The sequence below is a fragment of the Microbacterium sp. ACRRU genome (assembly GCF_022346945.1).
Classification (GTDB): Bacteria; Actinomycetota; Actinomycetes; order Actinomycetales; family Microbacteriaceae; genus Microbacterium; species Microbacterium mcarthurae.
In genome coordinates, this window is sequence record NZ_JAKRNI010000001.1 from 226,898 (window position 1) to 282,154 (window position 55,257).

The following is a 55,257-nucleotide window of genomic DNA, read 5'->3' on the forward strand; positions in this document are numbered from 1 at the left end:
GTGACGATCCGCTCCGGCGCGGGCGGCGACGACGCCACCGACTTCGCCGAGATGCTCCTGCGCATGTACCTGCGGTGGGCCGAGCGTCACAAGTACCCGGTGAAGGTCATGGACACGTCGTACGCCGAGGGCGCAGGCATCAAGTCCGCGACGTTCGAGGTCGACGTCCCCTACGCGTACGGCACGCTGTCGGTCGAGGCGGGCACCCACCGCCTCGCGCGCATCAGCCCCTTCGGCGGCGCCGACAAGCGGCAGACGAGCTTCGCCGCCGTAGAGGTCATTCCCGTGATGGAAGAGGCCGTCGAGGTCGAGGTACCCGAGAACGACATCCGCGTCGACGTCTTCCGCTCGTCGGGTCCCGGCGGACAGTCGGTCAACACGACCGACTCCGCCGTGCGCATCACGCACATCCCCACGGGCCTGGTCGTTTCGATGCAGAACGAGAAGTCGCAGATCCAGAACCGTGCGGCGGCCATGCGGGTTCTGCAGACGCGCCTGTTGCTGCTCAAGCGCGAAGAAGAGGCAGCCAAGAAGAAGGAGCTCGCGGGGACGATCACCGCGAGCTGGGGCGACCAGATGCGGTCGTACTTCCTCTACGGCCAGCAGCTGGTGAAAGACCTTCGCACCGGATATGAGGTCGGAAACCCCGCGGTCGTCTTCGACGGCGACCTCGACGGTCTGATCGCGGCCGGCATCCGGTGGCGAAAGCGCAAGGACGACGACGACTGACCGAGGGATGCCGCGAGCCGTGGCATCCATAGGACTCTCCCGGTTCCACGATCCGGCGCGTCCTCTCGGGCTGGAACGGTCGCGCGCTTAGGCTCGTCGAGCCATGATCCGGTTCGAGAACGTCACCAAGCGGTATCGCGGCACCACGAGACCGGCGTTGAACGCCGTCGACTTCGAGGTGCAGCGCGGAGAGTTCGTCTTCCTCGTCGGAGCCTCGGGCTCGGGGAAGTCGTCGTGCCTGCAGCTCATCCTGCGAGCAGAGACCCCGAGCGAGGGGAGGGTCGTCGTTCTCGGGCGTGACCTGCGCACCCTCTCCAACCGGAAGGTGCCGTACTTCCGCCGTCACATCGGGTCGGTGTTCCAGGACTTCCGTCTGCTCCCGAACAAGACCGTGCACCAGAACGTCGCCTTCACGCTCCAGGTCACGGGTGCTTCGCGCGGCTTCATCCAGCAGGCGGTGCCCGAGGTGCTGGCGCTGGTGGGTCTCGACGGCAAAGAGAAGCGTCTTCCGCACGAACTTTCCGGTGGTGAGCAGCAGCGTGTCGCGATCGCGCGCGCCCTGGTGAACCGTCCGCAGGTTCTCCTCGCCGACGAACCCACGGGAAACCTCGACCCCGGCACGTCCGTCGACATCATGCAGCTGTTGGCGCGCATCAACGCCGGAGGCACCACCGTCGTGATGGCGACCCACGAGGCCGGCTTCGTCGATCAGATGCAGCGTCGCGTGATCGAGTTGCGCAACGGCGAGATGGTCCGCGACGAACGACGCGGTGGGTACGGCGACACGTCGGGCATTCCCCGACTCGCCCCCGAGGTCGAGCGGGGCGCCGCCGCGGTGGCCGCTCTCACCGCGGTCCTCGAGGTTCAGCGCGAGGTCGCGCACGTCACCGGGGCCGTCGAGCCCCTCGATCTCTCCGCGGCCGCCCGGAACGACGCGGCACGAGCCGAGGCGGCACGCCCGGATGCCACGACCGGCCCGGCGGCTGAGGCCTCGGCGGCGGAGACCTCGGCGTCGGCCGACGCGACGCCGCCTCCGCGTGAACCCAGTACGAACACGCGATCGGTGCCCGTGACCACACCGGACGTCGATGCGCTCGGCCTCGCCGATCGACTCGGTCTCGCCGACAAGAACGACCGCGACAACGAAGTGGGGCCCACGACATGAGACTCGGGCTCATCCTCTCCGAGGCCTTCACCGGGCTTCGTCGTAACGCGTCGATGGTCATCTCGGTCATCCTCGTGACGTTCGTGTCGCTCACTTTCGTGGGTGCCGCGATGCTCATGCAGATGCAGATCGGCAAGATGCAGTCGTACTGGGCCGACCGTGCCCAGGTCGCAGTGTTCATGTGCGCGACGGTGTCGGACGCGCCGTCGTGCACGGCCGGTCAAGCGGCGACCCAGGAGCAGATCGATCAGGTCACCGCGACCCTCGACGGTCCCGCCCTCGCGCCACTGATCCGCAACTACACGTTCTCGACGAGCGATGAGGTCTTCGAGGATGCCAAGGCGCAACTCCCCGAGGACATCGCCGGCGTTGTCACCGCCGACCAGTTCAACGCCACCTTCAGCATCAACCTCGTCGACCAGGGCCAGTCGGATGTCATCTCGGAGGCGTTCAGCAACCAGACCGGCGTCGAAGAGGTCACCGACCAGATGCAGTATCTGGAGCCGCTGTTCCAGACCCTGACGGTCGCGACCTACGTCGCCGTCGGGATCGCCGGGCTCATGCTCGTCGCCGCGGTTCTGCTGATCGCGACGACGATCCGGCTGTCGGCGTTCGCGAGACGCCGAGAGCTGGGCATCATGCGGCTGGTGGGGGCGTCGAACCGGTTCATCCAGACGCCGTTCGTCCTCGAGGGTGTCCTCGCGGCGCTGATCGGGTCGGCGCTCGCGAGCGTGGCGGTGTGGGCGATCGTCGGGGTCGGCGTGAACCAGTACCTCCGTGATCGCATCGGCTTCATCACTTCGTGGGTCGGCTTCGCCGACGTCGCGATCGTGGTGCCCGTGATCATCGTGATAGGTGTACTGCTGGCGGCTCTCAGCGCGAGCTTCGCGATCCGACGCTGGCTGCGCGCCTGAGTCTGTAGACTGAGGGGCTCTGTGTGCCCGGAATCATGAGGAGGTGGCACCATGCCTCGTGAGCAGGGTGAGAAGCTCATCGCGTCGAACAAGAAGGCGCGCCACGACTACGCCATCGAGAAGACGTATGAAGCCGGGCTCGTGCTGACCGGCACCGAGGTCAAGTCGCTGCGGCAGGGCCGTGCGAACCTCACGGACGGTTACGCCTACATCGATGGCGGTCAGGCCTACCTGGACGCCGTCCACATCCCCGAGTATTCGCAGGGGCACTGGACCAATCACTCGGCCAAGCGCACCCGCAAGCTGCTGCTGCACAAGGAAGAGATCATCAAGCTCTCGCACGCCGTCGCCGCGGGCGGGTACACCCTCGTGCCGCTGCGCCTGTACTTCCTCGACGGCCGGGCGAAGGTCGAGATCGCGGTGGCCAAAGGCAAGCGCGAGTTCGAGAAGCGTCAGACAATTCGTGAGCGCGAAGACAAGCGTGAGGCGGAGCGCGCCATGCGCACGCGCAACCGCCTGGGGGAGTGACGCTCACTCGGCCCGGAAGCGCCCTTCGACGGTTGCGCTGACGACGATCTCGGGCGCCTGGAGACTGAACGACGGGCCCGCCTCGGCTCTCGCGGCCATCATCCGGGGCATCGCGGCATCCGGATGCCGATCGAGCAGTCCGGCGTCCGCGATCTCGACGGCGGTGATGGATGCCAAGCCCAGGGCTTCCGCGTACGCGGCCGCGCGCTCCACGGCGACCTGTACGGCGGAGGCAGCGACCTTCCGCTCGACCCGAACGCGGGTCTCGTGCGCGAGACGCCATTCGACCGCGGTCACCTGCACGTCGTCGGACTCGGCGACATCACCCAGCCACCAAGACAGCGCCCCAGCATCGGTGAAAGTCGCCGACAGTTCCACGCTCGCATGATGCACCAACGGCAGCTGCGCTCCGTCGTTGTTCCAGGGGCGGTCCGACCACACGGACACTCGTGCACTCGACCACTCCGACACCTCGCCGGACCGAAGGTGCGCCACCAGACCGTCCTGGACGGATGCCGCCCGCTCCTGGGCTCGTTCGACCACCGGACCGCGCGTCGAGCCGTCGGTGGACACGGTGACGCGCACCGCCGCTTCCTCGGCCCGTACGCGCGTCTCGCTCTCGCCCCGCACCGTGATGATGACCTCGCTCATGCGGCGAGCCTAGGCGAGAGGGTGGGAATGCGGAGGGGAGGGCGGCGTTGTAGACTGTGATGCTCGGGTGCTTCGGTGCCCGGGACTGGCAATTCAACAGTGTGACGATGGTCGCTCCTTCACGGAGTTCCCGGGGCTGATCGGTTTCGACAGCGCCTGCGAACCCGCGAGAAGCGGGCCGAGGATGTGGGGTTATCTCGTAAACGCTCCCTGCAAAACAATAAGTGCCGATGCTAAGCGCACTGACTTCGCCCTCGCTGCCTAAGCGAGCCCGATAGTCCGTCAGGCCGTGTGTGACCCCGCCACGGATCCTGGCGTCATTTAGGGGTCTTGCTGTGTGACGGCGTCCGGACGTCACGCGGGACTTTTCCCGGACTGGGCCTGTCGACTTAGGTGTCTGTGACAAAGGTCGGGGCCGAGCAGAACGTCTGCACAGACTGCGCCCGGAGAAAACGCGGAGACCCAGCGTTGGACGGGGGTTCGATTCCCCCCAGCTCCACGAACCATCGTCGTACGAAATGGCCCGAGACCCGCATACTCTGCAGATCTCGGGCCATTGTTGTTTTTCGTCGAGGCACCGACTTCGCACGTGGCTCGACGCGGCAGGGAATCTCGACTTCCGAATACGTTCCGAACTAGACTGGCCGCATGAGCACGATCAGCGACTTCGGCATGACAGTCCGCCGGTCTTCAGACCTCAGCAAGCACGCCGCGGAGGTTTTCGCGGAAGCCGACGATCACCCGGTTCAGGTGACTCGACGCGACGGGGAGCCTCTGGTGCTGATGTCCCAACGTGAGGCGGACGCTCGTGCGCAGCTGCTTCAGTTGGCTGCTCAGCTCATCACCCTGTCGCTGGACGACGACGAGTCGCTGGAGGTCGGCATGACGAAGCTCTTCCCGTGGATGCTCGCGCTGTCGCCGGCAGACCAGGCAGAGTGCGCGAAGAACGTCGTAGATGCCGCCCGTGCATCGTTCTCCACCGGACAGGCTCACCTGGCCGTGGCGGAGCTGACGTCCTGGCGGGAGACGGCGACAGCACTCGCCGCCGGTCTGAGCTCGGAGCCGGTCGATTGGCTGGACGAGATCGAGTCCGTCGAGCGACCCTGACCGTGGCGAAGGGCGAGCAGGTCTCCCGGCCGACGAAGAAGAACGAGTACTCGATCCTTTTCGCGTCGACCGGCGCGAAGAAGGGGTGGCGTGATCTCGTGGCGACCATCCGAAATCCGATGGCGGACGCCTGGGACTTTCTGACTCGGACGCCGACGGAACGAACACCCACGAACTATCCGCTCCGGGGCGAACTGGGCTCAGTCCAACGCGACGGTGCGCGCTATGAACGGTGGCAGCACAAGCCAACGTTGAAGGGGGACGCGAGGATCTGGTTCTGGGTGGACGGGCGCACCGTGTTCATCGAACAGGTGCATACGCACCACCCCAACGACACGAAGTAGACCGCCCCCTTTGTCCGCGCTTGCCGAGAGGCGTGATGTCGTTCACGCCGCGGTGCGGGTGTGGACGTCGCTCTCGCCCGAGGCGCCGTTGAGCTCGAGGTAGACGCGTCCTTCGGTGCGCGTGAGGGTGGCGGTGTTGCGGCGTTCGATCGCGTCCGCCATCGTCTCCACGAACCCGGGGTCGAAGGAGTGCAGAAGCACCTCGTCGGCCCGGTGAATACGCTTCCCGGCCCAGGGCGCGGCCACCTTCTCTGGGTCGCGGTGCGTGTACACGGCGACCCGCTCGGCCTTCATGCTGCCGGTGTGCAGGCGGGCGGCATCCGGGGCTCCCACCTCGATCCACGCGGTCAGTGAGCCCGTCAGGTCGCGCACCAGGACGGCCGGTTCGTCCGTGGCGGAGACGCCCTCGCTGAAGGCGATGCCCTCCTCGTATTCGAGGCAGTACGCGAGTACGCGCGTGAGCATGTAGGGCGCGGTCTCGGAGGGATGCCGCGCCACCCGCACCGCGAGTTCGTCGTAGACGCCGCGATCGACGTCGGAGAGCTGCACCGTGAAGGTGTGAATGGTTGCGCCGATAGCCACGACGACCGAGCCTACGTCACCGGGTTGCCCGCACCTCACGGCGCCGCTTAGCGTCGGAGCATGCCCGATCCCCGCCGCCTGCGCATCGACGTCGGTCCGTTCCAGCTCGACCCGGATGCCGAGGCCCCCACGTGGACGGCGACGGGGTCGCGCGCAGCGGGCGGCACCGTGACGGGCGGATGGAGCGACTGGGTCGCCTTCGCACAGCGGGTGCTGCAAGCCGACGCGTTGTGGCGGGAGCGGGAGGCTCGCGGCGACGCGTGGGATCAGGGGCACGCCGCCTCCGGCGCCCCGGACGCGGTCAATCCCTACCGCTGAGCCGGCGGCCACTCCACCAGCACGAGACTCTGTTTGGTGTCGGCGATCTTCACCCAGTCGTCGCCGAAAAGATAGGTGATGCCGTAACCGTCGGCATCCTTCCCGATCGCCCAATCCGGGTTCTCGGTGACGTAGATCAGGCCGTCGGAGCCGTCTTCGCGCTTCCAGCCGGACGCGACGAGCTCGTCCACCGCGTCCTGCACGGCATCCGCTTCGATCGGTGCCCACCCGAACATCTGGATGCGGTCGGAGGTCACGGAGCTGTCACCCCACTTGCACTGGATGCCGCCCGACAGCTCGGTCGCCCCGACGCGGAAGGCTTCGGTCTGCACCGTCCACCCGAGGCTGCGGAAGTCGGCGGCGGTGGTGCTCGGGATGATCGTCTCGCACGTCGGCTCGCCGGCGTCGGCGCCGGGTGTCTCGGTCGGTGTCGCCTCGGGCGGCGCCGTCGGGGTGACGGCCGGGGGAGCCGACGGTGCGGCGTCGGGTGCCGTGGGCGTGGTACACGCCGTCAAGAGAACCGCGGCGAGTATCGCGGTACCCGCGGCGGAGAGCGACCGCCGAATCACGGGGCGTCTCCCTCGTGCAGGAAGGCGTGGAACGCATCGTGCAGCACGCCGTTCGACGCGAGCGAGGAGCCCGCGTCGAGCCGGTCGGAACCGTCGAACGCGCTGAACCGGCCGCCGGCCTCGCGCACGATCGGCGCGATCGCGGCGATGTCGTACTCCTTCACACCGAATTCGGCGACGAGCTCGAGACGACCTTCCGCGAGCCACATGTAGGGGAGGGCGTCGCCGTAGGCGCGATCGCGCCACACCGCGCGGGCGAGGCGTTCGAGCGTCGGCACGAGGTCGACGTCGTCCCACTGTTCGATGCTCTGGAAGCTGATGCTCGCGTGCGCGATGTCGTCCACGCCCGAGACGTGGATGCGTCGCGCTTCGCCGTCGCGACCGTTCGTCCAGGCGCCGTGGCCGGTGGCGGCCCACCAGCGTCGTCCGATCGCCGGCTGGCTCACGACACCCACGGTCGGGACCCCGTCCACGGTGAGCGCGATGAGCGTCGCCCACACGGGGATGCCGCGCATGTAGTTGTGGGTGCCGTCGATCGGGTCGATGACCCATCGGCGCGCGGTGTCGCCCGTCGTGCCGTACTCCTCGCCGAGGACGGCGTCACCCGGTCGCTCGGCATCCAGGATGGCGCGGATCGCCCGCTCGGTGGCCAGATCGGCCTCGGTGACGTGGGTGCGATCGGGCTTGGTGTCGATCTGCAGGTCGACGGCGTCGAACCGCGCCATGGCGACCGCATCGGCCGCGTCGGCCAGGCGCAACGCCAGCTCGAGGTCGTCGCTCACCGACACCGCGGACGAGGGGATCGCATCGAGGGAAGCCACCGCTCCAGAATAGACGGCACCCCCACCCCGATTTGGCGTGCTCTCGTCACGCCTGGTAACGTAATCCCTCGGTTCGGAACGCGATTCTGAGCCGAAGGAACGCACCTCTAGCTCAATCGGCAGAGCAACTGACTCTTAATCAGTGGGTTCTGGGTTCGAGTCCCAGGGGGTGCACCACAAGGAAGGCCCGGAAACACTGAGCAAAATCAGTGACCGGGCCTTCCGCCGTTTCCGGCTCGGATCGGGCAACATCGCGAAAACAGCGCGTCCCGTTTCAGCCGACCGCGCGGAGCGGCCTGAGCGAACCGGCCTCCGCCTCAACCGCCGCCATGATGTCGTCCAAAACGTCCACGTTCGGCTTGGCTTCGAGCAGGTGGCCGTAAACATCTGCTGATGCGGTCGCGAGCGGCAGCGCGCTCGTCGTCGGCCTGGAAGCGGATGGCGAACTCGTCGGCCAGGTCTTCCAGCGCATCCTCGACCTCGCCGAGCTTGGCGACGGCGGTTTCGGCGAGGCGTCCCAGGACGCGCTCATAGGCAGGATTGCCAGAGGCTCCTGCGAGCTTGGGCAGGGCGGCGAGCTTCTGCTCTCGCGTGGCGTCTGCCGGGAGTGGCGTGCGGGGCATTGTGATGTCTCCTTCTTTGTCCATGCTGAGCCGCGCTATCGAGCGGCAGAGTGGCCAGCGAGCGAGAATCGTTCTCAAGAAGGAGAGCGCAACGAACACGACCGTGCCTCATGTAAACGACCCAACAACAGTGTGGATATTCGAAGCGATGTTCATCTACGAAACCCTCAGCCGAGAGACAAACCGCATCCCGAAAGGTGCAGCCGTCGGTCTCCCGGAGTACCCGACCGCCCTCGGCATCCTCGGCGGCATCCCGATCCTCGCGAGAGAGGTCGTCGTCCTGGCGGACGGCTCGTCGTGGCTGTACGCCGACGATGTTCCGGGCGGCTCCGTCCTGACGCCTGGTTCTCTCGGCATCTGCCACAAGTGCGGCGCAGGGTGCGCTCAGTTGGCTCCAGTCGTGCCCGAAGAAGGGACTCTTGCCGCAGCTCTGCTGCAAGCCCGGTGATCGGCGTATGGGTGTCCTAATTGCGTCGCGGTCCGACGATCCAGAAAGGTCCCGCGGAGCAGCCCGCTGGAATCTCTGCTTCTAGCTCGCTCGGATCGCCAATCTCGTTGCCGGCGAACGTGATGGTGTCGCCCACTCGATACTGATCCTCGCCGAACGTGAGAGTCTCCCCGTCCCAAGTAACCTGATCGGAAGGGAAAATTGGGACCCTTGAGTTGTCCAGGCGCACACATCCATCTATCTCCACGAGAACCCCGCGAGCTTCCCCAGCGTCGCTGCCCCAATTCGGCGGAACCTCGTAAGTGGCGATCGCACCCTCACTTGCCCGGCTTTCGTCAGGCGTCTCGGAAGGCGTAGGGTCGCTCGCGAGTGAGCACGATGTGAGCAGAGTGGCGAGTACCACCAACAATGCAGCGGTGAGGAGCTTTCTCATCACTGACATCCGGGCGGGTCGATGCACAGGTCAACCTGAAGCTGGTTGAGAACTGGATTGATCGGGGTGTAGAAGTCGTCGAAGGCTCCGTAACCCTTGAAGATCCCGTACGCGGTGTTTCCTAGGTAAACCGGTCCACCACTGTCCCCCGGCTGGACCGTCGACCCGTTTATCCTTACGAGGCCATAGGAAGTCTTCTCACTACTTGTATGTGATTGGTTGAGGCCGATCACCCTCGCTGATTGTCGTCCGCCATTTCGGCCGTAGACGTAGACGGTCGAGTTGATGCTTACGTCACTGCGGGCCTTCTGCGCGCGGCCGAGGCCATGATCGTAATGGAACCAGGCATCCATCATGATGGGGCTTCGCATCCACTGCATATCGCCGTATGTCTCGATATGCTGAGCACGGAAGTTGAAGTCGAAGTTTTAGTTCGGCGAGATTTGGCGCAAGTTTTTTGAGCAGTGGCCCGCAGTCACCACTCCGATGTCAGGACCCACCCTCGCGCTAACGACAAACCCGGACGTGCAGCTCAGGCCGGAGTCGAGTGCATTTAGTGCGGTTCCTCCAGCCTGCCCCCAACTCGCGTCACCGATCGCGCCTGTATCGGCAATGTACGTTTCGATAGTGAAGCCGCCCAGTGTGTCGGTGCTGAAGGCGTCATCCAACGAAGCCTTCAACTGTCCGACATGCCGGTCTAGAGCTTCGCGCGCCACTGAGTCATCGTTCTCAGATGCAAACTCGACTTGGTAGACCTTGCGATCGGGAATTGGCCCCGAGGTGACCGCTACGCCTTCCCCAACGTAGGTCAACGCAGTGTTGTGGATCTCTCTGCTGATGGTGGCCATCTGCACCTCTGAGGCGCCGAAACCCTCAATCGCCTTGATCGGAACCGTACTGCCGTCAATGATTGCTGTGGCGTCAGGGGGTGTTGCGGCTGCGAACGCTACTTCGACGTACTTGTCGCGAATCCATGCCACCGCGAAGTCATCAGGGAACTGTTCGCGAAGAGCCTTTATGATTGGTCCAGCCTCTAGCTGCCATACAGCTGCCGCCTCCTCCTCATCGAGAAGGGCCAGGCTTTCTTCGTCAAACTCTTGGACCCACGGCGCCTCGTCGCCGCTCGCCGTTTCATCCGGCGCAACCGCGGCCTGAGCCGACGACGCGAACAGGATGGATGTAGACATCGCTGCACCGAACATCAAGACTGTCGTGCTGATCCGCATCAGACTTCCGCCCTCGGTAGTTGCTCGTATGAACAATTGCTCCGCTTGGGTCATCATCTCAGGGCGGCGCATGCCAGCACAATGAGGCTGATGTCCTCGCGATGCTCGGCCACGCGACGGAGCTTGTCCGCGACGAGCTGAGCTAGACGGCGCTACACCTGAGCCTTAAGCCGAGAACGCCCGGACTCCCTGGGGCTGGGAGGGTCCGGGTGTTCTCTCGTGGCAGATGGGCGCAGGCGGGCGAGCGGGTCGGGAGGCCGGATCAGCGCGAAAACAGCGCCGCCGCTCGTCCCGGACGGTCCCGGACATCCCCGGTCGTTGTCCCGCGATCCGCGTGTTTCGGGGCTTTCCGGGGAGGTCGGGGAGCGACGGGGACCCAGGCCCAAGCTCTCCTAATCAGTGGGTTCTGGGTTCGAGTCCCAGAGGGTGCACCGACGAAACGCCCCCCACTGGATTTCCGGTGGGGGGCGTTCTGCTTCCGTTGTGATGCTCGCAGCACAGCGACGCCGCACTTGGCAAGGGCGTTCTGACATCGCCGCCGCACCTCTCCACTGGGGCGATGAGTTCCGACACCACGCGTCGCGCCACCTCCAAACGCGACGCTCCCGCATCCGAGCACCCCGGCAAGCCGGATTCCCCCGATGACCTCGACAAGCGCTCGTGGAAGTATGTCCTGCGCAAGACGCTGCATGAATTCCGGTCCGATGGGTGTATCGACATCGCCGCGGCGTTGACGTATTTCGCGGTCCTGTCGATCTTCCCTGCGCTGATCGCGCTGTTCTCGCTGCTCGGGGTCTTCGGGCAGGGCCAGGCGGCCGCCGACGCCATCCTCGGGATCATCGAGCAGGCGGCACCCGGCGAGACCGCGAGCACCATCCGCGGGCCGATCGAGCAGATCGCCTCATCGCCCGGCGCGGGCGTGGCGCTGATCACCGGAGTCGTGCTCGCCGTGTGGTCGGCATCCGGGTACGTGGGCGCGTTCAGCCGCGCAATGAACCGCATTTACGAGATCGACGAAGGACGACCGTTCTGGAAGCTCAAGCCGGTTCAGCTTCTCGTCACCGTGATCGGCATCGTTCTCCTCTTCATCGCGGCGACCATTCTCGTGGTGTCGGGTCCGGTCACCGCGGCGGTGGGCGACGCGCTCGGTGTCGGAGATGTGGCGCAGACGCTGTGGTCGATCCTCAAGTGGCCGGTCCTCGCCCTCATCGTCGTGCTGATGGTGGCGATCCTGTACTACGCGACTCCGAATGCGAAGCAGCCGAAGTTCCGCTGGATCAGCGTGGGCGCCCTCATCGCGATCGTCGTGCTCGCCCTCGCCACCCTCGCCTTCGGTCTCTACGTCGGGAACTTCTCGAACTACGACCGCACCTACGGTTCCCTCGCGGGCATCGTGATCTTCCTGCTGTGGCTGTGGATCGCGAACCTCGCGCTCCTCTTCGGCGCTGAGTTCGACGCGGAGATGGAGCGCGCGCGTCAGCTCGAGGCCGGTATCGCCGCCGAGACCGACATCCAGCTGCCGCCCCGCGACGACCGCAACCTGAAGAAGGCGGATGCCAAGGAGGCAGAGGATGTCGCCGAGGGGCGCCGTATTCGGAAGGACCACGACTCGGCGAACTGAGCCGGGGTGAGCCACTCCGGCGGCGAGGTGCGAGGTGGTTGTGGCGGTTGCCGGGGTGTCGGCCCTCGCATCATCGCCGATCGAGCGACAGGATGGCGACATGGCCGACGACGAGATGTGGGACGTCACCGACGTCCAGGGCACGCCCACCGGAACGCTGCATCGCCGGGGTGACGGCCCCGTGCCAGCCGGGTCGTTCCACATCGTGGCATCCGTGTGTGTCGCGGCATCCACGGGTCGGGTCCTCGTGAGCCGAAGGGCGGAGGGGAAGGAGTACCCGCTCGCGTGGGAGTTCCCGGCGGGCAGCGCCCTGCGCGGGGAGTCCAGCCGTCGGGGTGCGATCCGCGAGCTCGACGAGGAGGTGGGCATCTCGGTCCTACCGGACGACCTCGTGCTCGTGGGGCGCGTCGTCGAGGAGCGCGCGCTGTTCGATCTGTGGTGCGCGCACGTCGAGGGCGAGCCCGAGGTGACGGTCGATCCCGACGAGGTGCTCGAGGCCGAGTGGGTCGACCTCGCCGAGGTGCGCCGCCGCTGGCAGGCGGGGCTCTTCGCAACGCCGTGGAACGCTCGATTCGCCCAGCTGTGGGAGACGCTCGACGACACCGTCCGGGGCGGTCGGTGACGGACCGGACGCACGCCGTCGCGGTTGCCGGCGGAACGCTGCACGTGGGGGAGTGGCATCCGGATGCCGACGGCGCACCGTGGCTGCTCGTGCACGGGGTCACGGCATCGCACCGCGCGTGGTCGTGGGTCGCGGAGGCGGCGCCGAACCTGCGGCTGATCGCCCCGGACCTGCGGGGCAGGGGGCGCAGCGCCGACATCGACGGCCCGCTCGGGATGGCCGCGCACGCGGATGACCTCGCCGCGGTCCTGGATGCCACGGGCGTCGAGCGCGCGGTGGTCGTCGGGCACTCGATGGGGGCGTTCGTGTCGGCGGTGCTCGCCGATCGGCACCCGGACCGCGTCGAGCGGGTCGTGCTCGTGGACGGAGGACTGCCGCTCGACCTTCCCCCGGGGATGCCGCCGCGCGATGCGGTGCGGCACGTCCTCGGGCCGACGGCCGCCCGGCTGGAGATGCGCTTCAGCGATCGAGGGCAGTACCGCGAGTTCTGGCGGGAGCACCCGGCGTTCGTCGGCCGGGAGGACCCTCTCCTCGATGACTACTTCGACTACGACCTCGTGGGAGAGGAGCCGGAGCTGCGTCCCGCGACGACGTTCGCCACGGTCGAGGCCGACTCGCTCGACCAGAACACCGGCGCCGACATCGCACGGGCCCTCGATCGGATGCCACGGCCCACGCTGCTGCTCGCCGCGGCGCGTGGACTGCGGGGCGAGGTTCCGCCGCTGTATCCCGACCTCGCCGGCCTGCGGAGTGCTTTCCCGCAGCTGACGGACGCGCGCCGGGTGCCCGACACCGACCACTACTCGATCGTGATGTCGCACCCCGGCGCACGCGCCGTCGTCGCCGCGACTCGGGGCCTCCTGCCATAGGAGCCCGATCTGAGCGCCCTCGGTCCGCTCCGGTTCAGGCCGCGTCTCCCACCAGAACGGCGGCGCCCTCGTCGGCGGCGGTCGGATGTGCCCGGTCGATGTGGGCGAGAGCCGCGCGACCGAACAGAACGCAGGTCGCTGAGATCACGACGGACACGGTCGCCATAACGTAGGGGACCCCGGCCCCGGCGGCGTGCCACAGGAACGCGGCGAGGGGCGGAGCGACGGCCCCACCGAGGAACCGGACCGCCGAGTAGGCCGACGACGCGACCGAGCGCGGCAGATCGGTCGCCTCCATGACCGCCTCGGTGAGGGCGGTGTTCACGACGCCCAGGACGAGACCGCCCACGACGATGCACGCGACGAGCGCGGCGGGCGACCCCACGACGAACGCAGCGACGAGCAGGTCGACCGCCAGAAGCGGCAGTGCCACGAGCAGGACGGTGGTCAGTCGCATCCGGCGCAGCAGGAGGGGAGCAACCCACACGCTCGTGACCGCCAGCGCCACGCCCCAGCCGAAGAACGTCAGACCGATCCCCATCGCGCCGAAGCCGAGGGGGAACGGAGAGAACGCCAAGAGCGTGAAGAAGCCGATGTTGTAGAACAAAGCGGTCGCGGCCAGGATCGCCAGCGCCGGGCGGCCCAGCGCGCGGAACGGCGCGCTGAAGGGAATCGGCGAGCGGGCGGGCGACGGGCCGCGGAGGAGCACGAGCACCGCGACGAAGGCAACCGCCATCAGCGCCACGACGCCGAAGAACGGGCCGCGCCAGCTCGCCTCGCCCAGGATGCCGCCCAGCAGCGGACTCACGGCGATGCCGAGACCCAGGGCGGCTTCGTACAGCACGATCGCGGCGGAGCTCCCGCCCGAGGCGGCCCCGACGATCGTGGCGAGGGCGGTCGAGATGAAGAGGGCGTTCCCGAGACCCCATCCCGCGCGGAACCCGATGACGGCGTCGACGCTCCCGCTGAGGGCGCACAGGAGCGCGAACACGACGATGAGTCCGAGCCCGATGAGCAGTGTCGCCTTCGCGCCGATGCGGCTCGAGATCCAACTGGTCACGAGCATCGCCAGACCCGTGACGACGAGATAGCTGGTGAACAGCAGCTCGGTCTCGACCGGGCTGGCCTGCAACGACTCCGCGATCGCGGGGAGGATGGGGTCGACCAAGCCGATCCCCATGAACGCCACGACACACGCGAACGCGACCGCCCACACCTGAGCGGGCTGCTTCCAGACGCTCGGAGCGGCGCTCATCGTGCCCCCTCCGGCTCGAGGCCCACGCGGGCCGCCAGGGCGTCGGCGCTCATGCGGACCGCGTCCCACTCGGCATCCGTCAGATCGGCGACGTGCGGGGTCAGGGCGGCGCTGAGCGCTTCCATCCAGCGGTCGAGCTCGCGCAGCCCCTCGTCGGTGGCCGACACGACGCTCACGCGCGAGTCGTCGGGATGGATGCCGCGGGCGAGCAGTCCCGCCGTCTCCATCTGGTGGACGAGCCGGGTCATGCCCGGCTGTGACACGCGGCTGAGCGTGGCGAGGTCGCCGATGCGCTGCGGGCCGTGGTCACGCAGGAGCGTCAAGGTGCGCCACTGTGCCGCGGGGGCGTCGTTCTTCGTCTCGAGGGCCGCGATGCGCGTCAGGGCGTGCACCGCGAGGATCAGTCTCTGCAGGTCGTCGTCGCGGGTCATTCCCAAAAGTATACCCGCGTTATATAGCGTGGGTATGCATCATCGTCCGGCGATGCGCGTGGAGAGCTGATGCGCGTGCGCCAGCAGGGTGCGACCGAGTTCGGCGAGGCGCTCGCCGCTGAACCGGAACTCCACGCCCGTGAGACTCAGCGCCCACTGAGGCTCACCGGTGCGGGTGAACACCGCGGCCCCCAGGCCCCAGCTGCCCTCGACGATGAGGCCCGGATTCACCGCGTAGCCGCGAGCCTTCGTATCGGCCACGCGGGTACGCAGACGCGCCGGAGCGTGCGCAGCGCCCCACTGTTCGGCGAGGTCGGCATGGCGGTCAAGGTACGCGTCGACCTCGTCCGGTGGCAGGAACGCCAGGATCGCCAGTCCCGCGGATGCCACGCCCAGGGGGAAGCGCACGCCCTCCGACAGCACGAATGAGCGGATGGGAAAGCTGCCGTCCTCGCGGACGAGGCACACCGTCTCGTCGCCGCGGCGTACGGAAAGAAATGCGCTCTCCTCGGTGCGGACGGCGAGAGACCGCACGATGTCCCGCGCGACCGTGGTGACGTCGAAGCGGGATGCCGCGACCGTGCCCATCAAGTACAGCTCGGGCCCCGGCAGCCACCGGCCCGTCGCCTCGTCGCGGTCGACCAGCCCCTCCTGCCGGAGCGCGGAGAGCAACCGGTGTGCCGTCGGGCGGGTCAGGTCGGCGCGTCGCGCGAGATCGACCACGGCGACGCCGTCGGTGCCGGCCGCCGTCACGAGGCGCAAGAGGTGAGCAGCCCGGGCGATGGCCTGCGTGCCCGGCACCATCGCGCGGGGGGAGGAAGCGGCGTTGTCCACGATGTGGACGCTACGCGGGCTGGCATCCACATCGCAAGAATCGACGCGACCCCCGCGACGCGACGAGTTCACGATGGGGTCACTGATCCCTGCACGAAGGAGTCCGCGTGATCGACAAGACCTGGCCGTCGGCGGCAGACGCCGTCGCCGACATCCCCGACGGAGCATCGCTCGCGGTGGGCGGCTTCGGCCTCTCGGGAAACCCCATCGCGCTCATCGAGGCCGTCCTGGCGCAGGGCACGGGTGACCTCTCGGTCGTGTCGAACAACTGCGGCGTCGACGACTGGGGGCTCGGCATCCTGCTGGGAGCCGGCCGCATCCGCAAGATGACCTCGTCGTACGTCGGCGAGAACAAGGAGTTCGAGCGCCAGTTCCTCTCGGGCGAGCTCGAGCTCGAACTCACCCCGCAAGGCACCCTCGCCGAGAAGCTGCGGGCCGGCGGGTCGGGCATCGCGGCGTTCTACACGCAGACCGGCGTGGGAACGCAAGTCGCCGAGGGCGGGCTTCCGCAGCGATACGACGGGGCCGGCGGCGTGGCCGTGGCATCCCCGGCCAAGGACGTGCGCGTGTTCGACGTGAACGGACAGCCGCGCGAGTTCGTGCTCGAGGAGGCCATCACCACGGACTTCTCGCTCGTGCACGCGTGGAAGGGCGACCGCCACGGCAACCTCGTCTTCCGCAAGGCCGCCCGCGCCTTCAACCCCCTCGCCGCGATGGCCGGCCGCGTGTGCATCGCGCAGGTCGAGCACCTCCTGGAGCCCGGCGAGATCGACCCCGACGACGTGCATCTGCCCGGCGTCTTCGTCCACCGCATCGTCGAGGTCGGTCCCGACATCCCCAAGCGCATCGAGAAGCGCACCGTCACCGAAGGAGCCCGCTGACATGGCCCTCACCCGCATCGAGATGGCCGCCCGCGCGGCGCGCGAACTCTCCGACGGCTCGTACGTGAACCTCGGCATCGGTCTCCCGACCCTCGTTCCCAACTACGTCCCGGAGGGCGTGACGGTCGTCCTGCAGTCCGAGAACGGCATCCTCGGGGTCGGTCCCTACCCGACGGAGGACGCGGTGGATGCCGACCTCATCAACGCCGGCAAAGAGACCGTGACCACGCTCCCGGGCGCGGCGTTCTTCGACTCGGCAACGAGCTTCGGCATGATCCGCGGCGGCAAGATCGACGCCGCGATCCTCGGCGCCATGCAGGTGTCCGCGACGGGTGACCTGGCGAACTGGATGATACCCGGCAAGATGGTCAAGGGCCCCGGTGGTGCGATGGACCTCGTGCACGGCGCCGCTCGTGTCATCGTCCTCATGGAGCACGTCGCGCGCGACGGCTCTCCGAAGATCGTCGACACGTGCTCGCTGCCGCTCACCGGCCGCGGCGTTGTCGACCGCATCATCACCGACCTCGCCGTGATCGACGTCACGGACGAGGGGCTCATCCTCGTCGAGGTCGCATCGGGCGTCACCGTCGACGAGGTCGTCGCCGCCACCCAACCCCCGCTCACCGTCCGCATCCCCGAGGAGCAGAACGCATGACCTCCGCCACCGACGTCGTCATCGTCGCCGCCGCCCGCACGCCCCAGGGGCGTCTCAAGGGACAGCTCGCGCCGCTCACCGCGGTGCAGCTCGGCGCGACCGCCATCTCCGGCGCCCTGGAGCGCGGAGGCATCCCCGCCGATGCCGTCGACGCCGTGCTGGTCGGGCAGGTCCTGCAGGCCGGGGCCGGACAGAACGCCGCGCGTCAGGCGGCGATCGCCGCCGGCATCGGCTGGGACGTCCACGCCGCGACGATCAACAAGGTGTGCCTGTCCGGGCTCACCGCGGTCATCGACGCGGCGCGCATGCTGCGACTCGGTGATGCCACGGTCATCGTGGCTGCGGGGATGGAATCGATGACCCGCGCGCCCCACCTGCTCATGAACTCCCGCGACGGGTATGCCTACGGCTCGGTCGAGGTGCTCGACCACATGGCGTACGACGGCCTCACCGACGCCTACGACCGCGAGAGTATGGGCGCGTCCACCGAACGGGCGAACGCCCGGTTCGAGGTGACCCGCGAGGCGCAGGACGCCGTGGCCGCGCGCTCGCACCAGCGCGCCGCAGCCGCACAGCAGAACGGCGTCTTCGACGCCGAGATCATTCCCGTCACGATTCCGCAGCGCAAGGGCGATCCCGTCGTCGTCACGGCCGACGAGGGGATCCGGCCGGACACGACGACCGAGACGCTGGCCAAGCTACGCCCCGCGTTCGTAGAGGGCGGTTCGATCACGGCCGGCAATGCGTCGCAGATCTCGGACGGAGCCTCCGCTGTCGTCGTCACTACGCGCACGATCGCCGAGGATCGGGGGTGGGACGTCCTGGCCGTCGTCGGAGCCGCGGGTCAGGTCGCCGGCCCCGACAACTCACTGCACGCGCAGCCCGCCCGCGCGATCGCCCAGGCGTTGGAGAAGCAGGGGATCGCGGCATCCGACCTCGATCTCGTCGAGATCAACGAGGCCTTCGGGGCGGTGGTCGCGCGGTCGCAAGCGGAGCTCGGGATCGCCGACGAGATCGTGAATCCGCATGGCGGCGGTATCGCGATCGGCCACCCGATCGGGGCGTCCGGCAATCGTCTCGTCGTGCACGCCGTTCACGAACTGGTGCGGCGGGGGCGCGGCGCAGCCGCGGTCGCCCTCTGCGGCGGGGGTGGCCAGGGCGACGCGCTGATCCTCACGCGATGAACGGATGCCGGGTCTGAGGGCCCGGCATCCGCGTCTCCGGCCTCAGCGCGACAGACGCTTCTTGAGGAGCTTCTCCTGACGCTTGGCGACGGGGGAGTCGCCGGCCACCTGACGTCCTCGGCGGGCACGGCGCGTGTCGACCACCGCGCCGACGGCGAGGGCGAGCGTGATGCCCCAGCTCAGCCAGGCCAGGGCGGTCCGCCACGTGAACGGCTCGTCATTGCGCAGGCCCCGCAGCAGCGTGACGCCGCCGGTGATGGCGCTGAGGAGTCCGGTTCCGAAGATGTACTGGCGCATTCCCCCAACCTAGCGACCCGCCGGATCGGCGTCCCGCCGCCTTGACATCCCGCTCCGCGCCCGCGAGGAACGCTGGCTGACGCGAAACACGCTATGGCGCAGCGTCTCCCGACAGAATGCGCGTTATCGCATTCCAGAGGTCCCGCGGAACGCGCTCACCCCACTGTTAGCCTGGGGTCAAGCTACCGAGGAGGACCTGTGCCACAGGCCGATTTCGTCGTCGTCGCCAATCGTCTGCCCGTGGACCGCACCCCGGACGGGGACGGGTGGCGCCGCTCTCCCGGCGGACTCGTCACCGCGCTGGAGCCGGTCATGCGCCGCGCCGAGGGGGCATGGGTGGGCTGGGCCGGCCAGCCCGACGTCGCGCTGGACCCGTTCGAGTTCGAGGGGACGCATCTCGTCCCGGTCGAGCTGTCCGCCGCCGACGTGCAGCACTACTACGAGGGCTTCTCCAACGACACGATCTGGCCGCTGTACCACGACGTCATCGCCGAGCCGACGTACAAGCGCGCGTGGTGGGACGCCTACGTTCGGGTGAACCGCCGCTTCGCGGAGGCCGCGGCCGAGGCGGCGGCCGACAACGCGATCGTATGGGTGCAGGACTATCAGCTGCAGCTCGTGCCCAAGATGCTGCGCGAGCGGCGCCCCGATCTCACGATCGGTTACTTCCACCACATCCCCTTCCCCGCCTACGGGCTGTACGCGCAGCTCCCGTGGCGCAAGCAGGTGCTGGAGGGGCTGCTGGGCGCCGACGTCATCGGATTTCAGCGCGTGGCCGATGCGGGCAACTTCGCTCGCGCCGTGCGCCGGCAGCTGCGCTACGAGACCAAGGCCAGCGGCATCTCCGTGCCGGACGGCCAGGGGGGAACGCGTGTCGCTCTCGCCAAGGCCTTCCCCATCTCCATCGACGCCGAGTCGTACATCGAACTCGCTCAGCGCCCCGACATCCAGCAACGCGCACGGGAGATCCGCGAGGGCCTCGGCAATCCCCGCAAGATCCTGCTCGGCGTCGACCGTCTCGACTACACCAAAGGCATCCGTCACCGTCTGAAGGCGTGGGGTGAGCTTCTCGAGGACGGTCGAGCGACGGTGGACGATGCCACGCTCGTCCAGGTCGCCAGCCCGAGTCGCGAGCGCGTCGACGCCTACGTGCAGCTGCGCGACGAGATCGAGATGACGGTCGGCCGCATCAACGGCGACTACGACACGACGACCCACACCGCCATCCGCTACCTGCACCAGTCGTATCCGCGCGAGGAGATGGTCGCGCTGTTCCTCGCCGCGGACGTGATGCTCGTCACCGCGCTGCGCGACGGCATGAACCTGGTGGCCAAGGAGTACGTGGCCAGCCGTATCGACAACCGCGGTGTGCTCGTGCTCAGCGAGTTCGCGGGTGCGGCCGATGAGATGGGCAGCGCGCTGCTGATCAATCCGCACGACATCGACGGGCTGAAGGACACCATCGTGCGCGCGATCGACATGCCCGCGGCCGAACAGGGCCGTCGCATGCGGGCCCTCCGCAAGCGCGTGCGGGATCACGACGTCGAGGACTGGTCGAGGGAGTTCCTCGACGCGCTGTCGGTCTTCCACGACCGCGCCTCCAGCGCGGCGGCCGCCGCCGAAGTGGACGCCGCCGACGACGAGGGGGTCGCGTCGTGACCGCGGCCGACGCCGCGATCGAGGCGGTATCGACGACCCCGGTGCTTCTGGTGGCGCTCGACTTCGACGGAACGCTGGCTCCGCTCGTCGACGACCCGATGACCGCGCGGATGATGCCGCGCGCCCGCGCCGCCGTCGACGCTCTCGCCGCGCTCCCGGACACGGTCGTCGCCCTGGTTTCGGGGCGTTCGCTCGGACACCTCCGCGAGATCGCCGAACACCTCGATGCCTCGCCCATGTGGCTCGCGGCCTCGCACGGGGTGCAGTACTGGGTACCCGGCGCGGGCGAACAGCCGGCGTCGGACGACGCCGCCGACCTCGCGCTGCGCGACCGCCTGCGCGAGGCGATCACGGCGTCGGTCGCGCACCTGGACGGGGTCTGGATCGAGCCCAAGGAGTTCGGCGTGGGGGTACATACGAGGGTGGCGGACGCCGAGACCGCCCGGGAGGCGCGAGAGGCCGCCGACCGGCTGGTGGCGGCGGAGGCGCCCGGGTGGCGCCGACGTACCGGACACGACATCCTCGAGTTCGCTTTCCGTCACGAGGGCAAGGACTCGGCGGTGGCACACCTCCGAGAACGGGTGGGGGCGACCGCGGTGCTTTTCGCGGGCGATGACGTCACGGATGAGGACGCCCTCCGCGCGTTGCGGACGGGGGATCTCGGCATCCATGTGGGGGACGCCGAGACGGCCGCGACCCTCAAGGTCGCGGACATCGACGCGCTGGTCGACGTTCTGGAGGCCGTCGCGCGTCAGCGTGTCGCTCGCGCGCAATAGACTGCGAGAATGCCCGCTCCGCAGAATCCGAACACCGGCGAGTTCGACATCAAGCCCCGCAGTCGCGTCGTCACCGACGGCATCGAAGCCACGACCTCCCGTGGCATGCTCCGCGCCGTCGGCATGGGCGACGAGGACTGGGACAAGCCCCAGATCGGCATCGCGTCGAGCTGGAACGAGATCACGCCCTGCAACCTCAGCCTCGACCGTCTCGCTCAGGGCGCCAAAGAGGGCGTTCACGCCGGTGGCGGATACCCGCTGCAGTTCGGCACCATCTCCGTCTCGGACGGCATCTCCATGGGTCACGAGGGCATGCACTTCTCGCTCGTCTCCCGCGAGGTCATCGCCGACTCGGTCGAGACCGTGATGATGGCCGAGCGCCTCGACGGATCGGTGATGCTCGCCGGCTGTGACAAGTCGATCCCCGGCATGCTCATGGCATCCGCTCGCCTGGATCTCTCCAGCGTCTTCCTGTACGCCGGGTCCATCGCACCCGGCTGGGTCAAGCTCAGCGACGGCACCGAGAAGGACGTCACGATCATCGACTCCTTCGAGGCCGTGGGAGCGTGCCTCGCCGGCAAGATGAGCGAGGCCGACCTCAAGCGCATCGAGTGCGCGATCGCGCCGGGCGAGGGCGCGTGCGGCGGCATGTACACCGCCAACACGATGGCCTCCGTCGCCGAGGCGCTCGGGCTGAGCCTCCCAGGCTCTGCGGCTCCGCCTTCGGCCGACCGCCGTCGCGACTACTTCGCCCACCGTTCGGGCGAGGCCGTGGTGAACCTGCTGCGCCAGGGGATCACCACGCGTGACATCCTGACGAAGGAGGCGTTCGAGAACGCCATCGCGCTGGCCATGGCCCTCGGGGGCTCGACCAACGTCGTGCTGCACCTTCTCGCCATCGCGCGTGAGGCCGAGGTCGAACTGACGCTCCACGACTTCAACCGCATCGGCGACAAGACGCCGCACGTCGCCGACATGAAGCCTTTCGGCAAGTACGTGATGAACGACGTCGACCGTCACGGCGGCATCCCCGTCGTCCTGAAGGCCATGCTCGATGAGGGCCTCCTGCACGGCGACGCGCTCACGGTGACCGGCAAGACGCTGGCCGAGAACCTCCGCGACCTCGAGCCCGACCCGGTCGACGGCGACGTCATCCACCGCTTCGACGACCCGATCCACGCCACCGGCGGAATCACGATCCTTCACGGCTCGCTCGCCCCCGAGGGCGCCGTCGTCAAGACCGCCGGCTTCGACGCGTCGGTGTTCGAGGGCCCGGCCCGCGTGTTCGAGCGTGAGCGCGCGGCCATGGACGCCCTCGAGGCGGGAGACATCAACGCGGGCGACGTCATCGTCATCCGTTACGAGGGCCCCAAGGGCGGCCCCGGCATGCGCGAGATGCTCGCCATCACCGCGGCCATCAAGGGCGCGGGGCTCGGAAAAGATGTACTACTGTTGACGGACGGTCGATTCTCAGGCGGCACAACCGGCCTCTGCATCGGCCACATAGCTCCCGAAGCGGTGGACGCAGGTCCTATCGCCTTCGTGCGCGATGGTGATCTGATACGGGTCGATATCGCCGCTCGCACTCTCGACTTGATCGTCGATGACGCCGAGCTGGGCTCTCGCCGCGACGGCTGGGAGCCGCTTCCCCCGCGCTATACCCGTGGCGTTCTGGCCAAGTACTCCAAGCTCGTGCACTCCGCCGCGGAGGGCGCGGTCACGGGCTGACGGCCGTCCCCTTCTCACCCCCCACCTGGTTCCGAGGTTCCACCATGTCCGCCGAATCCGCCACGGCCGTTCCCCGGCCCCCCGCTCGCACCGCCCCGGCGCCCGTGCTCTCGGGCGCTCAGGCGGTCGTCCGTTCGCTCGACCTGCTCGGCGTCACCGACGTGTTCGGTCTGCCGGGCGGCGCGATCATGCCCGTCTACGACCCGCTCATGGACGATGAGAACGTCCGGCACATCCTCGTCCGTCACGAGCAAGGCGCCGGCCACGCGGCCGAGGGCTATGCCGCCGCGTCGGGTCGCACCGGCGTCGCGATCGCGACGTCCGGCCCGGGGGCGACGAACCTCGTAACCGCGATCGCCGACGCCTACATGGACTCGGTGCCGTTGGTGTGCATCACCGGCCAGGTCTTCTCGACCCTCATGGGAACAGATGCCTTCCAGGAGGCCGACATCGTCGGCATCACGATGCCCATCACCAAGCACTCGTTCCTGGTGAAGACGGCGGAGGAGATCCCGGGCGCGATCGCGGCGGCGTTCGAGATCGCCTCGACCGGACGCCCCGGCCCGGTGCTCGTCGACATCACGAAGGACGCCCAGCAGGCGGAGGCCCCGTTCATCTGGCCGCCGAAGATCGACCTGCCCGGCTACCGGCCGGTGACCAAGGCCCACGGCAAGCAGATCCAGGCCGCGGCCCACCTCATCGCGAACGCGAAGAAGCCCGTGCTCTACGTCGGTGGCGGCGTGATCCGCGCGAAGGCGTCGGCCGAGCTCAAGACCTTCGCGGAAGCCACCGGCGCGCCGTTGGTGACCACGCTCATGGCGCGCGGGGCGTTCCCGGACTCGCACCACCAGCACCTCGGCATGCCGGGTATGCACGGCACCGTCCCCGCGGTACTCGCGCTGCAGGACAGCGACCTCATCGTGTCGCTCGGCGCGCGCTTCGACGACCGCGTCACCGGCAAGGCTTCGCTCTTCGCACCGAACGCCCAGGTGGTGCACGTCGACATCGATCCCGCCGAGATCTCCAAGATCCGCACGGCCGACGTCCCGATCGTCGGCGACCTCAAAGAGGTGCTCGTCGACCTGGATGCCGCGTTCCGCCAGGCCGCGTCCGAGACCGAGGTCGACTACTCCGAGTGGTGGTCCTTCCTGAACGGTCTGCGCGAGGAGTTCCCCCTGGGATACACCCCGACCAGTGACGGACTGCTGTCGCCCCAGCACGTGATCCAGCGCATCGGCGAGCTCACCGGACCCGAGGGCATCTATGCCGCGGGCGTGGGACAGCACCAGATGTGGGCCGCGCAGTTCATCAAGTACGAGCGCCCCAACGCGTGGCTCAATTCCGGCGGCGCCGGCACCATGGGGTACTCGGTGCCCGCGGCGATGGGGGCGAAGGTCGCCGAGCCCGACCGCGTGGTGTGGGCGATCGACGGCGACGGCTGCTTCCAGATGACCAACCAGGAGCTCGCGACCTGTGTCATCAACGACATCCCGATCAAGGTCGCGATCATCAACAACTCGTCGCTCGGCATGGTGCGACAGTGGCAGACGCTGTTCTTCGACGGCCGCCACTCGAACACGGACCTGAACACCGGGCACGGCACCCGTCGCATCCCGGACTTCGTCAAGCTCGCCGAGGCCTACGGGTGTCTCGCGATCCGGGTGGAGAAAGAAGACGAGATCGACGCCGCGATCCAGCTGGCGCTGGACACGGACGACCGCCCCGTCGTGATCGACTTCGTCGTGAGCGCCGACGCGATGGTGTGGCCGATGGTCCCGCAGGGCGTCAGCAACAGCTACGTCCAGTACGCCCGCGATCACTCGCCGGCCTTCGCCGAGCAGGAGGACTGACATGTCGAGGCACGTTCTCAGCCTCCTCGTGGAGGACAAGCCGGGTCTGCTGACCCGCGTCGCCGGCCTGTTCGCCCGCCGCGGCTTCAACATCGAATCGCTCGCCGTGGGTGTCACCGAGGTGCCGGGTCTCTCGCGCATCACGGTCGTGGTCGACGTCGAGGGTCTTCCGCTCGAACAGGTGACCAAGCAGCTGAACAAGCTCATCAACGTCATCAAGATCGTCGAGCTCGACCCGGCCAGTTCGGTTCAACGCGAACACGTGCTGGTGAAGGTCCGCGCCGACAACGCCAGCCGGTCCAACGTCCTCGAGGTCGTGAACCTGTTCCGCGCCTCGGTCGTGGACTACGCTCCGGACGCCGTGGTGATCGAGATCACCGGCGACAAGGGCAAGGTCGACGCCTTCCTCAAGGCCATCGAGCCGTTCGGCGTGAAGGAGCTGGCGCAGTCGGGTCTGCTCGCCGTCGGCCGCGGCGGCAAGAGCATCACCGAGCGCGTGTTGCGCGGTTGACGCCCGCCGTGCGGACGGGTGTCCAGGGCACGCCGCACGGTCCCCACGCCTCGAGCGTGTCTTGGACACTCCGTTTCCGAACCGACCACTCACAAGGAGAAAGCATCCCCATGGCAGAGATCTTCTACGACGACGACGCCGACCTCTCGATCATCCAGGGCAAGAAGGTCGCGATCGTCGGCTACGGCTCGCAGGGACACGCCCACGCGCAGAACCTCCGCGACTCCGGCGTCGAGGTCGCCATCGCGCTGAAGGACGGCTCGAAGTCGGCCGCGAAGGCGCAGGAGGACGGCTTCGAGGTCAAGAACGTCGCCGACGCGACCGAGTGGGCCGACCTCATCATGATCCTGGCGCCCGATCAGCACCAGCGTTCCATCTACGCCGACTCGATCAAGGACAAGCTGACCGAGGGTAAGACTCTCGCCTTCGCGCACGGCTTCAACATCCGCTTCGGCTACATCGACGCGCCCGAGGGCGTCGACGTCATCCTCGTCGCTCCGAAGGCCCCCGGCCACACGGTGCGTCGCGAGTACGTCGCGGGCCGTGGCATCCCCGACATCATCGCCGTCGAGCGTGACGCCTCGGGCTCGGCCTGGGACACCGCGCTGTCGTACGCCAAGGCCATCGGCGGCACCCGCGCCGGCGTCATCAAGACGACCTTCACCGAAGAGACCGAGACCGACCTGTTCGGTGAGCAGGCGGTTCTGTGCGGTGGCATGAGCCACCTCGTCCAGTACGGCTTCGAGACGCTGACCGAGGCCGGCTACCAGCCCGAGATCGCGTACTTCGAGGTGCTGCACGAGCTCAAGCTCATCGTCGACCTGATGTGGGAGGGCGGCATCGCCAAGCAGCGCTGGTCGATCTCCGACACCGCCGAGTACGGCGACTACGTCTCGGGCCCGCGCGTGATCTCGCCCGACGTCAAGGAGAACATGAAGGCCGTTCTCGCCGACATCCAGTCGGGTGCGTTCGCGCAGCGCTTCATCGCCGACCAGGACAACGGCGCCCCCGAGTTCCTCGCGCTCCGCGAGAAGGAGCAGGGTCACCCGATCGAGGCGACCGGCAAGGAACTGCGCGGCCTCTTCGCGTGGAAGCAGCAGGACAGCGACTACACCGAGGGCAGCGCCGCGCGCTGACCGTCGTCGACGGTGATCGTGTATCCCGTGTCGAACGCCCCGGAACCTGAGTGTTCCGGGGCGTTCCCCGTTTCGGCGGGGCATCGCCGCGCTGCGGACGCGCGGCGCTAGCGTGGACGCGTGAGCACACCGCGCGACGACGACGCCCTGTCCTGGGACGGTGACGACGACCCGACGCTCGACGTCGGCGAGAAGCGTGCCCCCGAGCGCGCCGCGGAGGCCGAACACGCACCCGGGCAGCCGGACGGCGATCCCGAGCCGCTGCGACCCGATTCGGCCCCCGAGCCGCTGCGGCCCGAGGACGGTCCCGAGCCGTTGCGACCCGAGCAATCGCGCGAGGCATCGAGCTCGCGGCATCCCGAGACCGCCGCCGTCGACGCGGACGCGGACACGGATGCCGACCACGCGGCACCCCTCGGCAACGTCGGCCTCGTCGGCATCGGTATGGTGGCGGCGACGTTCCTGCTCTTCGCGATCGGGTGGCTGGTGGCGGGGTTCCGTCTGCGCGATCTGGGCCTTCCGATTCCCGACGTGACATTGCTGGCCCTGACCGTCGGCGCGGCCCTCGCCCCGCTCGTCTGGTTCGTGACGGTCCTCGCCCTCACCCGCGCATGGCGTACCTGGCAACGGTTCCTGATGCTCATCCTCGGGATCGTCCTGCTCGTTCCGTGGCCGTTCCTGTCGTTGGGAGCTTTCGTATGAGCACCGCCGCACGCGCACGCCGGCTGCCCACGTGGGTGGTGGTCACGATCGCCGGCATCTTCGGCCTCTTCTACGCGTTCGTCGTGTGGAGTTCGATCGCCCTGCTCATCCAGCAGGTCAACGGCCCCCTGGGACTGAACGGCCTGGGCTGGTTCGTCTACATCCTTCCGATCGTCTTCCCGCTCGCGGCCTTCGGCGCGGCGTTCGCGATCGGCGCGCGTCGCCGCGCGGGGGAGTTCTCGCTCGCCATGCTCGCGGGGCTCACTCTGTCCGCCGCGTTCTGGCTCGCGATCGTCGGATACGGCGCCACCTCCTTCGGTCTCTACGGCGGCTGAGCTCCCGTGTTCCCCTTCGCAGGACGTCATCGCGCCCACAACTCCCACGCACACTGCCGCCGGTTCGGCCGGCTCGGGCGGTTTCGCGGGTCGGGGACACGTCACACGGTCGGGAGCGAGCCGGGGCCGCGCTAGGCTGACAGACGGCCCGCACGGGCCGCGCGCCCGGTTCGCGCCGGTGGTGCGTGGAGGTGCGCGCTGATCCCGTGCACCGTTCCGAAGGACCGCATCCGTGACGAAGCCCGTCGTGCTCATCGCCGAAGAACTCTCTCCCGCCACGATCGACGCCCTCGGGCCCGACTTCGACGTGCGCCACGTCGACGGGACCGATCGCCCCGCGCTGCTGTCGGCTCTCACCGACGCGCACGCGGTGCTCGTGCGCTCGGCGACCAAGATCGACGCCGAAGCCATCGCCGCGGCGCCGGTTCTCAAGGTCGTCGCCCGTGCGGGGGTGGGCCTCGACAACGTCGACATCAAGGCGGCGACGGCTGCGGGCGTGATGGTCGTCAACGCGCCGACGTCGAACATCATCTCCGCCGCCGAGCTCACGGTCGGCCACGTGCTCAGCCTCGCTCGACGCATCCCGGCGGCACACGCCTCCCTCGCTCAGGGGCTCTGGAAGCGCAGCTCGTTCACCGGGACCGAGCTGTTCGAGAAGACGATCGGCATCATCGGCCTCGGACGCATCGGCGCCCTGATCGCCGCACGCCTGCAGGCGTTCGACATGCGCGTCATCGCGTACGACCCCTACGTCACGGCGACGCGCGCCCAGCAGCTTGGTGTGCAGCTCGTCTCGCTCGACGAACTGCTCGAACAGAGCGATTTCGTCACCATCCACATGCCGAAGACGCCCGAGACCACCGGCATGATCGGCGCGGAACAGCTGCGCCGCATGAAGAAGAGCGCGTACGTCATCAACGTCGCCCGCGGCGGGCTCATCGACGAGGTCGCCCTGTTCGATGCGCTCACCTCGGGCGAGATCGCCGGTGCAGGGCTCGACGTCTTCTCCACCGAGCCTCCGGCCGAGGACGGCCCGGCCCGTCGGCTGCTCGACCTCCCCAATGTCGTCGTGACCCCCCACCTCGGCGCCAGCACCGAAGAGGCGCAGGAGAAGGCCGGAGTGTCGGTCGCGCGGTCCGTGAAGCTCGCCCTCGAGGGCGACCTCGTCCCGGATGCCGTGAACGTGGCCGGCGGCGCGATCGACCCGTTCGTGCGCCCGGGTATCGCTCTGGTCGAGATGCTCGGACAGTTCTTCAGCGGCCTCGCCGACAGTGCGCTGTCGAGCCTCGACATCGAGGTGCGCGGCGAGCTGGCGGAGTACGACGTCAGCGTCTACCGCCTCGCGGCCCTCAAGGGCATCTTCAGCCGCATCGTCAGCGAGACGGTGTCGTACGTCAACGCGCCGCTCTTCGCCGAGCAGCGTGGCGTCGAGACGCGGTTGATCGTCGAGTCGGACAGCCCGATGTACCGCAACATCACGATCCTCCGCGGAACGCTCGCCGACGGGTCCACGCTCGAGGTCGCCGGGACGCTCGCGGGCACCCGCATGGTGCCGAAGGTCGTCGGCATCAACGGGTACGAGATCGAGGTTCCGATCGAGACGCACCACCTCGTGATGCGTTACGCCGATCGCCCCGGCATCGTCGCGATCTATGGTCAGAAGCTCGGCGAAGCCGGCATCAACATCGCCGGACTCCAGGTCGCCCGACCGGATGCCACGGGCCGCGCGCTCTCGGTTCTCACGGTCGACTCGCCCGTTCCGGACGCCATCCTCGGCGCGATGCGCGAGGCCGTGAACGCCGACCTGTTCCGTCAGATCGAGATCGTCGAGAGCTGAGCCGCGCGGGCGTGCGAGTGAGGGGGTCGCGAAAGCGACCCCCTCACGGCGTCCCCGACGTCTGGCGGCTCGCGGTCGGGACGGGGTTCCTCATCACGGGGATCGTCGACACCGTGCGGGGCGCTGGTCGGGGGTGAGATCAGGTCGTCGCGGCGACCACGGCCGAGATGAGGGCGTCGAGGTCTGCGCCGTCGAGGGTGGGCCCTGGAACGGCGTTGAGGTCGAGCACCGCGTTGAAGTACAGGCCGTCGCTGACCAGGAGCACGATCCGCAACGCGGTCTCGTCGCGCGTGTGCGGCCGGAGGCTGTCTTCCCAGAGTTCGCGCACGCGACGCAGTGAGGCCGAGGCGGCGTCGCTGCCGTTCTGCGCGAGCCGGGAGACCGCGAGGATCGTCACGTCCAGCGGCGAGCCGGTGTTCTGCGACGAGCGCAGGTGCGCGGCGACGACCCCCTCGGATGATTTCTCGATCTCGTCGACGTCCTGCTGGGCGAGCGTCTCGAGGCGCTTCACCAGCGCCTCTTCGAGAGCGCTCTTGGAGTTGAAGTGGTAGAGCAGTCCCCCCTTGCTGACTCCGGCGGCGCGGGCCGTGGCATCCATGGTGGCCGCGCGTTCGCCTTCGTCGACGAGGATGCGCGTGAACGCGTCGAGGACGGCTTCGCGGGCAAGGGGAGGGCGGCTCATGGCTCCTCGATCGTAATGGCCGGATGGCGGCGGTCCGTGATACTATACCGGCTGGACGGTTAAGAAACGGAACGGAAGAATGCTCACCTCGTCGTTGCCCACTCAGGAGATCAACGCCCCGCGCGCCGGATGGCGCGGGTGGTTCGCGCTGGCCGTGTTGATGCTGCCCGTGCTTCTCGTCTCGGTCGACAACACCGTGTTGAGCTTCGCGCTGCCCGAGATCGCCCTGTCGCTGCAGCCGTCGAGCATCGAGCAGCTGTGGATCATCGACGTCTACCCGCTCGTGCTCGCCGGACTCCTGGTAACGATGGGCACGCTCGGTGACCGGTTCGGTCGTCGGCGGCTCCTGCTGATCGGGGCCACGGGCTTCGCCGTCGTGTCAGCGCTCTCGGCGTTCGCGCCCACGGCGGCCCTGCTGATCACGGGTCGTGCGCTCATGGGTGTCTTCGGGGCGATGCTCATGCCGTCGACGCTCTCGCTGCTGCGCAGCATCTTCCGTGACCGCGACCAGAGGCGCCTGGCGATCGCGGTCTGGGCATCTGGCTTCTCCGCGGGTGCTGCCCTCGGTCCGATCGTGGGCGGCATCCTTCTCGAGCACTTCACGTGGGGCTCGGTCTTCCTCATGGCGGTGCCGGTGCTGGTACCGCTGCTCGTGCTGGCACCATTCTTCGTCCCCGAGAGTCGCGACCCCGCGCCGGGTCGCTTCGACCCGCTGAGCGTCGTGCTCTCGCTCGCGACGATGGTTCCCGTCGTCTACGGCATCAAGAAGCTCGCGGTCGACGGCCCGACGGCCCTCGTCGCAGCGCTCTTCGTCACCGGCGTGGTGTTCGGTTGGCTGTTCGTACGCCGTCAGCGCACCGTGCCGGCGCCGATGCTCGACATGTCGCTGTTCCGTCGAGGGACGTTCTCGGGTGCGATCCTCGTCAACCTCCTCAGCGTCGTCGGACTCGTGGGGTTCCTCTACTTCGTCGCGCAGCACCTCCAACTCGTCGTGGGGCTCACACCGATGGTGGCCGGGTTCGCCCTGCTGCCCGGTCTGGTCCTGATGATCGTCTCGGGTCTGGCCGTGGTGCCCGTCGCACGGCGTCATGCCCCCCGCATCGTCGTGCCGGCGGCGCTGGCGTTCTCGGTGGTCGCCTACGTCCTCGTCGCGATCTCGACGGCCGACCTCGCCCTGCTCATCATCGCGTTCGGTCTCCTGGGCATCGGGATCGGAGCCGCTGAGACGGTCTCGAACGAGCTCATTCTCTCCAGTGCCCCGCCGGCGAAGGCCGGCGCCGCCAGCGCGGTGTCCGAGACGGCCTACGAGGTGGGCGCGGTGCTCGGCACGGCCGTGCTCGGTGGCATCCTGGCCGCGTTCTACCGCGCGCAGCTCGTCCTTCCGGCGGGGCTCCCGGATGCCGCGGCGGATGCGGCCCGCGAGACGCTGGCCGGCGCTGTCGCGGTGTCGCAGACGCTCGACGATCCGACGCTCGCCGAGTCCTTGCGTCTCGCCGCCGCACACGCGTTCGACTCCGGTGTCGTGGTCACCGCGTTGATCGGCGCGGTCCTGATCGTCATTGCCGCGCTCATCGCTGCCACTACCCTGGGAGGAACCCGCGGCGCGTCGACGAAGTGACGCGCCCTGAGCGCTGAGGAGTGCGATGTCGCGCGTCGTGAAACTGGCCGTCATCCCCGGCGACGGCATCGGTCCCGAGGTCGTCGCGGAAGCCGAGAAGGTTCTCGAGGCTGCCACCGCGGCATCCGATGTCACGTTCGAGAAGACGCCCTTCTCGCTCGGGGCGGGTCGCTTCCTCGACACCGGCGACACACTGATCGACGACGACCTCGCGGCCATCGCCCAGCACGATGCGATCCTCCTCGGGGCCGTCGGCGGCGTGCCCGGTGACCCACGGCTGAAGGACGCCAACATCGAGCGCGGTCTGCTGCTGAAGCTGCGCTTCGAATTGGATCACTACGTCAATCTGCGACCCTCGAAGCTGTACCCCGGAGCGGCCGGCCCGCTCGCCGATCCCGGCGACATCGATTTCGTCGTCGTGCGCGAGGGAACAGAGGGCCCCTACGTCGGCAACGGCGGCGCCATTCGCCGCGGCACCCCGCAGGAGGTCGCGAACGAGACGTCCGTCAACACCGCCTTCGGCGTCGAGCGTGTCGTGCGCTATGCGTTCGCGCTGGCGGAACGGCGCCGCCGCAAGCTCACCCTCGTGCACAAGACGAACGTGCTCGTGCACGCCGGCGGGATGTGGAAGCGCATCGTGGATGCCGTCGCGTCGGAGCACCCCGGGGTCGACGTAGACTACCTGCACGTCGATGCGGCCACCATCTTCCTGGTCACGAACCCGAGCCGCTTCGATGTGATCGTCACCGACAACCTCTTCGGCGACATCCTGACCGACCTGGCCGGCGCCGTCACCGGTGGCATCGGCCTCGCCGCATCGGGCAACATCAACCCCGACGGCGCGTTCCCCTCGATGTTCGAGCCCGTCCACGGATCGGCGCCCGACATCGCGGGCACCCAGAAGGCCGACCCCACGGCAGCGATCCTCTCCGTCGCCCTCCTGCTCGATCACCTCGGGCTCGGCGACGAGGCCGCCCGCGTCACCCGCGCGGTCGAGGACGACATCGCGGCCCGGGATGCCACTCCCCGAACCACTGCGCAGATCGGCGACGCCATCGCCGGACGCGTCCGGGCGTAACCTGGACCGATCGGCACGCGCCGTCGCTCGCGCCCCCCGACACCGTGTGAAAGAGACCATGACGACCATCGACACCGACCCCGACACCGGACTCGACCCGCTCGAGTTCGCCGTCACCCGCAACCTCGCCGCCAAGAACGCCGCTCAGCGCGACGAGATCCTCGCCAACCCGGGCTTCGGGCAGAACTTCACCGACCACATGGTCGACATCTGCTGGTCGGTCCGCGGCGGGTGGCACCGCCCGCGCGTCTCGCCCTACGGCCCCATCTCGCTCGATCCGGCGGCCGCCGTGCTCCACTACGGCCAGGAGATCTTCGAGGGCATCAAGGCCTACCGCCACGCCGACGGGTCGATCCACACGTTCCGCCCCGACCAGAACGGTCGACGGCTGCAGCGCTCGGCTCGGCGTTTGGCGCTGCCCGAGCTGCCCGTCCCGTACTTCCTGCAGTCGCTGCGCGAGCTGATCGCGGTCGACGGCGCGTGGGTGCCCTCGGGCGCCGATCAGAGCCTCTATCTGCGTCCGTTCATGTTCGCCAAGGAGGCGTTCCTCGGCGTGCGTCCCGCGCACAAGGTCGCCTACTACCTGATCGCGAGCCCCGCGGGCGCCTACTTCAAGGGCGGAGTGCAGCCGGTGTCGATCTGGCTGAGCGAGGACTACTCCCGCGCCGGCAAGGGTGGCACTGGAGCGGCCAAGACGGGCGGCAACTACGCCGCGAGCCTGCTGCCGCAGTCGGAGGCCTACGAGAACGAGTGCGACCAGGTCGTGTTCCTCGATCAGGACCGCAACGTCGAAGAGCTCGGCGGAATGAACGTCGTGTTCGTCTACAAAGACGGCACGATCGTGACGCCGCAGTCCGACTCGATCCTCGAGGGCATTACGCGCGACTCGCTGCTGCAGCTCGCGCGCGACCGCGGCCACCACGTCGTCGGACGCAACGTCTCGCTCACCGAGTGGCGCGAGGGCGTGGCATCCGGTGACATCGTCGAGGTGTTCGCGTGCGGAACCGCGGCCGTCGTCACCCCGATCGGCGTTCTCAAGGGGCGCGACTTCATCGACGAGCAGCCCACCGGGACGCTCGCGCTCGAGCTGCGCGAAGAGCTGACGAACATCCAGTACGGTCGCGCCGAAGACAGGCACGGCTGGCTGTACCGTCTCGACGCCTGACCGCGTCTCGCACGGAGGGGTTCCCGGATGCCGGGGCCCCTCCGTTCGCGTTTGCCCCGGTGCCCCCTACGCATAAACGCGATCGGCGCGCAGAAACACGCGTAGAGCGCGTTTATGCGCGCCGATCGCGTTTATGCGTGAGAGGCCGGGACGGGCATGGCGCCGCCCCGTCGCCCGGGCCCGACGGATGGCGGATGGCCTGGATAGGCTGAGACGGTGAAGATCGCTCGATTCAGCTACCAGGACACCCTTCGCTACGGAATCGTCGACGACGCCGAACTCGTCGTGCTCGGGGGCGACCCCCTGTTCGCCGGCTTCGACACGACAGGGGAGCGGATTCCGCTGTCCGAGGTGACCCTGCTCGCGCCGGTCATTCCGCGGTCGAAGGTCGTGTGCATCGGCAAGAACTACCACGATCACGCGGCCGAGATGGGCGGTGAGGCCCCGGCCGAGCCCCTCATGTTCCTCAAGCCCAACACGTCGGTGATCGGCCCCGACGACGCGATCGTCCGGCCCACCGCCCTCAGCTCTCGCACTGACTACGAGGGAGAGGTCGCGGTCGTCATCGGTCGCGTCGCGAAGAACGTCCCGGCCGAACGTGCCGACGAGTACATCTTCGGCTACACCGTCGCCAACGACGTGACGGCGCGAGACCTGCAGAAGCGCGACGGTCAGTGGACCCGGGCCAAGGGGTTTGACACGTTCTGCCCCGTCGGGCCCGTCATCGAGACCGAACTCGACACGGATGCCGCGACGATCACGACGCGCGTCAACGGCGAGGTGCGACAGAACGGGCCGATGTCCGACATGATCCACTCCGTGCCCGAGCTCATCGCGTACGCCTCGTCGGTGTTCACGCTTCTCCCGGGCGACCTCATCCTCACCGGGACCCCTGCGGGGGTCGGGCCGTTCGAGGCGGGCGACACCGTCGAGGTCGAGGTGAGCGGGATCGGAGTGCTGCGCAACACCGTGCGCGATGCCTGACACCGGGCCGGGCGCTGCCGGTCGGCCCGGTGCCGGACCCTCCGCTGCCACGCCCGATGGTTCGCGCGCGGGCGCGGTCGGAATCGCGCACGTGCAGCGGCGCTCGGTCCGGGTGCTGGCGGCGGGGCAGGTGCTCACGGGTGTCGCGTTCGGTTCCACACTTTCGCTCGGCGCTCTTCTCGCGGCCGACCTGTCGGGCCAGGAGGAGCTGTCGGGTTTCGCGACGGCGGCGGTGACCCTCGGCGCGGCGCTCACCGCGATCCCCCTGGCGCGGCTGGCTTCGGCCCGCGGCCGGCGATTCGCTCTCAGTACCGGCAACATCGCCGCCCTGGCGGGTATCGCGGTGGTCATCCTCGCGGCATCGACGCGCGCGTTCCCTCTGCTGCTGGCGGGCATCGCGCTCATCGGCGCCGGCAATGCCGGAACGCTGCAGGCCCGCTTCGCGGCGACCGATCTGGCGAGCACCGCGCGCCGTGGCCGTGACCTCGCGACGGTCGTGTGGGCCACGACGGTCGGCGGAGTGGTCGGTCCTCTACTCCTGGCTCCCGGCGAGGTGCTCGGCGCGGGGATCGGGATGCCACGGCTCACCGGCGCCTACCTGTTCTCGTTCGCGGCGCAGGCGTGCGCGCTGGCGCTGTACGTTCTGCTTCTTCGTCCCGACCCGCTGTTGCTCGCGCAGCGCCGCGCGCGCGAAGACGCGGCGGCGGCCATTGCCGATACGGTGACCGACCGTCCCGCGCTCGCCCGGTACGCGATGTTCGCGGTGGCCGCATCGCACGTGACGATGGCGGCCGTCATGGCGATGACACCCGTGCACCTGTCGCACATCGTCGCTCCGGATGCCGTGACCTGGGCGGTCGGCGTCACCATCGCGCTGCACGTGTTCGGCATGTACGGGCTGTCGCCGGTGTTCGGCATCCTCGCCGACCGCGTCGGGCGCCTGCCCACCGTGCTGCTCGGGCAGGCGCTGTTCATCGCCGCGCTCACGATCGCGGCGTCGCTGTCGTGGTCGCAGGCCGGGGTGCTGGTGGCACTGGTTCTTCTCGGACTCGGGTGGAGCGCCTCGACGGTGGCCGGCTCTGCTCTGCTCACCGAGGCGACGCCGCTGACCGCGCGGCCGAGGCGGCAGGGCCGCAGCGACACGCTCATGACCGCGTCGGCCGCGGTGGGCTCGATCGTCGCTGGGCTCATCCTCGGCGCGGCTGGTTACGGCGGGCTGGCGCTGTGGGCGCTCGTCCCGGTTGGTGCCGTCTGCCTCGGCGCGGCGTGGGTCAGGACACGACGGTAAGCATTGGCGACCGCTCCGCGCGCAACGCCGAGACGGCGCGATCGACGTCGTCCTCGTCGTTGAAGACGTGGAAGGCGACGCGCGCCCGCCCGGCGCGTCCCGAGGCGGTGATCCCGGATGCCGCGAGCTGGGCGAGCGCGGTGCCCTCGGCATCCGGCCACGTCACGATCGCCGAGGGGCGCACCGGTTCGGTGAGCTCCAGGGCCGCGCGGAAGCGAGTCGCCAGCTGTGTGGCGTGCGCATGGAGGGCGTCGGCATCGGCAGAGGCGAACAGCGCGAGGGCTGGCGCGGCACCGACGAAGGCCTGCCAGGCGGGGGACACGTCGAAACGTCGCGCGTCGGCGGCCAGCCGCGCCTCCGCTCCGTAGCAGGACGCCCACGGGTCGTGGCCCGAGTACCAGCCGGCCTGCACGGGACGAAGCCGTGCGGCAAAGCCGGGAGAGAGGGTGAGGAACGCTACTCCGCGGGGGGCGCACAGCCACTTGTAGGCGTGGCACACCGTGGCGTCGAACACCGTGGCATCCACGGGAAGCCACCCCGCGGCCTGGGTGAGGTCGCACAGCGTCCGTGTTGCGGTGCGCGCCGCGGCGGCCACGATGGCGGCGGCGTCGGCGACCTCGCCGGTGGCGGACTGCACGAGAGAGAAGGCCACGAGCCACGTGTCGGCGGTGATCTCCTCGGCGAGGTGTTCCAGGGGCGCGCACCGCAGGCGTACTCCGCGGCCTGCCTGGGCGAACGGCGCGACGAGTGAGGCGAAATCACCCGCGGCGCAGAGGACCTCGGCCCCGTCCGGCACGCTCGCGGCGATCAACGACACCGCAACGGACGTCTGCGCCGCGATGGCGACATCCGACGTCGGCGCGTGGACGAGACGGGCGTACGACCGGCGGGCGTCCTCGACGGCGCGGGAGGCCGCGGCGATGTCCGGGTGCCCGGATGCCGCGGCGTCGAGGTCGGCAGTGAGAGCTGCGACCGTCGCACGCGGGGGGAGCCCGAGCGTGCAGGCTGCGAGGTAGTCGCGGCCTCCGGTGAAGTGACGGGCGAGGGTCATGGGTCCAGGGTGCCCGGCTCTGCGTCATTGCACTACAGGAGGCTTTGCATGAAAAACATGCCTCGTGCTTATGTATGGGAATGACCCACGGGCTCACCGACGACATCCTCGACGCGCACTCCCTGCGCGTGGTCAAGACGATCGCCGATACGGGATCGATCACGGCGGCCGCACACGCCCTCGGCTACAGCCAGCCGGCGGTTAGCCAGCAGCTGCGGCGGTTGGAGCGGCGAGCCGGGCTCCCCATCGTCGAGCGGGTGGGGCGAGGGGTACGCCTGACCGAAGCCGGGTGGGTGCTCGCGCGCCACGCGGCGGCGGTGACGACGGCGCTCGACGCGGCCGCCGGTGATCTCGCCGAACTGCGGGGGATGCGGGCCGGGCGTGTTCGCATCGCGGCGTTCCCTTCGGCGTCGTCGACGGTCGTGCCGAAAGTGATCGCGTCGCTCACGGCCCGTCGGCCAGGTATTGCGCTGAGCTTCGTCGAGACGGAGCCTCCGGAGGCGATCGCCGCCGTCCGGGAGGACCGTGCCGACATCGCGCTCGTGTACAGCTTCCCCGGCGACCGCTCCGAACGGGGCGCGCCCGCCGCGCCGGGCCTGTCGGTGCGGACCGTGGGCGCCGACGACACGGTGGTGGTCGTCCCCTCGGGGCATCCTGCCGCCGGCGACGAGCCCTTCGACCTGTCGCTCCTCGCGGGGGAACGGTGGATCGCGGGGTGCCCGCAGTGCCGCGGCCATCTCCTCGAAGCGTGCGGTCGCGCCGGCTTCGCCCCCGACATCGCGTTCGAGACCGACAACTACGTCGCCGTCGAGAACCTCGTCGCCCAGGGGGTGGGAGTCGCGATCCTGCCGCGGATGGCGGTGGCATCCCTCCCGCTCGTCGCCGGGATCGCGGTGCCGCGCCTCCCCGCGGCCGAGGCCCGCACGCTGCAGGTCGTCACGGCCCGCGGCGCCCACCGCGTGCCGGCGGTCGGGGCGGCGCTGCGCGCCGTCGACGAGGTGCTCGCCGACTATCCGGGTCCGCGCTCCACCGGCCCCGGATTCGAAGGCGCCCCCGAGTAGGATCGAGGGGATGTCTGCCACGCCCGATCCCCGCACTACGACCGCCACCGGCGCCGACGTCCGCGTCCGGTTCTGCCCGTCTCCGACGGGCCTTCCGCATGTCGGTCTCGTCCGCACGGCCCTGTTCAACTGGGCCTACGCACGTCACCACGGCGGCACGCTCGTCTTCCGAATCGAAGACACCGACGCCGCGCGCGACAGCGAAGAGAGCTACCAGCAGCTTCTCGAGGCGCTGCGCTGGATGCGCATCGACTGGGACGAGGGCGTCGAGGTGGGCGGTCCGCATGCGCCCTATCGGCAGTCGCAGCGCCACGACATCTACCGCGAAGTCCTCGGCAAGCTGATCGCCGCCGGCGCGGTCTACGAGAGCTACTCGACGGCGGAAGAGATCGACGCACGCAACGAGGCCAACGGCCGTGCCAAGCAGCTCGGCTACGACAACTTCGACCGCGACCTCACCGAGGAGCAGAAGGCGGCGTTCCGCGCCGAGGGCCGCGAGCCCGCGTGGCGGCTCCGCGTCCCCGATGAAGACCTCACGTTCGTTGACCTGATCCGCGGCGAGGTCACCTTCCCCGCCGGGTCCTTCCCCGACTTCGTCATCGTGCGGGCCGGCGGCGTCCCGCTCTACACGTTCGTCAACCCCGTCGATGACGCGCTCATGGGCATCACCCATGTCATCCGGGGCGAAGACCTCATGCCGTCGACGGCTCGCCAGCTCGCGCTCTACCGTGCTCTGATCGACGCGGGGGTCACCTCCTACGTGCCGCGTTTCGGTCACATGCCCTTGGTGCTGGGCGAGACCGGCAACAAGAAGCTCTCCAAGCGCGACCCGCAGGCCGACCTGTTCCTGCAGCGCGAGAAGGGCTTCGTCCACGAGGGTCTCCTGAACTACCTGGCGCTGCTCGGATGGTCGATCGCCCCCGACCGTGACGTGTTCACGCTCGACGAGCTCGTCGCGGCCTTCGACATCGCCGACGTCAACCCCAACCCGGCGCGCTTCGACCAGAAGAAGGCCGAGGCCATCAACGGCGACCACATCCGCATGCTGGATGCCGACGACTTCGCCGCGCGCATCGTGCCGTATCTCGCGGGCGCGGGGTACATCGCCGAGGAGCCGTCCGAGGAGCACCGCGCGCTCATCGCCGCCGCGGCGCCGCTCGTGCAGGAGCGCGTGCAGCTGCTGGGCGAGGTGCCGGGGATGCTGGGCTTCCTCTTCGTCGACGACGTGTCGTACGCCGAGGACGCGCTGAAGGGTCTGCCCGCGAACGCGGGCGAGGTGCTGGTGGCGTGCGTGGGCGCGCTCGAGCTCGTCCCCGAGGGGGAGTTCTCCGCGGCTGCCGTGCAGGACGCGCTCTCGCGCGCTCTCGTGGAGGAGCTGGGCCTCAAGCCCCGCGTGGCCTACGGGCCGCCGCGCGTCGCGCTCACCGGCCGCCGCGTGTCGCCGCCGCTGTTCGAGTCGATGGAACTTCTCGGCAAGGCCTCGACGCTCCGCCGCCTCGACGCCCTGGTGCAGCACCTGGGCTGAGCCGCTCGGGGTCGCGCCGCGGCCGGGCGGCTGGGGGTTCTTCGCGCGTGCGGTTTCCGCGTGCGTCCGGTTCCGCGTCCCGCGCCCGCACGGGTTCCGCACGCGCGCGTGCGCGTGCCCGCCTCCGCGCCCGCGTGGTCCGCGTCCCGCGCCCGCGCGGAACACGCATGCGCGCGTGCGGGTTCCGCGTCCCGCGCCCGTGCGGGTTCCGCGTGCGTCGGCGTCCGGACTCGCCGCCGATCTTCTGTTCAGTGTCCAAGACACGCGGATGCCAGGTCCCGGCGTCGGCGTGTCTTGGACACTGAAGCGCGGAGGGCTGGGCGCGACGCGCGCGGGAGGGCGCCGGTTTGGCGCTCGGCGCCGCGTCACGTAAGCTTGATCCTCGGCACGAACTCCGGTTCTGCGCCTTGGGGTATGGTGTAATTGGCAACACGGCTGATTCTGGTTCAGTTGTTCTTGGTTCGAGTCCAGGTACCCCAGCAAGAGAGAAAGTCCGGAATTATCGCTTCGCGATGACCGGGCTTTTGTCATTCCTGGGCGCATTCTTCGCGCAATTCCTCTCCGGAATCAGATTCGTGCTCGCGCCCCGCCTCGGCGATCTGCTTTACTGCGGTGAATCACGTGACCGGGGGGGCATCGTCGTGAGCTTCCGGTCGTTCGCCCTGTCGTCCCGGAGCCGCCCGATGTTCACTCGCCCCCGGCGTCGCCGCCTGGCCGTCGTCTCGATCCTGCTTCTGCTCTTGACGGGAATGGCCGCCGCTCCGGCATCCGCGCTCTCGCCCGACGACGTCGTCGTGGCATCGGGGGAGAACTGGACGGTGGAGAGGGCCCCGGCGGGGTACACCGTCACCCTGCGGCTGACGGAGCCCCTGCCGGTCGTCAGCGACGCTCCGACGATCGTGGTCGATGGCGAACCGGTGGGCATCGCGCGGACGACGGACGGCGGGCGCACGCTGACCCTGACCACACCGGACCAGCGCGTCGCCTCGGCGGAGGAGGTCGTGAGGGGCTGGGCTTCAGGATCCGGCCCCAAAGCGGGGGAGGACGGCGCGGGGCAGGACGATCAGCGTCGAGCGCCGACCCCGCGGGGTGACGAACCGCAGGAGCGGGACGCTCCTGCCCCCACCATTCCGCTCGCCGACCCGTCCGAGACGGGTCCTCACGCCGTCCGTGAGGCGGAGTACGACTTCGGCGATCGCAGTGTCGCCCTCGCCGGCTACACCGACATGCGGGGCGAAGTCGCCGGCAAGCTGTACCTGACGACCGCCGCCGGCGCGCGCCCCGTCGTGCTTCTGCAGCACGGTCGTCACGTCACCTGCGGGGATGCCGGATCGGGCGAGGCCGGCCTGGTCTGGCCGTGCGACGGAGACGACATGGTCATCCGGTCCTACCTCGGCTACGAGAAGACAGCGCGGTCCCTCGCGTCCCACGGGTACAACGTCGTCTCGATCTCCGCGAACGCGATCAACGCGACGGATGCCGAATTCACCCTGGACCAGGGGGCGCAGGCGCGCGGCCGGCTCGTGCTCGACACTCTGCGGATGCTCGAGCGGCTGAATCGCGGCGAGGCGGTGGTCTTCGAGGATCGCCCGGACGACGGCGGCGCCGCCTCGCGTACGTTTGACGACGCCCTGACCCGCGCGACCGAGCGCGCGGATCACCCCGCGGCACCTGCCGGTCTGACGTCGGACGACCTCGAGGGCCGCTTCGATCTGTCCCGCGTCGGTCTCATGGGTCACTCCCGCGGCGGAGAGGGCGTCGTCACCGCCGCGCAGCTCAACGCCGCCGCGGCCGAGCCGATCGGCATCCGGTCGGTGCTTCCGCTGGCGCCGACGGATTTCGCCCGGCGCACGCTGTCGGACGTCACGACGATGGCGGTCCTCCCGTACTGCGACGGCGACGTCGCCGACCAGCAGGGGCAGAAGTACATCGACGACTCGCGCCGCGCCTTCGGCGACGACGTCCTGCGTTCGGCGGTCTGGGTGATGGGCGCCAACCACAACTTCTTCAGTTCGGTGTGGACGCCGGGGGAGTACCCCGTGGGCGGATCCGACGATTGGAGCACCGACGACACGACGTCCGCGTGCGCGACGACCGACCCCACGCGCCTGACCGCTGCCGAGCAGTACCAGGTCGGCGCGACCCTCATGACGGGGTTCTTCCGCCTGACCCTCGGTGATGAAGCCGGCTACCAGGGTTTCGTCGACGGCACGGTGGCCCCGTCGACGAACCTCACGACCTTCGCCGACATCCGGGTGATCGCGACGCAGCCGCGATCGGCGAGCGATCTCGTCACCGACTTCGCCGGCGGGGGAGCCCCCGTGATCCTCGACGGAGACGCCACCGCGGAGGTGTGCGAAGGCGCCATGGTCATGGCATCCCGCCCGTCCTGCTCGGGGCGCTCCGACGCGCAGGTTCCGCACTGGAACCCGTCGTTCCTGGCCCCGTACGTCCCCCTGTTCCCGGCCACGCGCTTCGAGTGGGAGATCGCCGGCGCCACCGCCCTGCGCATCCCCCTGCCGGAAGGACAGCGCGATGTGCGCGACCGCGCGGCACTCACCGTCAAGATGGCGCCGGGAGACCGCGTCGACGTCGGTACGGACCTGCTGATCACCCTCGTCGACGGCACTGGTGCCGAGTTCGCGACGACGGCGTCGTCGCTAAATCTTCGGGCGGTCCAGCGGATGCCGGCGGGGGCGTTCCCGTTGGACAAGGTCGTGCTGCAGCAGGTCACGCTTCCCCTCGACGACGTCGTCGGCATCGACCTCGGTGATGTGCGCGAGGTCCTCCTGGAGCCGCAGGTCGGTGTCGACGGCGTGCCGTGGGGTGAGCTGTACCTGTCGGATCTTGCGTTCGAGTCCCCTTCCACGGGGGCACCGACGGTGGTGGCACGCTCCTCGGTGAACATGGCCGAGACGCGGGTGGAGGAGAAGGCGGAACCGTGGACGGCTGCTGTCGCGGTGTGGCTCGACCGTCCGTCGGATGAACCGGTCAGCGCCTACGTCGGCATCGGCTCCGGGCCGGGTGGCGAGGCGCCGCCCGCAGGGCTGGGCGCCGAACGTGTCACCTTCGCACCCGGCGAGACGTGCCTCGCCGTTCCCGTCACCATCGTCGGGAACCAAGACCCATCAGGTGAGCCTGTCTCCATCGCGGGGACGGCGGCCACCACCAGCGAGACGGCGGTCTCGGGGTCGAGCGACTTCTCCGGCATCCTGGTCCGCGAGGACGACGGGGTCGAGAGTGCACCGTCCGTTCCCGCGTTCGGCGTGCAGGGTGACGTGTGCGCGGAACTGTCGGCCTCGCGTACCCCCGGTGTTCTCCTGACCTCCGAGAACGAGCCCGCACGCGGCGAGCCGGTCTCGTTCACGGCCACCGGGTTCCGCAACGGCGAGGCGGTGGTGGTGACCCTCGGCGGTACGGCCCTTCCCGCCGTGATCGCGAACGCGGCCGGAACAGCCGTGATCGAGACGGTGGTGTCGACGGATGCCGTGCTCGGGTCGATGCTCGTGAGGGCGGAGGGCGCCGGCTCGGCGCGCGTCCAGGAGGCAACCGTCCGCGTGCAACCTGCGGCACCGACCCCGACGCCCACGCCGACCCCCGTTCCGACCTTCACGGCGACGGTGACACCGACGGCCACTCCCGCGGCCTCGGACGGCGGCCGGCTGGCACGCACCGGCGTGGACGGCCAGATGTGGCTGTTCGCGGTCATCGGAGGAGTCCTTCTCGCCGCTTCCGGGGTCACTGCCGTAGCGGTCAACCGGCGCCGGCGCGGTCAGTGATTCCGCCGGGCACGGGGCGCGCGGTATCAACGTCGGGGCATCGACGGGCCGCGCGGTAGCATCCGAATCGGCATCCGCTTCCGGCCTCGCCCCGAGAGAAGGTTCCCGTGACTCGTACCTGGTTCGCCGCGACGGCTGTCGTCGCGCTCGCGTTCGTCATCAGTGGCTGCGCGTCGCCGACCACCCCCACCGCGCCCGCCGGAGCGTCGCCGTCTGCCAGCGTCAGTGCGGACGGAGGGCCGCAGGCGCTGCCCCCGACGATCGTCTCTCCCGGGGAGCTGGACGGCACGGACGTGGCCGTGATCGTCGGTACCGCCCTCGTGGTCGCGGTCGACGACGGCACGGAAGATCAGTGGCGTGGCACGACCACCGACCCGGCGATCGCGGAGTTCTCCGCGGGCGGGGCCGAGGGCGGGGCGACCTTCCGCCCCGGCTTCGAGGCGCGCGAGATCGGCACGACGCAGGCGACCCTCACCGCACCGGACGGGCGCGAGATCGCGTTCACGATCTCGGTCGTCGCACCCTGACGACGGACGACGCCCCCCGGACGGCGCTCCGCGTGAGTGATCGTCGTCGAGGCAGGGCGACGTGGCCGCCGGCCAGGGCGAGTGCCACCGCCTCGAGCTGGGACCGGGCACCCAGAGCGTCGCGCAGGGCCTTGATGTGGTCGCGGACGGTGTGCGGTGACAGACCGAGCTCGGTCGCGATCTGAGCGGGACGGCATCCCCGGCAGAGGAGCTCGAGGATGTCGCGCTGCCGCGGGGACAACGTGTCGAACGGGGTGATCGCGAGCCCCGCGGTGATGCGTGGGTCGTCGGGGGTGGCGTGATGGATCGCGTCGACGAGGTCGTCGAGGCGCGTGTCTTTCGCGAGGTACGCCGATGCGCCGCCGCGCAGCGCACGCGCCGCCGCCCCGACGGTGGGATGAGCGGTCAGCAGGAGGATGCGCGTCCCGGGGGAAACGGCGGCGAGTGACCGGACATCGACCTCGTCTCCGACCGGCACGTCGATGACGGCGGCACCGACGTCGCAGGCCGCGAGCTTTCGGCATCCCTCGTCGAGCGTGCTCGCCGTGGCAGCGCACGAGAGGGCCGGGGAGGCATCGAGCGCGAACGCGAGGAGGTCAGCGTGGACGCGCTGATCGGTGATGACGAGCACCCGCAGAGGTGGGGCGGCCGGGCTGACGGCGGGCATGACTCCCTCACTTTGGGGGGAAGGGGCGATATAGGTAAGGCTAACCTGATCTTGTGGCGATCACGACCGTCCACATCGAAGTCCAGGAGCAGCATGTCTCGTCGTCGTTCCGCCCTCAGCGCGCTCGCACTCGCCATCGTGGGCACCATCGCCCTCACCTCGTGCGCCACCGGCGCCCCTCAGGCCGTTCCCTCCCCGCCTGAGCAGGAAACGTCGCTCGTCGTCTACTCGGGTCGAGACGAGAAACTCGTCGCCCCTCTCATCGCGCGGTTCGAAGAGGCATCCGGGATCGACGTCGAGGTGCGCTACGCCGGCTCCACCGAACTCGCTGCGCAACTGCTCGAGGAGGGGGATCGGACACCCGCGCAGGTGTTCCTCTCCCAGGACTCCGGGTCGCTCGGGGCGGTGGAGGCCGAGGGTCTCCTCAGCACTCTCCCCGACGTTGTCACGTCGGCCGTGCCCCCGGAGTACTCGTCCGCGAACGGCTCCTGGGTGGGGCTCACCGGTCGTGCGCGCGTCATCGCCTACGACAGCCAGACCTACACGGCCGATCAGGTCCCCGGCGACGTGTTCGCGCTGACGGAGCCGGAATGGAAGGGCAAGGTCGCCATCGTGCCCTCGAACGCCTCCTTCCAGGCTTTCCTCACGGCGCTGCGCGTCGAGGAGGGCGAGGAGCGTGCGCGCGAGTGGCTGGAGGGGATGGTCGCGAACGAGCCGCAGATTTATGCGAAGAACGGAGAGGTGCTCGAAGCCGTCAACAACGGCGCCGTTCCTCTCGGGCTCATCAACCACTACTACTGGGCACGCTCGGAGCAGGATCCGTCAACGCTGCGAGCGCAGCTGAAGTTCGGTGACCCCGGCACCGTGTCGGCCCTCGTGAACGTCACCGGTGCCGCAATCCTCGAAGGGGCCGCCGACTCGCGAGCTGCCCGGGATTTCGTGCAGTTCCTCGTTTCGGAGGACGCGCAGAGGTACTTCGCCGAGGAGACGTCGGAGTACCCCCTCGTCGCGGGCGTCCCCTCGCCGGCAGGTGTCCCCGAGCTGTCGGAGCTCGGGGGGCCCGACATCGACCTGTCGTCGCTCTCCTCCGTCCGGGAGACGGTCGCGATGCTGACGCAAGCGGGGCTGCTCTGACGGTTCACGAACGCCACGGACACCGGGGGGCCGCCATCGTGCGAACGGGCCCCCCGGTGTTCGCGCTCGCCCTCGCCACCCTCGTCGCTGCAGCGGTCGCCGCCCCCCTCGTCCAGCTGGTGGTGCGGGTGGGGTCGGGTGATGTCGGGGCCGTTGCCGCCGTGGTGTTCCGTTCCCGGACCATGGACCTGCTGATCGCCACCGTCGGGATCGCTTTCGCAACCGCGGCGGGGGCTCTCGCTCTCGGCGTCGCCACCGCGTGGGCGCTCGTCCGCGTGCGCCTGCCCGCACGGGCGCTGTGGCGCGTGGTGGCGTGCGCACCGATGGCGCTCCCCAGTTACGTCGCGGCGTTCGGTTGGATCTCCGCGGTACCGGGGCTCTCGGGGGTCGGTCCTCTGGTCGTGCTCCTCGTGCTGGTCACCGCGCCCTACGTCACGGTGCCGACCATGGTGGCGTTCGCCCGAATGGACGCTTCGATCACCGACGCCGCTCGCACCCTCGGCAGCTCTCCGGCTCGTGCCTTCGTCGTCGGCACGCTGCCTCAGGTGATTCCGGCGGCTCTCGCCGGCACGCTTCTCGCCGCCCTGTACGCCCTGTCGGACTTCGGAGCGCCCGCCCTCCTGCGAGTGGATACGCTCACCACCGGAATCTACGCCCAGTTCACGGGCGGTTTCGATCGCGCGCTGTCCGCGGCCCTGGGGCTCGTGCTGGCCCTTCTGGGCGCGGTCTGCGTCGCCGCGGAGTCCGGCGCACGCCGCCGGGCCGGCGCCCGGGCCGGTGCGAGTACGGCGCCGCCCGCGCCACTGGTCCTGAGCCGAGCGGCCACGGTCGGCGTCCTTGCCGCCCTGACGCTCATCGGTGCGGCGGCCGTGCTGGTCCCGCTGGGAGCCCTGGTCGCTCGGGCTCCGATGGCGGGCCGCTACGCCGCGACCGCGCAGGAGCTGGGGGATGCCGCGATGTCGACCCTCGCGTTGGGAGTGGGTGCGGCAGTGCTCACCGTGCTGGCCGCACTTCCCGTGGCCTGGCTCGGTGCGAGACATCGCACGCGACTCGTGCGGGTGCTCGAGACCGTCAGCTCGATGGGGCATGCACTGCCGGGCCTCGTCGCGGCGCTCGCCCTGGTGGCTCTCACGCTCGCGGTGGCGCCCGGCGCCTATCAGGGTGCGGGCGCCCTGGTCGCCGCCTACGCAGTGCTGTTCCTTCCCAAGGCGATCGTGTCGAGCAGAGCGGCCTTTGCCGGGGTGCCGCCGTCGCTCGAGGACGCCGCGCGCACCCTCGGCGATGGACCCTTCGTCGCGTGGTGCCGAGTGACGCTGTCCAGCGCGGGTCCCGGGATCCTGGCGGGGGGAGTGCTCGTCATGGCCGCGGTGATGAAGGAGCTGCCCGCTACCCTCCTGCTCCGCCCGATCGGGGTGGACACCCTCGCCACCGAGCTGTGGTCGGCCACGAGCGCGGGGGCCTACGGGGCGGCGGCGTGGCCCGCACTGCTCCTGGTCGCCGTCGGTCTCGTACCGGCGCTGGCGATGGCGCGCGGCATCCGTTCGCTGGGGGAGGCTGATCGATGACCCTCCGACTGCACGCGGTCTCCGGCGGCTATGGACGTGGGGCCGTGGTCGACGGTGTCGATCTCGACGTCTCTCGAGGCGAGATCGTGTCGGTGCTGGGCCCTTCGGGGAGTGGGAAGAGCACCCTCCTTCGAATGATCGCGGGACTGCATCCGCTGACGTCGGGCGGTATCTCCTTCGACGGGCGCGACATCACGGCGGTGCCGACGCACCGTCGCGGGGTCGGTCTCGTTCCGCAGGACGGTGCGCTGTTCCCGCGTCGCACGGTCGCCGGCAACGTCGCTTACGGCCTGCCGGGAGTGTCGGCACGTCGCGCCGCCTCGCATCCGGAGGTGCGGCGACTCCTCGACCTGGTGCAGCTGTCGGACCTCGCCGATCGATTGCCGCATCAGCTGTCGGGCGGTCAACGGCAACGGGTCGCGGTGGCGCGGGCATTGGCCGCGCGGCCGGGGGTGGTGCTTCTCGACGAACCGTTCAACGCCCTCGACGCGGCTCTGCGCGCGGAGGTGCGGACGGGAGTGTGCGCGGTGCTGCGCGAGGTGGGTGTCGCCGCCCTGCTCATCACTCACGATCGGGCGGAAGCGTTCCTGGCCGCTGACCGGGTGGCCGTCTTCCGGGATGGCTCCATCGCCCAGATCGGCTCGCCGGGCGAGGTCTATCGTCACCCCGTCTCGGCCGAAGTCGCGTGTCTGACCGGCGACGTCGTCGATGTTCCGCCGGTGCTGCGTGGGGGCGCCCCGGACGGTGTGGTGCGTCCTTCTCAGATCTCTCTCGATCCGAAGGGCGGGGTCCGCGCGGTCGTCACTGCGGTGCGGGACGCGGGGGAGCGGCAGATCGTCTCGGTCAGGATGGCGGGCGGCGAGGTGCTCGACATCGATTGCTCCGCGTTCTCGCTTCCGCCTGAGGCGGGTTCCGAGGTGGGACTGCGGTTGGACTGAAGCGCATCCTTCTCGGCGATCCGCACCGACCGGGGTGTTGCTTCTTGTTGTTTTGCGTTGTAACGTGTGGGAATCTTCGAAGGAGATTCCGTGTACGCAATGGAGCGCCAACAGCTCATCGAGCGCGAACTGCGCGAGATCGGCCGAGTCAGCGTCGTCGACCTCGCCCGACGTTTCGACGTCACCACCGAGACCGTGCGTCGAGACCTCGACCGCCTGGAGCGCACCGGTTCGCTGCGCCGCGTGCACGGTGGCGCGGTCGGCATCGACCGCGCGAGCACCACGGAGGTGTCACTCTCCGAGCGTCGGCTGCGGCAGGGGGAAGCGAAGCGAGCGATCGCTATCGAGGCCACGCGCCTGCTCACTCCCGGCTTCCGCGGCTCGATCTTCATCGACGCGGGCACCACCGCAGCCGCCGTCGCAGCCGAACTGCCGCAGGTGTTGGCAGAGGGCGGGGCCGAGGTCGAACTGGTGACCCATTCCCTCGAGGCGGCACATCTCCTCGCCGGAGACGATCGCGTCTCCCTCACGGTCATCGGTGGGAAGGTCCGCGGGGTCACCGCTGCGGCTGTCGGCGCGCACACCGTGCGAACGATCGGCGAGTTGCGCCCCGACATCGCGTTCATCGGGACCAACGGCGTGAGCGCCGGATTCGGACTCAGTACACCCGACCCCGAAGAGGCGGCCGTGAAGACCGCGATCATCCGGGCCGCACGTCGGGTCGTGGTCGTCGCCGACACCGCCAAGTTCGGCGAGGAGCTGCTGGTGCGTTTCGCCCGACTCGATGAGATCGACGTGCTGGTCTCCGACGGAACGCCGCCCGAGGACCTGGCCGCGGCTCTCGCCGAAGCCGACGTGGAGGTGCGCGTCGCATGATCGTCACTCTGACCGCCAACCCGTCGGCGGACCGCGCGGTTCACCTGACGGAGCCCCTCGTGCCCGGGGAGGTCCAGCGGGCGGCGTCGTCCCGCGAGGATGCCGGAGGCAAGGGCGTCAACGTCGCCCGTGTCGTGTCCGCCGCCGGCGCGCCCGCACGCGCCGTCGTCCCGGTCAACGATCACGATCCTTACCGGCTGCTGCTCGACGACGCGGGAGTGCCGTTGCAGATCGTGCCGGTCGCGGGCCGCGTTCGCGCCAATCTCACCATCACCGACCCGACGGGGGAGACGACGAAGCTCAATCTTCCCGGTGCGCAGCTCGCGCCGGCCGAGGTGCGAGCCCTCACCCAAGGAGTCGTCGACGCGGCGGAAGGGGCCACCTGGCTCGTCCTCGCCGGCTCGATCCCGCCCGGTGTGCCGGAGACGTTCTACGCCGACCTCATCGCCGCCGTCCGCGACCGCTGGGGCGCCGCGGCGCCCCGCATCGCCGTCGACGCCTCGGGGGCCGCCCTGGCCGCCGTCGTCGCCACGGCCCACCCCGACCTCATCAAGCCCAACCACGAAGAGCTCGCCGAACTCCTCGGCGAGGATGCCTTGGGCGACGGTGACATCGTCGCCGACGCGACAAGACGAGCCTCGGCTCTCGTGCCCGATCGCGTGGCATCCGCTCTCGTGACCCTCGGTGCCGATGGCGCGCTGCTGTTCGATGCCGACGGCGCCTGGCGCGGACGCGCTCCCCGGATTCGGGTCGCCAGCACGGTGGGCGCGGGCGACAGCTCGCTCGCCGGGTACCTGCTCGCCGATCTCGAGGGGGCCCCGGCCCCCGAACGCCTCGCCCGCAGCATCGCGTACGGCGCCGCTGCGGCGACCCTGCCGGGGACACAACCCCCGACACCGGCCGACCTGCCCGACGGGCCGATCGCCGTGACCGTCCTCTCCACACCCACCGCAACATCCTGACCACGAAAGGTCACAAGACAATGTCCGACATCATCACACCGGAGCTCGTCAGTCTCGACGCGCCCCTGGGAGCCGACAAGCAGTCGGTGATCCGTGCTCTGGCCGAGCGGGTCGTCGCGCAGGGCCGCGCGACGAGCGCCCAGGAACTCTTCGACGATGCGTGGGCCCGCGAACAGAAGGACGAGACGGGCCTGCCCGGGGGCATCGGCATCCCGCACGCTCGCAGCGCCTCGGTCACCGAGCCGACGCTGGCCTTCGCGCGGCTGTCTCCCGGCGTCGATTTCGGTGCGCCGGACGGTCCCGCCGACATCGTGTTCCTCATCGCCGCGCCCTCCGGCGCCGACGAGGCCCATCTCGCCGTGCTGTCGCAGCTGGCGCGCAGCCTCATGAAGCCCGAGTTCACGGGCGGTCTGCGTGCCGCGGCGACTCCGGCCGACGCGGTGCGCATCATCACGGATGCCATCACCCCCGCCGAGTCGCCCTCCGCGGCCGCGGCCACCCCGGTGCCCGCAGCGACGCGCGCCGAGGCGCGCACCGCCACCGCGACGAAGACGACGAAGATCGTCGCCGTCACGGCCTGCGCGACCGGCATCGCCCACACGTTCATGGCGGCGGACGCCCTGACCGCGGCGGGCGCCGAGACGGACGGCGTCGAACTCGTCGTCGAGCCGCAGGGCTCGAGCGGCTACAAGGCGCTGCCGCAAAGCGTGATCGATGACGCCGACGCCGTGATCTTCGCCGTCGACGTCGACGTGCGGGAGCCGCAGCGGTTCGCCGGCAAGCCGGTCGTCCGCGCGGGTGTCAAGCGCGGCATCGAACAGCCGAAGCAGCTCATCGCCGAGGCGATCGCCGCTTCCGAGAACCCGAACGCGGCGCGCGTGCAGGGCGGTGCCGCTGCGGCATCCGCGTCGGACGCTCCTGTCGCCCAGCAATCGGTCGGTCGCCGTATCCAGCGGTGGCTGCTCACGGGCGTCAGCTACATGATCCCGTTCGTCGCCGGTGGCGGTCTGCTCATCGCGCTCGGCTTCCTGCTCGGCGGGTACCAGGTCACGCAGAACGCGGCGAACGTGATCATCCAGAACTCGCTGTGGGATCTTCCCACCGACGACATCACGTCGCCGCTCGGACCCGTGGGCCAGTACCTCGGATCCGTGGCGTTCATGATCGGTGCGACGTCGATGGGCTTCATCGTCGCGGTGCTCGCCGGATTCATCGCCTACGCGATCGCCGACCGCCCCGGTATCGCCCCCGGTTTCGTGGCCGGCGCCGTCGCGGTCCTCATGAACGCGGGCTTCATCGGCGGCATCATCGGCGGTCTGCTCGCCGGTTTCATCGCGTGGTGGCTCGGCCGGTTCGACGCCCCGCGGTGGCTGCGCGGCCTCATGCCCGTCGTGATCGTGCCGTTCCTGGGCTCGATCTTCGCCTCGGGTCTGATGATCCTGTTCCTCGGCCGCCCCATCGCCGCGCTCATGGCGGCGCTCACCGAGGGGCTCACCTCGCTCGCCGCATCCAGCGCGGGTGCCATCGTCCTGGGCGTCATCCTCGGCCTCATGATGTGCTTCGACCTCGGCGGACCGGTCAACAAGGTCGCCTACGTCTTCGCCACCACGGGGCTGGCCGCCGCGACCCAGACCAACACGGCTCCGTACCTCATCATGGCCGCCGTGATGGCCGCCGGCATGGTGCCGCCGCTGGCGATGGCTCTGGCATCCACCGTCCTGGCCCGGCCGAAGTTCACGCCCGTCGAGCGCGAGAACGGTGCGGCCGCGTGGCTGCTGGGCGCCTCGTTCATCTCCGAGGGCGCGATCCCGTTCGCGGCGGCCGACCCGCTGCGCGTCATCCCCGCGTCGATGGTCGGAGGTGCGATCACCGGTGGCCTGAGCATGCTCATCGGGGTGCAGTCCTTCGCCCCCCACGGCGGCGTCTTCGTGTTCTTCGCGATCAACCCGTTCTGGGGTTTTGCCCTCGCGATCGCTGCGGGTACCGTCGTGACGGCGCTCATCGTCGTCGCCCTGAAGGGCATCGGCCGCAGCACCAAGGACGCCGTCGTCGCCGAAGCTGCGCCGGCAGCCCAGGTCGCGGCCTAAGACCCCGTCGGATCGGAAGGATTCACCATGGCAGAACGTCAGGCCACCATCGCCAGCAGCTCGGGTCTGCACGCCCGCCCCGCGAAGCTCTTCGTGCAGGCCGTGCAGGAGAAGAAGGTGCCCGTCACCATTTCGGCCGCGGGCGGCCCCGACCTCAACGCGGGCAGCATCCTCTCGCTGATGGGTCTCGGCGCCGGTCACGGCACGGTCGTGACGCTGAAGGCCGAGGGTGAGGGTGCCGAGCAGGCGCTCGACGAGCTCGTCGCGCTCCTCGAGACGGACCTCGACGCGCAATAAGCCGTATCTCCCGCAGAACACCGGATGCCACGGGCCGTAGGGCTCGTGGCATCCGGTGTTTTGTTCTCTTGCCGAGGCAGCGTGTGCGGCGGTCAGTGACCGTCGGGCTGGGCCGGCACAACTCCTGCGGGATCGCCCACTATGGGCCCTGTGGGGGACGGCGTTCCGGTTCTGCCGGAGTTGTGGGGCGGCCTCCGCCCCGGTGCCGCCGAACGGCGGGGTCAGACCTCGGTGGAGTCGCCGGGGCCGAGGTCGACGAAGGATCCACCGTTCTGCTCGACGGCCCAGGTGAGGCGGGCGTCGCCCATCTGCTTGCCGGCAACCGACAGGGTCATGTCGTGTGTGGCGAAGGCGCGCTCCGGCTTGACCGCCAGCACGTAGTCCATCGCGTCGGCGATCCTCAGCCAGGGCGCTCCGACGGGAGCGGCGAGGAGCTTGACGGAGGTGTGCTTCGGGACCGTGTAGGAGTCGCCGGGGTAGAAGAACGCATCGTTGACCAGGACGCCGACGTTGTCGACCACCGGGATGGACTCGTGGATCACCTCGTGCCGTCCGCCGAAGAACTCGAGGTGGAAGGGTCCGAGGTCGAGAGTGTCGCCCGGGTGGACCGCGGTGACATCGAATCCCGCCGCGGCTTTACGAACACCCTCGGGGCCGTAGATCGGCAGGCCCGGGTGCGCCTTCTGCACGCGGGTGAGATGCTCGGGCGTCCAGTGGTCGGGGTGCTCGTGCGTGATGACGACGCCGACGAGGCCGGTGAGATCCTCCAGCGGCGAGGTGAAGGTGCCGGGGTCGATGACCAGGGAATGACCGGCCTCGGTGAGCACCAGAGCCGCGTGTTCGTGTTTGGTGACCTGCATGGGTGCGAGTCAACCCTCCGGTAGGGGAGCGTGCAACCGCTGGACGCGAGGCGCTCGGGATGCCACGGGTGAACGAGTGGTGTGGGATTCGCCCCGGATCTTCCCCCTCGGGCCCTCGCGCGGTACCGTGGGCGGGACACGCCCGGGCTGCGAGTCATTCGCGGCCCGATTTGTCGTGCGCGGCATCCGTGGTGCATACTTGAACGGTTGCGACGCGGCCCCATCGTATAGCGGCCTAGTACGCCGCCCTCTCACGGCGGTAACGCGGGTTCGAATCCCGCTGGGGTCACCAACGAGAAGAAGCCTCGACCGAATGGTCGGGGCTTCTTCTCGTTCTGGCGGGGCCGCTCAGCGGAGAGCCGAAGGGCGAAGCAGGGCGGCGCCCGTGCGGTCTCGGCAGCCCCACCGCCCTACGCCTCGTGCGCCCCCCGACGTGCACGCACGATGCGTCGAACGCCCCACACGATCAGCAGCAGAACTCCCGCCACGGCGATCCACGGCAGCAGGAAGCCGAGGCCGATGACGACGCCGTTGAGCGTGGCGATCAGACCGTTCCATCCGGCGACGAGGCCGTCGCCGAAGCCCGCCGGGTCGGCGACGACGGTCTCTGACCGGACGTTCAGCTGAACGCTGAGCGACGACATCGCCACCTGTGACTCGAGCGACTGCAGCACCTGCCGGTCGGAGTCCAGCTGCGCCTGCCGCTCGGCGAGCGCGCTCTCGGCCGCGATGAGGTCGGCCACCGACCCGGCTTGCGTCATCAGCTCGGTGAGCCGGGCGACGGATGCCTCGCCGGCGGCCACACGGGCTCTCAGGTCGACCGTCTGCTCGGTGACATCCGAGCGCGTCACGCTCGTCGCGGTGACCTCGCCGACCTCTGAGAGGCCGTCCATGACCGAGGCGAGAGCGTCGGCCGGCACGCGGACCGTGATCCATCCCGAGGAGACCGTGGTCGATTCCGGCGCCGCGCCGTCCAGGGGAACGACACCCCCGCCGCCCCCGACCTGCGACGATTCGACGTAGCCGCCCGCCGCGGCCGCGGCATCCGACACGCGGTCGATCGCGGCGCGGACGTCGTCGACCTCGATCGTGCTGGAACCGGTGGCGATGATGTCGCGCCCGGCAGGTGTCGCGGTCGAGGAGTCCGCCGCGCCCCCGGCCGACATCTCCGGGAGGGCCTGACCGCTGACGTCGCGGAGTCCCTCGTCGGGGGCGTCGACACCGAGGCCGGGGTCAACGGCACCGCCGGCTTCGCTGACGCCGGAGATGCTCGATCCGGATGTCCCGGTCGGCGTCGAAAGCGCCGGACCGATGACGGCGGCGACGACGAGCACGGCCGCGGCGGCCCCGATGCCCGTCCATACGCCGCGTCGGCGTCGACGCCGGGTCACGCGCTCGTCGGCGATGCGTGCGAAGACCGCGGACTCGATGGCATCCACGCGGTCGTCGCGGAGAGGGGGAAGGGTGGGCGT

The 55,257-nt window shown here is 69.4% G+C and carries 55 protein-coding genes, 3 tRNA genes and 1 other RNA gene (2 of these 59 only partly in view); 43 read left to right on the forward strand and 16 right to left on the reverse strand.

Features of this window, described 5'->3' with window-relative positions:
- The 4 genes from prfB to smpB all read left to right on the forward strand — a co-directional run.
- On the forward strand, positions 1-729 hold the 3' portion of the coding sequence (gene prfB, locus MHY30_RS01055; RefSeq protein ID WP_239274325.1) for a peptide chain release factor 2. 384 nt of this gene lie to the left of the window's left edge; the window shows 729 of its 1,113 coding nt (coding positions 385-1,113); its start codon lies off the left edge, out of view; its stop codon occupies positions 727-729.
- A 103-nt stretch (positions 730-832) separates the two neighbouring features.
- Entirely contained in the window at positions 833-1,894 is a 1,062-nt protein-coding gene (gene ftsE / locus MHY30_RS01060) for a cell division ATP-binding protein FtsE (RefSeq protein WP_239274340.1), read from the forward strand.
- Entirely contained in the window at positions 1,891-2,808 is a 918-nt protein-coding gene (gene ftsX, locus MHY30_RS01065) for a permease-like cell division protein FtsX (protein ID WP_239274354.1), read from the forward strand. The genes ftsE and ftsX overlap by 4 nt, the downstream gene beginning before the upstream one ends.
- Before the next feature lie 51 nt (positions 2,809-2,859).
- Positions 2,860-3,336, forward strand: a complete 477-nt coding sequence (gene smpB / locus MHY30_RS01070; protein ID WP_239274379.1) for an SsrA-binding protein SmpB — start codon at positions 2,860-2,862, stop codon at positions 3,334-3,336.
- 3 nt (positions 3,337-3,339) lie between these two features.
- Here smpB and MHY30_RS01075 read toward each other — a convergent pair whose 3' ends face one another.
- The gene (locus MHY30_RS01075; RefSeq protein WP_239274390.1) at positions 3,340-3,987 is read right to left on the reverse strand and encodes an SIMPL domain-containing protein; all 648 of its coding nucleotides are present in this window, start codon (positions 3,985-3,987) and stop codon (positions 3,340-3,342) included.
- A 132-nt stretch (positions 3,988-4,119) separates the two neighbouring features.
- Between MHY30_RS01075 and ssrA the strand changes: the two genes are divergently transcribed.
- The 3 genes from ssrA to MHY30_RS01090 all read left to right on the forward strand — a co-directional run bounded on the left by ssrA (position 4,120) and on the right by MHY30_RS01090 (position 5,438).
- Positions 4,120-4,489, forward strand: a transfer-messenger RNA (tmRNA) gene (gene ssrA, locus MHY30_RS01080).
- A 146-nt stretch (positions 4,490-4,635) separates the two neighbouring features.
- Positions 4,636-5,094, forward strand: coding sequence for a prevent-host-death protein (locus MHY30_RS01085; protein WP_239274400.1), 459 nt, complete (start codon positions 4,636-4,638; stop codon positions 5,092-5,094).
- 2 nt (positions 5,095-5,096) lie between these two features.
- On the forward strand, positions 5,097-5,438 hold the full coding sequence (locus MHY30_RS01090) for a hypothetical protein (RefSeq protein ID WP_239274402.1): 342 nt from the start codon (positions 5,097-5,099) through the stop codon (positions 5,436-5,438).
- A 42-nt stretch (positions 5,439-5,480) separates the two neighbouring features.
- On the opposite strand, the gene MHY30_RS01095 is transcribed toward MHY30_RS01090, so the two are convergent.
- Entirely contained in the window at positions 5,481-6,020 is a 540-nt protein-coding gene (locus tag MHY30_RS01095) for a YaeQ family protein (protein ID WP_239274411.1), read from the reverse strand.
- A 60-nt stretch (positions 6,021-6,080) separates the two neighbouring features.
- On the opposite strand from MHY30_RS01095, the gene MHY30_RS01100 reads away from it, so the two are divergent.
- On the forward strand, positions 6,081-6,338 hold the full coding sequence (locus tag MHY30_RS01100) for a hypothetical protein (protein WP_239274413.1): 258 nt from the start codon (positions 6,081-6,083) through the stop codon (positions 6,336-6,338).
- On the opposite strand, the gene MHY30_RS01105 is transcribed toward MHY30_RS01100, so the two are convergent.
- Positions 6,329-6,853, reverse strand: a complete 525-nt coding sequence (locus tag MHY30_RS01105; RefSeq protein WP_239274415.1) for a hypothetical protein — start codon at positions 6,851-6,853, stop codon at positions 6,329-6,331. The genes MHY30_RS01100 and MHY30_RS01105 overlap by 10 nt on opposite strands.
- Before the next feature lie 50 nt (positions 6,854-6,903).
- Positions 6,904-7,728, reverse strand: coding sequence for an inositol monophosphatase family protein (locus MHY30_RS01110; protein ID WP_239274417.1), 825 nt, complete (start codon positions 7,726-7,728; stop codon positions 6,904-6,906).
- 101 nt (positions 7,729-7,829) lie between these two features.
- Between MHY30_RS01110 and MHY30_RS01115 the strand changes: the two genes are divergently transcribed.
- Positions 7,830-7,905, forward strand: a tRNA-Lys gene (locus MHY30_RS01115).
- Positions 7,906-8,045: 140 nt separating this feature from the next.
- Here the strand turns inward: MHY30_RS01115 and MHY30_RS01120 are convergent.
- Positions 8,046-8,351, reverse strand: a complete 306-nt coding sequence (locus MHY30_RS01120; protein ID WP_239274419.1) for a hypothetical protein — start codon at positions 8,349-8,351, stop codon at positions 8,046-8,048.
- Positions 8,352-8,499: 148 nt separating this feature from the next.
- Here MHY30_RS01120 and MHY30_RS01125 point away from each other — a divergent pair, with 148 nt between their 5' ends.
- Positions 8,500-8,799 carry a hypothetical protein gene (locus MHY30_RS01125; protein ID WP_239274421.1) on the forward strand — a complete coding sequence of 100 codons (300 nt, stop codon included), beginning with the start codon at positions 8,500-8,502 and terminating at the stop codon, positions 8,797-8,799.
- Between the two features lie 432 nt (positions 8,800-9,231).
- On the opposite strand, the gene MHY30_RS01130 is transcribed toward MHY30_RS01125, so the two are convergent.
- Both MHY30_RS01130 and MHY30_RS01135 read right to left on the reverse strand, forming a co-directional pair.
- Complete coding sequence (locus MHY30_RS01130; protein WP_239274423.1) at positions 9,232-9,588, reverse strand: S1 family peptidase; 357 nt, start codon at positions 9,586-9,588, stop codon at positions 9,232-9,234.
- A gap of 72 nt (positions 9,589-9,660) precedes the next feature.
- Complete coding sequence (locus MHY30_RS01135; protein ID WP_239274432.1) at positions 9,661-10,530, reverse strand: S1 family peptidase; 870 nt, start codon at positions 10,528-10,530, stop codon at positions 9,661-9,663.
- A 487-nt stretch (positions 10,531-11,017) separates the two neighbouring features.
- Between MHY30_RS01135 and MHY30_RS01140 the strand changes: the two genes are divergently transcribed.
- From MHY30_RS01140 to MHY30_RS01150, 3 genes are all read left to right on the forward strand, one after another.
- A complete protein-coding gene (locus MHY30_RS01140; protein WP_239274442.1) occupies positions 11,018-12,079 on the forward strand; it encodes a YihY/virulence factor BrkB family protein in 1,062 nt (353 codons plus the stop codon).
- A gap of 100 nt (positions 12,080-12,179) precedes the next feature.
- Complete coding sequence (locus MHY30_RS01145) at positions 12,180-12,701, forward strand: NUDIX domain-containing protein (protein ID WP_239274444.1); 522 nt, start codon at positions 12,180-12,182, stop codon at positions 12,699-12,701.
- Positions 12,698-13,570 carry an alpha/beta hydrolase gene (locus MHY30_RS01150; protein WP_239274452.1) on the forward strand — a complete coding sequence of 291 codons (873 nt, stop codon included), beginning with the start codon at positions 12,698-12,700 and terminating at the stop codon, positions 13,568-13,570. Before MHY30_RS01145 ends, MHY30_RS01150 begins: the two co-directional genes overlap by 4 nt.
- A gap of 34 nt (positions 13,571-13,604) precedes the next feature.
- Here MHY30_RS01150 and MHY30_RS01155 read toward each other — a convergent pair whose 3' ends face one another.
- From MHY30_RS01155 to MHY30_RS01165, 3 genes are read right to left on the reverse strand one after another with little or no spacing between them, the layout of a single operon-like run.
- Positions 13,605-14,825 (reverse strand): MFS transporter, encoded by a 1,221-nt coding sequence (locus tag MHY30_RS01155; protein ID WP_239274468.1) that lies wholly within the window; start codon positions 14,823-14,825, stop codon positions 13,605-13,607.
- Positions 14,822-15,256, reverse strand: a complete 435-nt coding sequence (locus MHY30_RS01160) for a MarR family winged helix-turn-helix transcriptional regulator (RefSeq protein WP_239274479.1) — start codon at positions 15,254-15,256, stop codon at positions 14,822-14,824. Before MHY30_RS01160 ends, MHY30_RS01155 begins: the two co-directional genes overlap by 4 nt.
- A gap of 39 nt (positions 15,257-15,295) precedes the next feature.
- Complete coding sequence (locus tag MHY30_RS01165) at positions 15,296-16,060, reverse strand: IclR family transcriptional regulator (RefSeq protein ID WP_239274763.1); 765 nt, start codon at positions 16,058-16,060, stop codon at positions 15,296-15,298.
- A gap of 137 nt (positions 16,061-16,197) precedes the next feature.
- Here MHY30_RS01165 and MHY30_RS01170 point away from each other — a divergent pair, with 137 nt between their 5' ends.
- Genes MHY30_RS01170 through MHY30_RS01180 form a run of 3 tightly spaced genes read left to right on the forward strand, consistent with a single transcriptional unit; the run spans position 16,198 to position 18,810 of the window.
- On the forward strand, positions 16,198-16,971 hold the full coding sequence (locus tag MHY30_RS01170; protein ID WP_239274489.1) for a CoA transferase subunit A: 774 nt from the start codon (positions 16,198-16,200) through the stop codon (positions 16,969-16,971).
- Position 16,972: 1 nt separating this feature from the next.
- A complete protein-coding gene (locus MHY30_RS01175) occupies positions 16,973-17,626 on the forward strand; it encodes a 3-oxoacid CoA-transferase subunit B (RefSeq protein WP_239274506.1) in 654 nt (217 codons plus the stop codon).
- Entirely contained in the window at positions 17,623-18,810 is a 1,188-nt protein-coding gene (locus tag MHY30_RS01180) for an acetyl-CoA C-acetyltransferase (protein WP_239274518.1), read from the forward strand. Before MHY30_RS01175 ends, MHY30_RS01180 begins: the two co-directional genes overlap by 4 nt.
- A 42-nt stretch (positions 18,811-18,852) precedes the next feature.
- Here MHY30_RS01180 and MHY30_RS01185 read toward each other — a convergent pair whose 3' ends face one another.
- The gene (locus tag MHY30_RS01185) at positions 18,853-19,107 is read right to left on the reverse strand and encodes a cytochrome c-type biogenesis protein CcmH (RefSeq protein WP_239274529.1); all 255 of its coding nucleotides are present in this window, start codon (positions 19,105-19,107) and stop codon (positions 18,853-18,855) included.
- 198 nt (positions 19,108-19,305) lie between these two features.
- Between MHY30_RS01185 and otsA the strand changes: the two genes are divergently transcribed.
- From otsA to serA, 9 genes are all read left to right on the forward strand, one after another.
- Positions 19,306-20,766: an alpha,alpha-trehalose-phosphate synthase (UDP-forming) gene (gene otsA, locus MHY30_RS01190; protein WP_239274538.1), complete on the forward strand. Its 1,461-nt coding sequence runs from the start codon at positions 19,306-19,308 to the stop codon at positions 20,764-20,766.
- On the forward strand, positions 20,763-21,542 hold the full coding sequence (gene otsB, locus MHY30_RS01195; RefSeq protein ID WP_239274547.1) for a trehalose-phosphatase: 780 nt from the start codon (positions 20,763-20,765) through the stop codon (positions 21,540-21,542). Before otsA ends, otsB begins: the two co-directional genes overlap by 4 nt.
- Before the next feature lie 9 nt (positions 21,543-21,551).
- Complete coding sequence (gene ilvD, locus MHY30_RS01200; RefSeq protein ID WP_239274556.1) at positions 21,552-23,270, forward strand: dihydroxy-acid dehydratase; 1,719 nt, start codon at positions 21,552-21,554, stop codon at positions 23,268-23,270.
- A gap of 44 nt (positions 23,271-23,314) precedes the next feature.
- A complete protein-coding gene (locus tag MHY30_RS01205; RefSeq protein WP_239274566.1) occupies positions 23,315-25,120 on the forward strand; it encodes an acetolactate synthase large subunit in 1,806 nt (601 codons plus the stop codon).
- A gap of 1 nt (position 25,121) precedes the next feature.
- Complete coding sequence (ilvN, locus tag MHY30_RS01210; protein ID WP_108319077.1) at positions 25,122-25,631, forward strand: acetolactate synthase small subunit; 510 nt, start codon at positions 25,122-25,124, stop codon at positions 25,629-25,631.
- Positions 25,632-25,741: 110 nt separating this feature from the next.
- Positions 25,742-26,767, forward strand: a complete 1,026-nt coding sequence (gene ilvC / locus MHY30_RS01215; RefSeq protein WP_239274577.1) for a ketol-acid reductoisomerase — start codon at positions 25,742-25,744, stop codon at positions 26,765-26,767.
- 120 nt (positions 26,768-26,887) lie between these two features.
- Positions 26,888-27,469, forward strand: a complete 582-nt coding sequence (locus MHY30_RS01220; protein ID WP_239274579.1) for a DNA polymerase III subunit gamma/tau — start codon at positions 26,888-26,890, stop codon at positions 27,467-27,469.
- Positions 27,466-27,804 (forward strand): bacitracin resistance protein, encoded by a 339-nt coding sequence (locus MHY30_RS01225; RefSeq protein WP_239274581.1) that lies wholly within the window; start codon positions 27,466-27,468, stop codon positions 27,802-27,804. Before MHY30_RS01220 ends, MHY30_RS01225 begins: the two co-directional genes overlap by 4 nt.
- A 232-nt stretch (positions 27,805-28,036) precedes the next feature.
- On the forward strand, positions 28,037-29,641 hold the full coding sequence (gene serA, locus MHY30_RS01230) for a phosphoglycerate dehydrogenase (RefSeq protein ID WP_239274590.1): 1,605 nt from the start codon (positions 28,037-28,039) through the stop codon (positions 29,639-29,641).
- Positions 29,642-29,780: 139 nt separating this feature from the next.
- Here the strand turns inward: serA and MHY30_RS01235 are convergent, their stop codons facing one another.
- On the reverse strand, positions 29,781-30,323 hold the full coding sequence (locus tag MHY30_RS01235) for a TetR/AcrR family transcriptional regulator (protein WP_239274600.1): 543 nt from the start codon (positions 30,321-30,323) through the stop codon (positions 29,781-29,783).
- A 79-nt stretch (positions 30,324-30,402) separates the two neighbouring features.
- Here MHY30_RS01235 and MHY30_RS01240 point away from each other — a divergent pair, with 79 nt between their 5' ends.
- The 5 genes from MHY30_RS01240 (at position 30,403) to MHY30_RS01260 (ending at position 36,456) form a co-directional block, all read left to right on the forward strand.
- Positions 30,403-31,941, forward strand: a complete 1,539-nt coding sequence (locus MHY30_RS01240) for an MFS transporter (RefSeq protein WP_239274611.1) — start codon at positions 30,403-30,405, stop codon at positions 31,939-31,941.
- Positions 31,942-31,966: 25 nt separating this feature from the next.
- On the forward strand, positions 31,967-33,019 hold the full coding sequence (locus MHY30_RS01245) for a 3-isopropylmalate dehydrogenase (protein WP_239274623.1): 1,053 nt from the start codon (positions 31,967-31,969) through the stop codon (positions 33,017-33,019).
- Between the two features lie 58 nt (positions 33,020-33,077).
- Positions 33,078-34,184, forward strand: coding sequence for a branched-chain amino acid aminotransferase (locus MHY30_RS01250; protein WP_239274634.1), 1,107 nt, complete (start codon positions 33,078-33,080; stop codon positions 34,182-34,184).
- 216 nt (positions 34,185-34,400) lie between these two features.
- Positions 34,401-35,168 (forward strand): fumarylacetoacetate hydrolase family protein, encoded by a 768-nt coding sequence (locus MHY30_RS01255; protein WP_239274644.1) that lies wholly within the window; start codon positions 34,401-34,403, stop codon positions 35,166-35,168.
- Positions 35,161-36,456, forward strand: a complete 1,296-nt coding sequence (locus MHY30_RS01260; RefSeq protein WP_239274655.1) for an MFS transporter — start codon at positions 35,161-35,163, stop codon at positions 36,454-36,456. The genes MHY30_RS01255 and MHY30_RS01260 overlap by 8 nt, the downstream gene beginning before the upstream one ends.
- Here the strand turns inward: MHY30_RS01260 and MHY30_RS01265 are convergent.
- Positions 36,440-37,507 (reverse strand): aminotransferase class V-fold PLP-dependent enzyme, encoded by a 1,068-nt coding sequence (locus MHY30_RS01265; protein WP_239274667.1) that lies wholly within the window; start codon positions 37,505-37,507, stop codon positions 36,440-36,442. The two genes, MHY30_RS01260 and MHY30_RS01265, sit on opposite strands and share 17 nt — an antisense overlap.
- Before the next feature lie 80 nt (positions 37,508-37,587).
- Between MHY30_RS01265 and MHY30_RS01270 the strand changes: the two genes are divergently transcribed.
- The 5 genes from MHY30_RS01270 to MHY30_RS01290 all read left to right on the forward strand — a co-directional run bounded on the left by MHY30_RS01270 (position 37,588) and on the right by MHY30_RS01290 (position 44,399).
- Positions 37,588-38,568 carry a LysR family transcriptional regulator gene (locus MHY30_RS01270; protein ID WP_239274676.1) on the forward strand — a complete coding sequence of 327 codons (981 nt, stop codon included), beginning with the start codon at positions 37,588-37,590 and terminating at the stop codon, positions 38,566-38,568.
- Between the two features lie 10 nt (positions 38,569-38,578).
- Entirely contained in the window at positions 38,579-40,093 is a 1,515-nt protein-coding gene (gene gltX, locus MHY30_RS01275; protein WP_239274688.1) for a glutamate--tRNA ligase, read from the forward strand.
- A gap of 408 nt (positions 40,094-40,501) precedes the next feature.
- Positions 40,502-40,573 (forward strand) — tRNA-Gln (locus MHY30_RS01280).
- A gap of 203 nt (positions 40,574-40,776) precedes the next feature.
- On the forward strand, positions 40,777-43,872 hold the full coding sequence (locus MHY30_RS01285) for a hypothetical protein (RefSeq protein WP_239274697.1): 3,096 nt from the start codon (positions 40,777-40,779) through the stop codon (positions 43,870-43,872).
- 107 nt (positions 43,873-43,979) lie between these two features.
- A complete protein-coding gene (locus MHY30_RS01290) occupies positions 43,980-44,399 on the forward strand; it encodes a hypothetical protein (RefSeq protein WP_239274699.1) in 420 nt (139 codons plus the stop codon).
- Here MHY30_RS01290 and MHY30_RS01295 read toward each other — a convergent pair.
- Positions 44,374-45,066 carry a response regulator transcription factor gene (locus MHY30_RS01295; protein ID WP_239274703.1) on the reverse strand — a complete coding sequence of 231 codons (693 nt, stop codon included), beginning with the start codon at positions 45,064-45,066 and terminating at the stop codon, positions 44,374-44,376. The genes MHY30_RS01290 and MHY30_RS01295 overlap by 26 nt on opposite strands.
- 93 nt (positions 45,067-45,159) lie before the next feature.
- Here MHY30_RS01295 and MHY30_RS01300 point away from each other — a divergent pair, with 93 nt between their 5' ends.
- The 7 genes from MHY30_RS01300 (at position 45,160) to MHY30_RS01330 (ending at position 52,925) form a co-directional block, all read left to right on the forward strand.
- Complete coding sequence (locus MHY30_RS01300; RefSeq protein ID WP_239274704.1) at positions 45,160-46,200, forward strand: iron ABC transporter substrate-binding protein; 1,041 nt, start codon at positions 45,160-45,162, stop codon at positions 46,198-46,200.
- A gap of 38 nt (positions 46,201-46,238) precedes the next feature.
- The gene (locus MHY30_RS01305; protein WP_239274705.1) at positions 46,239-47,765 is read left to right on the forward strand and encodes an iron ABC transporter permease; all 1,527 of its coding nucleotides are present in this window, start codon (positions 46,239-46,241) and stop codon (positions 47,763-47,765) included.
- Positions 47,762-48,703 (forward strand): ABC transporter ATP-binding protein, encoded by a 942-nt coding sequence (locus MHY30_RS01310; protein WP_239274706.1) that lies wholly within the window; start codon positions 47,762-47,764, stop codon positions 48,701-48,703. The genes MHY30_RS01305 and MHY30_RS01310 overlap by 4 nt, the downstream gene beginning before the upstream one ends.
- A gap of 90 nt (positions 48,704-48,793) precedes the next feature.
- Positions 48,794-49,579 carry a DeoR/GlpR family DNA-binding transcription regulator gene (locus MHY30_RS01315; protein ID WP_239274707.1) on the forward strand — a complete coding sequence of 262 codons (786 nt, stop codon included), beginning with the start codon at positions 48,794-48,796 and terminating at the stop codon, positions 49,577-49,579.
- Positions 49,576-50,541 carry a 1-phosphofructokinase family hexose kinase gene (locus MHY30_RS01320; RefSeq protein WP_239274708.1) on the forward strand — a complete coding sequence of 322 codons (966 nt, stop codon included), beginning with the start codon at positions 49,576-49,578 and terminating at the stop codon, positions 50,539-50,541. Before MHY30_RS01315 ends, MHY30_RS01320 begins: the two co-directional genes overlap by 4 nt.
- A 20-nt stretch (positions 50,542-50,561) precedes the next feature.
- Positions 50,562-52,628 carry a fructose-specific PTS transporter subunit EIIC gene (locus tag MHY30_RS01325; protein ID WP_239274709.1) on the forward strand — a complete coding sequence of 689 codons (2,067 nt, stop codon included), beginning with the start codon at positions 50,562-50,564 and terminating at the stop codon, positions 52,626-52,628.
- Positions 52,629-52,655: 27 nt separating this feature from the next.
- Complete coding sequence (locus MHY30_RS01330; RefSeq protein ID WP_063257512.1) at positions 52,656-52,925, forward strand: HPr family phosphocarrier protein; 270 nt, start codon at positions 52,656-52,658, stop codon at positions 52,923-52,925.
- A 221-nt stretch (positions 52,926-53,146) separates the two neighbouring features.
- Here the strand turns inward: MHY30_RS01330 and MHY30_RS01335 are convergent, their stop codons facing one another.
- Positions 53,147-53,785, reverse strand: coding sequence for an MBL fold metallo-hydrolase (locus MHY30_RS01335; protein WP_239274710.1), 639 nt, complete (start codon positions 53,783-53,785; stop codon positions 53,147-53,149).
- A gap of 216 nt (positions 53,786-54,001) precedes the next feature.
- On the opposite strand from MHY30_RS01335, the gene MHY30_RS01340 reads away from it, so the two are divergent.
- Positions 54,002-54,077 (forward strand) — tRNA-Glu (locus MHY30_RS01340).
- Positions 54,078-54,195: 118 nt separating this feature from the next.
- Here MHY30_RS01340 and MHY30_RS01345 read toward each other — a convergent pair.
- Positions 54,196-55,257, reverse strand: the 3' portion of a protein-coding gene (locus MHY30_RS01345) for a DUF4349 domain-containing protein (RefSeq protein ID WP_239274711.1). It continues 6 nt past the right edge of the window; only the last 1,062 of its 1,068 coding nucleotides appear in the window; the start codon falls outside the window, past its right edge; it ends in the stop codon at positions 54,196-54,198.

What these genes read in the sequence shown, in the direction of transcription:
- ftsE (WP_239274340.1), top strand. Translation starts at nt 833, where the DNA reads ATGATCCGGTTCGAGAACGTCACCAAGCGGTATCGCGGCACCACGAGA.
- ftsX (WP_239274354.1), top strand. Translation starts at nt 1,891, where the DNA reads ATGAGACTCGGGCTCATCCTCTCCGAGGCCTTCACCGGGCTTCGTCGT.
- smpB (WP_239274379.1), top strand. Translation starts at nt 2,860, where the DNA reads ATGCCTCGTGAGCAGGGTGAGAAGCTCATCGCGTCGAACAAGAAGGCG.
- MHY30_RS01075 (WP_239274390.1), bottom strand. Translation starts at nt 3,987, where the DNA reads ATGAGCGAGGTCATCATCACGGTGCGGGGCGAGAGCGAGACGCGCGTA.
- MHY30_RS01085 (WP_239274400.1), top strand. Translation starts at nt 4,636, where the DNA reads ATGAGCACGATCAGCGACTTCGGCATGACAGTCCGCCGGTCTTCAGAC.
- MHY30_RS01100 (WP_239274413.1), top strand. Translation starts at nt 6,081, where the DNA reads ATGCCCGATCCCCGCCGCCTGCGCATCGACGTCGGTCCGTTCCAGCTC.
- MHY30_RS01120 (WP_239274419.1), bottom strand. Translation starts at nt 8,351, where the DNA reads ATGCCCCGCACGCCACTCCCGGCAGACGCCACGCGAGAGCAGAAGCTC.
- MHY30_RS01125 (WP_239274421.1), top strand. Translation starts at nt 8,500, where the DNA reads ATGTTCATCTACGAAACCCTCAGCCGAGAGACAAACCGCATCCCGAAA.
- MHY30_RS01130 (WP_239274423.1), bottom strand. Translation starts at nt 9,588, where the DNA reads ATGATGGATGCCTGGTTCCATTACGATCATGGCCTCGGCCGCGCGCAG.
- MHY30_RS01135 (WP_239274432.1), bottom strand. Translation starts at nt 10,530, where the DNA reads ATGCGCCGCCCTGAGATGATGACCCAAGCGGAGCAATTGTTCATACGA.
- MHY30_RS01140 (WP_239274442.1), top strand. Translation starts at nt 11,018, where the DNA reads ATGAGTTCCGACACCACGCGTCGCGCCACCTCCAAACGCGACGCTCCC.
- MHY30_RS01145 (WP_239274444.1), top strand. Translation starts at nt 12,180, where the DNA reads ATGGCCGACGACGAGATGTGGGACGTCACCGACGTCCAGGGCACGCCC.
- MHY30_RS01155 (WP_239274468.1), bottom strand. Translation starts at nt 14,825, where the DNA reads ATGAGCGCCGCTCCGAGCGTCTGGAAGCAGCCCGCTCAGGTGTGGGCG.
- MHY30_RS01160 (WP_239274479.1), bottom strand. Translation starts at nt 15,256, where the DNA reads ATGACCCGCGACGACGACCTGCAGAGACTGATCCTCGCGGTGCACGCC.
- MHY30_RS01165 (WP_239274763.1), bottom strand. Translation starts at nt 16,060, where the DNA reads ATGGTGCCGGGCACGCAGGCCATCGCCCGGGCTGCTCACCTCTTGCGC.
- MHY30_RS01175 (WP_239274506.1), top strand. Translation starts at nt 16,973, where the DNA reads ATGGCCCTCACCCGCATCGAGATGGCCGCCCGCGCGGCGCGCGAACTC.
- MHY30_RS01180 (WP_239274518.1), top strand. Translation starts at nt 17,623, where the DNA reads ATGACCTCCGCCACCGACGTCGTCATCGTCGCCGCCGCCCGCACGCCC.
- MHY30_RS01185 (WP_239274529.1), bottom strand. Translation starts at nt 19,107, where the DNA reads ATGCGCCAGTACATCTTCGGAACCGGACTCCTCAGCGCCATCACCGGC.
- ilvD (WP_239274556.1), top strand. Translation starts at nt 21,552, where the DNA reads ATGCCCGCTCCGCAGAATCCGAACACCGGCGAGTTCGACATCAAGCCC.
- MHY30_RS01205 (WP_239274566.1), top strand. Translation starts at nt 23,315, where the DNA reads ATGTCCGCCGAATCCGCCACGGCCGTTCCCCGGCCCCCCGCTCGCACC.
- ilvN (WP_108319077.1), top strand. Translation starts at nt 25,122, where the DNA reads ATGTCGAGGCACGTTCTCAGCCTCCTCGTGGAGGACAAGCCGGGTCTG.
- ilvC (WP_239274577.1), top strand. Translation starts at nt 25,742, where the DNA reads ATGGCAGAGATCTTCTACGACGACGACGCCGACCTCTCGATCATCCAG.
- MHY30_RS01225 (WP_239274581.1), top strand. Translation starts at nt 27,466, where the DNA reads ATGAGCACCGCCGCACGCGCACGCCGGCTGCCCACGTGGGTGGTGGTC.
- MHY30_RS01235 (WP_239274600.1), bottom strand. Translation starts at nt 30,323, where the DNA reads ATGAGCCGCCCTCCCCTTGCCCGCGAAGCCGTCCTCGACGCGTTCACG.
- MHY30_RS01240 (WP_239274611.1), top strand. Translation starts at nt 30,403, where the DNA reads ATGCTCACCTCGTCGTTGCCCACTCAGGAGATCAACGCCCCGCGCGCC.
- MHY30_RS01245 (WP_239274623.1), top strand. Translation starts at nt 31,967, where the DNA reads ATGTCGCGCGTCGTGAAACTGGCCGTCATCCCCGGCGACGGCATCGGT.
- MHY30_RS01250 (WP_239274634.1), top strand. Translation starts at nt 33,078, where the DNA reads ATGACGACCATCGACACCGACCCCGACACCGGACTCGACCCGCTCGAG.
- MHY30_RS01260 (WP_239274655.1), top strand. Translation starts at nt 35,161, where the DNA reads ATGCCTGACACCGGGCCGGGCGCTGCCGGTCGGCCCGGTGCCGGACCC.
- MHY30_RS01265 (WP_239274667.1), bottom strand. Translation starts at nt 37,507, where the DNA reads ATGACCCTCGCCCGTCACTTCACCGGAGGCCGCGACTACCTCGCAGCC.
- MHY30_RS01270 (WP_239274676.1), top strand. Translation starts at nt 37,588, where the DNA reads ATGACCCACGGGCTCACCGACGACATCCTCGACGCGCACTCCCTGCGC.
- gltX (WP_239274688.1), top strand. Translation starts at nt 38,579, where the DNA reads ATGTCTGCCACGCCCGATCCCCGCACTACGACCGCCACCGGCGCCGAC.
- MHY30_RS01285 (WP_239274697.1), top strand. Translation starts at nt 40,777, where the DNA reads ATGTTCACTCGCCCCCGGCGTCGCCGCCTGGCCGTCGTCTCGATCCTG.
- MHY30_RS01295 (WP_239274703.1), bottom strand. Translation starts at nt 45,066, where the DNA reads ATGCCCGCCGTCAGCCCGGCCGCCCCACCTCTGCGGGTGCTCGTCATC.
- MHY30_RS01300 (WP_239274704.1), top strand. Translation starts at nt 45,160, where the DNA reads ATGTCTCGTCGTCGTTCCGCCCTCAGCGCGCTCGCACTCGCCATCGTG.
- MHY30_RS01310 (WP_239274706.1), top strand. Translation starts at nt 47,762, where the DNA reads ATGACCCTCCGACTGCACGCGGTCTCCGGCGGCTATGGACGTGGGGCC.
- MHY30_RS01320 (WP_239274708.1), top strand. Translation starts at nt 49,576, where the DNA reads ATGATCGTCACTCTGACCGCCAACCCGTCGGCGGACCGCGCGGTTCAC.
- MHY30_RS01325 (WP_239274709.1), top strand. Translation starts at nt 50,562, where the DNA reads ATGTCCGACATCATCACACCGGAGCTCGTCAGTCTCGACGCGCCCCTG.
- MHY30_RS01330 (WP_063257512.1), top strand. Translation starts at nt 52,656, where the DNA reads ATGGCAGAACGTCAGGCCACCATCGCCAGCAGCTCGGGTCTGCACGCC.
- MHY30_RS01335 (WP_239274710.1), bottom strand. Translation starts at nt 53,785, where the DNA reads ATGCAGGTCACCAAACACGAACACGCGGCTCTGGTGCTCACCGAGGCC.